The 51201-nt window shown below is 70.8% G+C and carries 45 protein-coding genes and 1 tRNA gene (1 of these 46 running past the window's edge); 25 read left to right on the top strand and 21 right to left on the bottom strand.

The features are described 5' to 3' along the window. The 8 genes from ACFYOY_RS18960 to ACFYOY_RS18995 form a co-directional block, all read right to left on the bottom strand. Positions 1-18, bottom strand: partial view of a potassium-transporting ATPase subunit C gene (locus tag ACFYOY_RS18960; RefSeq protein ID WP_388588169.1) — the beginning only. It extends 651 nt beyond the left edge of the window; only the first 18 of its 669 coding nucleotides appear in the window; its start codon is at positions 16-18; the stop codon falls past the left edge of the window. Between the two features lie 5 nt (positions 19-23). Beyond that, positions 24-2162, bottom strand: a complete 2139-nt coding sequence (kdpB, locus tag ACFYOY_RS18965) for a potassium-transporting ATPase subunit KdpB (RefSeq protein WP_351885903.1) — start codon at positions 2160-2162, stop codon at positions 24-26. After that, entirely contained in the window at positions 2162-3823 is a 1662-nt protein-coding gene (kdpA, locus tag ACFYOY_RS18970) for a potassium-transporting ATPase subunit KdpA (RefSeq protein WP_351886360.1), read from the bottom strand. The genes kdpB and kdpA overlap by 1 nt, the downstream gene beginning before the upstream one ends. A gap of 32 nt (positions 3824-3855) precedes the next feature. Beyond that, positions 3856-3945: a K(+)-transporting ATPase subunit F gene (gene kdpF, locus ACFYOY_RS18975; protein WP_037770757.1), complete on the bottom strand. Its 90-nt coding sequence runs from the start codon at positions 3943-3945 to the stop codon at positions 3856-3858. Positions 3946-4250: 305 nt separating this feature from the next. Then, on the bottom strand, positions 4251-4844 hold the full coding sequence (locus tag ACFYOY_RS18980; protein WP_351885900.1) for a TetR/AcrR family transcriptional regulator: 594 nt from the start codon (positions 4842-4844) through the stop codon (positions 4251-4253). Between the two features lie 131 nt (positions 4845-4975). Beyond that, positions 4976-5824, bottom strand: coding sequence for an oxidoreductase (locus ACFYOY_RS18985; RefSeq protein ID WP_388588174.1), 849 nt, complete (start codon positions 5822-5824; stop codon positions 4976-4978). 68 nt (positions 5825-5892) lie between these two features. After that, positions 5893-6135 carry a hypothetical protein gene (locus ACFYOY_RS18990; protein ID WP_388588176.1) on the bottom strand — a complete coding sequence of 81 codons (243 nt, stop codon included), beginning with the start codon at positions 6133-6135 and terminating at the stop codon, positions 5893-5895. 349 nt (positions 6136-6484) lie between these two features. Continuing rightward, positions 6485-7096 carry a TetR/AcrR family transcriptional regulator gene (locus tag ACFYOY_RS18995; protein WP_388588179.1) on the bottom strand — a complete coding sequence of 204 codons (612 nt, stop codon included), beginning with the start codon at positions 7094-7096 and terminating at the stop codon, positions 6485-6487. A 154-nt stretch (positions 7097-7250) separates the two neighbouring features. Here ACFYOY_RS18995 and ACFYOY_RS19000 point away from each other — a divergent pair, with 154 nt between their 5' ends. The 4 genes from ACFYOY_RS19000 (at position 7251) to ACFYOY_RS19015 (ending at position 10409) form a co-directional block, all read left to right on the top strand. Then, a complete protein-coding gene (locus ACFYOY_RS19000) occupies positions 7251-8651 on the top strand; it encodes an NmrA family NAD(P)-binding protein (RefSeq protein ID WP_351885889.1) in 1401 nt (466 codons plus the stop codon). A 229-nt stretch (positions 8652-8880) separates the two neighbouring features. Beyond that, positions 8881-9441 carry a DoxX family protein gene (locus tag ACFYOY_RS19005; protein ID WP_351885886.1) on the top strand — a complete coding sequence of 187 codons (561 nt, stop codon included), beginning with the start codon at positions 8881-8883 and terminating at the stop codon, positions 9439-9441. Positions 9442-9502: 61 nt separating this feature from the next. Further along, complete coding sequence (locus tag ACFYOY_RS19010; RefSeq protein ID WP_388588183.1) at positions 9503-10147, top strand: alcohol dehydrogenase catalytic domain-containing protein; 645 nt, start codon at positions 9503-9505, stop codon at positions 10145-10147. Positions 10148-10154: 7 nt separating this feature from the next. Then, on the top strand, positions 10155-10409 hold the full coding sequence (locus ACFYOY_RS19015) for a zinc-binding dehydrogenase (protein WP_388588364.1): 255 nt from the start codon (positions 10155-10157) through the stop codon (positions 10407-10409). An 87-nt stretch (positions 10410-10496) separates the two neighbouring features. Here the strand turns inward: ACFYOY_RS19015 and ACFYOY_RS19020 are convergent. Next, positions 10497-10581: transfer RNA gene (locus ACFYOY_RS19020), tRNA-Leu, on the bottom strand. Between the two features lie 233 nt (positions 10582-10814). On the opposite strand from ACFYOY_RS19020, the gene ACFYOY_RS19025 reads away from it, so the two are divergent. Together ACFYOY_RS19025 and ACFYOY_RS19030 are read left to right on the top strand one after the other, a co-directional pair. Next, positions 10815-12152, top strand: coding sequence for a M20/M25/M40 family metallo-hydrolase (locus tag ACFYOY_RS19025; RefSeq protein WP_059148635.1), 1338 nt, complete (start codon positions 10815-10817; stop codon positions 12150-12152). Positions 12153-12479: 327 nt separating this feature from the next. Continuing rightward, on the top strand, positions 12480-13361 hold the full coding sequence (locus ACFYOY_RS19030; protein ID WP_388588186.1) for a chaplin: 882 nt from the start codon (positions 12480-12482) through the stop codon (positions 13359-13361). Positions 13362-13522: 161 nt separating this feature from the next. On the opposite strand, the gene ACFYOY_RS19035 is transcribed toward ACFYOY_RS19030, so the two are convergent. Further along, complete coding sequence (locus tag ACFYOY_RS19035; RefSeq protein ID WP_014059547.1) at positions 13523-13711, bottom strand: DUF5703 family protein; 189 nt, start codon at positions 13709-13711, stop codon at positions 13523-13525. 47 nt (positions 13712-13758) lie between these two features. Here ACFYOY_RS19035 and ACFYOY_RS19040 point away from each other — a divergent pair, with 47 nt between their 5' ends. Further along, complete coding sequence (locus ACFYOY_RS19040; protein WP_161561866.1) at positions 13759-14442, top strand: hypothetical protein; 684 nt, start codon at positions 13759-13761, stop codon at positions 14440-14442. A 113-nt stretch (positions 14443-14555) separates the two neighbouring features. Here the strand turns inward: ACFYOY_RS19040 and ACFYOY_RS19045 are convergent, their stop codons facing one another. Further along, complete coding sequence (locus ACFYOY_RS19045) at positions 14556-17276, bottom strand: helix-hairpin-helix domain-containing protein (protein WP_388588191.1); 2721 nt, start codon at positions 17274-17276, stop codon at positions 14556-14558. Further along, on the bottom strand, positions 17273-18253 hold the full coding sequence (locus tag ACFYOY_RS19050; protein ID WP_351885873.1) for an aldo/keto reductase: 981 nt from the start codon (positions 18251-18253) through the stop codon (positions 17273-17275). Before ACFYOY_RS19050 ends, ACFYOY_RS19045 begins: the two co-directional genes overlap by 4 nt. 127 nt (positions 18254-18380) lie before the next feature. Here ACFYOY_RS19050 and ACFYOY_RS19055 point away from each other — a divergent pair, with 127 nt between their 5' ends. From ACFYOY_RS19055 to ACFYOY_RS19065, 3 genes are all read left to right on the top strand, one after another. Beyond that, positions 18381-19430, top strand: coding sequence for an LLM class F420-dependent oxidoreductase (locus ACFYOY_RS19055; RefSeq protein ID WP_351885870.1), 1050 nt, complete (start codon positions 18381-18383; stop codon positions 19428-19430). Positions 19431-19931: 501 nt separating this feature from the next. Next, complete coding sequence (locus tag ACFYOY_RS19060) at positions 19932-20096, top strand: hypothetical protein (RefSeq protein WP_388588196.1); 165 nt, start codon at positions 19932-19934, stop codon at positions 20094-20096. Between the two features lie 116 nt (positions 20097-20212). Next, on the top strand, positions 20213-21019 hold the full coding sequence (locus tag ACFYOY_RS19065) for a ferritin-like domain-containing protein (protein WP_388588367.1): 807 nt from the start codon (positions 20213-20215) through the stop codon (positions 21017-21019). Between the two features lie 96 nt (positions 21020-21115). Here ACFYOY_RS19065 and corA read toward each other — a convergent pair whose 3' ends face one another. Next, the gene (corA, locus tag ACFYOY_RS19070) at positions 21116-22108 is read right to left on the bottom strand and encodes a magnesium/cobalt transporter CorA (protein WP_351885864.1); all 993 of its coding nucleotides are present in this window, start codon (positions 22106-22108) and stop codon (positions 21116-21118) included. A gap of 97 nt (positions 22109-22205) precedes the next feature. Here corA and ACFYOY_RS19075 point away from each other — a divergent pair, with 97 nt between their 5' ends. From ACFYOY_RS19075 to mshC, 4 genes are all read left to right on the top strand, one after another. After that, positions 22206-22901: a histidine phosphatase family protein gene (locus tag ACFYOY_RS19075; RefSeq protein ID WP_351885861.1), complete on the top strand. Its 696-nt coding sequence runs from the start codon at positions 22206-22208 to the stop codon at positions 22899-22901. A 124-nt stretch (positions 22902-23025) separates the two neighbouring features. After that, positions 23026-23616, top strand: a complete 591-nt coding sequence (locus ACFYOY_RS19080) for a DUF3090 domain-containing protein (RefSeq protein ID WP_078640529.1) — start codon at positions 23026-23028, stop codon at positions 23614-23616. Then, positions 23580-24470, top strand: a complete 891-nt coding sequence (locus ACFYOY_RS19085; protein WP_351885858.1) for an SCO1664 family protein — start codon at positions 23580-23582, stop codon at positions 24468-24470. The genes ACFYOY_RS19080 and ACFYOY_RS19085 overlap by 37 nt, the downstream gene beginning before the upstream one ends. Positions 24471-24685: 215 nt before the next feature. Then, the gene (gene mshC / locus ACFYOY_RS19090) at positions 24686-25915 is read left to right on the top strand and encodes a cysteine--1-D-myo-inosityl 2-amino-2-deoxy-alpha-D-glucopyranoside ligase (RefSeq protein ID WP_351885855.1); all 1230 of its coding nucleotides are present in this window, start codon (positions 24686-24688) and stop codon (positions 25913-25915) included. Positions 25916-26139: 224 nt separating this feature from the next. Here the strand turns inward: mshC and ACFYOY_RS19095 are convergent, their stop codons facing one another. Continuing rightward, on the bottom strand, positions 26140-27285 hold the full coding sequence (locus ACFYOY_RS19095; RefSeq protein WP_351885852.1) for a PAC2 family protein: 1146 nt from the start codon (positions 27283-27285) through the stop codon (positions 26140-26142). Positions 27286-27503: 218 nt separating this feature from the next. Here ACFYOY_RS19095 and ACFYOY_RS19100 point away from each other — a divergent pair, with 218 nt between their 5' ends. From ACFYOY_RS19100 to ACFYOY_RS19130, 7 genes are all read left to right on the top strand, one after another. Further along, a complete protein-coding gene (locus ACFYOY_RS19100; RefSeq protein ID WP_388588203.1) occupies positions 27504-28931 on the top strand; it encodes an enolase C-terminal domain-like protein in 1428 nt (475 codons plus the stop codon). Beyond that, complete coding sequence (locus ACFYOY_RS19105; RefSeq protein ID WP_208517859.1) at positions 28928-29704, top strand: SDR family NAD(P)-dependent oxidoreductase; 777 nt, start codon at positions 28928-28930, stop codon at positions 29702-29704. The genes ACFYOY_RS19100 and ACFYOY_RS19105 overlap by 4 nt, the downstream gene beginning before the upstream one ends. Before the next feature lie 117 nt (positions 29705-29821). Beyond that, positions 29822-30856 carry a sugar ABC transporter substrate-binding protein gene (locus tag ACFYOY_RS19110; RefSeq protein ID WP_351885847.1) on the top strand — a complete coding sequence of 345 codons (1035 nt, stop codon included), beginning with the start codon at positions 29822-29824 and terminating at the stop codon, positions 30854-30856. A 2-nt stretch (positions 30857-30858) separates the two neighbouring features. After that, positions 30859-32445 carry a sugar ABC transporter ATP-binding protein gene (locus tag ACFYOY_RS19115; RefSeq protein WP_388588207.1) on the top strand — a complete coding sequence of 529 codons (1587 nt, stop codon included), beginning with the start codon at positions 30859-30861 and terminating at the stop codon, positions 32443-32445. Then, the gene (locus tag ACFYOY_RS19120) at positions 32442-33479 is read left to right on the top strand and encodes an ABC transporter permease (RefSeq protein ID WP_351885841.1); all 1038 of its coding nucleotides are present in this window, start codon (positions 32442-32444) and stop codon (positions 33477-33479) included. The genes ACFYOY_RS19115 and ACFYOY_RS19120 overlap by 4 nt, the downstream gene beginning before the upstream one ends. 24 nt (positions 33480-33503) lie before the next feature. Continuing rightward, positions 33504-34523 (top strand): aldo/keto reductase, encoded by a 1020-nt coding sequence (locus ACFYOY_RS19125; protein ID WP_388588210.1) that lies wholly within the window; start codon positions 33504-33506, stop codon positions 34521-34523. A 2-nt stretch (positions 34524-34525) separates the two neighbouring features. Then, positions 34526-35377 (top strand): amidohydrolase family protein, encoded by an 852-nt coding sequence (locus ACFYOY_RS19130; protein WP_351885838.1) that lies wholly within the window; start codon positions 34526-34528, stop codon positions 35375-35377. 22 nt (positions 35378-35399) lie between these two features. Here ACFYOY_RS19130 and ACFYOY_RS19135 read toward each other — a convergent pair whose 3' ends face one another. The 6 genes from ACFYOY_RS19135 to ACFYOY_RS19160 all read right to left on the bottom strand — a co-directional run bounded on the left by ACFYOY_RS19135 (position 35400) and on the right by ACFYOY_RS19160 (position 42072). Next, on the bottom strand, positions 35400-36071 hold the full coding sequence (locus ACFYOY_RS19135; RefSeq protein ID WP_093460521.1) for a FadR/GntR family transcriptional regulator: 672 nt from the start codon (positions 36069-36071) through the stop codon (positions 35400-35402). Positions 36072-36230: 159 nt separating this feature from the next. Then, positions 36231-36701, bottom strand: a complete 471-nt coding sequence (locus ACFYOY_RS19140) for a hypothetical protein (RefSeq protein ID WP_059148619.1) — start codon at positions 36699-36701, stop codon at positions 36231-36233. 340 nt (positions 36702-37041) lie between these two features. After that, entirely contained in the window at positions 37042-38652 is a 1611-nt protein-coding gene (locus ACFYOY_RS19145) for a glycerol-3-phosphate dehydrogenase/oxidase (protein ID WP_351885834.1), read from the bottom strand. A gap of 3 nt (positions 38653-38655) precedes the next feature. Then, the gene (glpK, locus tag ACFYOY_RS19150; protein ID WP_345622202.1) at positions 38656-40203 is read right to left on the bottom strand and encodes a glycerol kinase GlpK; all 1548 of its coding nucleotides are present in this window, start codon (positions 40201-40203) and stop codon (positions 38656-38658) included. A gap of 33 nt (positions 40204-40236) precedes the next feature. Continuing rightward, positions 40237-41031, bottom strand: a complete 795-nt coding sequence (locus ACFYOY_RS19155) for an MIP/aquaporin family protein (protein WP_351885831.1) — start codon at positions 41029-41031, stop codon at positions 40237-40239. A gap of 276 nt (positions 41032-41307) precedes the next feature. Further along, positions 41308-42072: an IclR family transcriptional regulator gene (locus ACFYOY_RS19160; protein WP_351885828.1), complete on the bottom strand. Its 765-nt coding sequence runs from the start codon at positions 42070-42072 to the stop codon at positions 41308-41310. Positions 42073-42308: 236 nt separating this feature from the next. Here ACFYOY_RS19160 and metH point away from each other — a divergent pair, with 236 nt between their 5' ends. The 4 genes from metH (at position 42309) to ACFYOY_RS19180 (ending at position 50250) form a co-directional block, all read left to right on the top strand. Then, positions 42309-45815, top strand: a complete 3507-nt coding sequence (gene metH, locus ACFYOY_RS19165; RefSeq protein ID WP_388588217.1) for a methionine synthase — start codon at positions 42309-42311, stop codon at positions 45813-45815. A gap of 149 nt (positions 45816-45964) precedes the next feature. Then, positions 45965-46666 (top strand): HAD family phosphatase, encoded by a 702-nt coding sequence (locus ACFYOY_RS19170; protein ID WP_351885822.1) that lies wholly within the window; start codon positions 45965-45967, stop codon positions 46664-46666. A gap of 338 nt (positions 46667-47004) precedes the next feature. Further along, entirely contained in the window at positions 47005-48603 is a 1599-nt protein-coding gene (locus ACFYOY_RS19175) for an ABC transporter substrate-binding protein (protein ID WP_351885819.1), read from the top strand. A gap of 51 nt (positions 48604-48654) precedes the next feature. Further along, complete coding sequence (locus ACFYOY_RS19180; protein WP_351885816.1) at positions 48655-50250, top strand: ABC transporter substrate-binding protein; 1596 nt, start codon at positions 48655-48657, stop codon at positions 50248-50250. Between the two features lie 95 nt (positions 50251-50345). Here ACFYOY_RS19180 and ACFYOY_RS19185 read toward each other — a convergent pair whose 3' ends face one another. Further along, complete coding sequence (locus ACFYOY_RS19185; protein WP_009719179.1) at positions 50346-51017, bottom strand: response regulator transcription factor; 672 nt, start codon at positions 51015-51017, stop codon at positions 50346-50348. Between the last annotated feature and the right edge of the window lie 184 nt (positions 51018-51201).

Below are 51201 nucleotides of genomic sequence, written 5' to 3' on the forward strand. Positions count from 1 at the left end.
CATGACGGAATGGTTCATGGCGGTCAGCCGATCCCGGGGATGAGGGAGATGAGCAGGTCGATGATCTTGATGCCGATGAAGGGCGCTATCAGGCCGCCGAGGCCGTAGATCCCGAGGTTGCGCCGCAGCATCTTGTCCGCGCTCATCGGCCGGTACCGCACACCCCGCAGGGCCAGCGGCACCAGCGCGATGATGATCAGCGCGTTGAAGATCACCGCGGACAGGATCGCCGAGTCCGGCGAGGACAGCTGCATGATGTTCAGCTTGTCCAGGCCCGGGTAGACCGCCGCGAACAGCGCCGGGATGATCGCGAAGTACTTCGCGACGTCGTTGGCGATGGAGAAGGTGGTCAGCGCGCCACGGGTGATCAGCAACTGCTTGCCGATCTCCACGATCTCGATGAGCTTGGTCGGGTTGGAGTCGAGGTCGACCATGTTGCCGGCCTCCTTGGCGGCCGACGTACCGGTGTTCATCGCCACGCCGACGTCCGCCTGCGCCAGCGCCGGGGCGTCGTTGGTGCCGTCGCCGGTCATCGCGACCAGCTTGCCGCCCGCCTGCTCGCGCTTGATCAGGGCCATCTTGTCCTCGGGAGTGGCCTCGGCGAGGAAGTCGTCGACGCCCGCCTCCTCGGCGATGGCCTTGGCCGTCAGCGGGTTGTCACCCGTGATCATGACGGTCTTGATGCCCATGCGGCGCAGCTCGTCGAACCGCTCCCGCATGCCCTCCTTGACGACGTCCTTGAGGTGGATGACGCCCAGCACCCGCGCCCCGTCGGCGTCCTGGACCGCCACCAGCAGCGGGGTGCCGCCGGCCTCGGAGATCCGGTGGGCGATCCGGTCCGCGTCTCCGGCGACCGTGCCGCCCCGCTCCTGGACCCAGGCGATGACCGAACCGGCCGCGCCCTTACGGATCTTCCGCTCGCCGACGTCCACACCCGACATCCGGGTCTGCGCGGTGAACTCGATCCACTCCGCGCCCACCAGTTCGCCCTGGTGGCGCTCGCGCAGCCCGTACTTCTCCTTGGCCAGGACGACGATGGACCGGCCCTCGGGGGTCTCGTCGGCCAGCGAGGAGAGCTGGGCGGCGTCGGCGACCTCGGCCTCGGTGGTGCCGCGCACCGGCGCGAACTCCGCTGCCTGCCGGTTGCCCAGGGTGATCGTGCCGGTCTTGTCCAGCAGCAGCGTGGAGACGTCACCGGCGGCCTCGACCGCCCGGCCCGACATCGCCAGCACGTTCCGCTGCACCAGCCGGTCCATGCCCGCGATGCCGATCGCGGAGAGCAGCGCGCCGATCGTCGTCGGGATCAGGCAGACCAGCAGCGCCACCAGCACCACCATCGTCAGATGCGTGCCCGCGTAATCGGCGAACGGCGGCAGCGTGACACAGGCGAGCAGGAACACGATCGTCAGCGAGGCGAGCAGGATGTTCAGCGCGATCTCGTTCGGCGTCTTCTGCCGCGCGGCGCCCTCCACCAGGTTGATCATCCGGTCGATGAAGGTCTCGCCCGGCTTGGTGGTGATCCTGATGACGATGCGGTCGGACAGCACCTTGGTGCCGCCGGTCACGGCCGAACGGTCGCCGCCGGACTCGCGGATCACCGGCGCCGATTCGCCGGTGATCGCCGACTCGTCGACCGAGGCGACGCCCTCGACGACATCGCCGTCGCCGGGGATGACATCGCCGGTCTCGCAGACCACCAGGTCACCGATCTTCAGCCCGGTGCCGGGGATCCGCTCCTCGGACGTGCCGTCCGCGGCCAGCCGCCGGGCCACCGTGTCGGTCTTGGCCTTGCGCAGGGTGTCGGCCTGCGCCTTGCCACGGCCCTCGGCGACCGCCTCCGCCAGATTGGCGAAGATCACGGTCAGCCACAGCCAGGCGCTGATCGCCCAGCCGAACCAGTCGCCCGGATCCTGACACGAGAACACGGTGGTCAGCACGGACCCGACCAGCACGACGAACATCACGGGCGACTTCACCATCACCCGCGGGTCCAGCTTGCGGAAGGCGTCCGGCAGCGACTTCAGCAGCTGCCCGGGATCGAAGAGGCCCGCGCCGACACGGTCCTCGGCCGAGCTGTGCCCGGTGGGAACGCCGCCCCGCGGCGCCCTGGTCGGAGTGGCAGTGGACATGGAGTCCTCGTGGTTTTCTGTGCGGGTGGTCATCACGCCAGCCCCTCGGCCAGCGGCCCCAGCGCCAGCGCCGGGAAGTACGTCAGACCGGTGATGATCAGGATCGCGCCCACCAGCAACCCTGTGAACAGCGGCTTCTCGGTGCGCAGAGTGCCCGCGGTGGCCGGCACCGGCTTCTGCTCGGCGAGCGAGCCCGCGAGCGCCAGGACGAAGACCATGGGCACGAAGCGGCCGAGCAGCATCGCCAGACCGGTCGTGGTGTTGAACCAGTCGGTGTTCGCGTTCAGGCCCGCGAAGGCGGAGCCGTTGTTGTTCGAGGCGGAGGTGAACGCGTACAGCACCTCGGAGAAGCCGTGCGCACCGGAGTTGAGCATCGAGTTCGGCGGCGTCCGCAGGGCCATGGAGGCGGCGGTGAAGATCAGCACCAGCGCCGGGGTGACCAGGATGTAGCAGGCCGCCAGCTTCATCTCGCGGGCGCCGATCTTCTTGCCCAGATACTCGGGCGTACGGCCGACCATCAGCCCGGCGATGAACACCGCGATGATCGCCATGATCAGCATGCCGTAGAGGCCGGAGCCCACACCACCGGGCGCGATCTCGCCCAGCATCATGCCGAGCATGGTGATGCCGCCGCCCAGGCCCGTGAAGGAGGAGTGGAAGGAATCCACCGCTCCGGTCGAGGTGAGCGTGGTCGACACTCCGAAGAGCGCCGAGCCGGCGACACCGAAGCGGGCCTCCTTGCCCTCCATCGCGCCACCGGCGGCCTGCAGGGCCGGGCCGTGATGGGCGAACTCGGTCCACATCATCAGGGCCACGAAGCCGACCCAGATGGTGACCACGGTCGCCAGGATCGCGTAGCCCTGCTTGACCGAGCCGACCATGATGCCGAAGGTGCGGGTCAGCGCCAGCGGAATGACCAGGATCAGGAAGATCTCGAAGAGGTTGGTGAACGGGGCCGGGTTCTCGAACGGGTGGGCGCTGTTGGCGTTGAAGTAACCGCCACCGTTGGTGCCCAGCTCCTTGATGGCCTCCTGCGAGGCCACGGCCCCGCCGTTCCACTGCTGCGAGCCGCCCATGAACTGGCCCACCTCGTGGATGCCCGAGAAGTTCTGGAGGGCACCGCAGGCGACCAGGACGACGGCGGCGATCGCCGCGGCCGGCACCAGGACGCGGACCGTGCCGCGCACCAGATCGGCCCAGAAGTTGCCGAGCTCGCCGGTGCGCGAGCGTGCGAAGCCGCGCACCAGCGCCACCGCGACGGCGATGCCGACCGCGCCCGACACGAAGTTCTGCACGGCAAGACCGGCGGTCTGCACGACGTGGCCCATGGCCTGCTCGCCGTAGTACGACTGCCAGTTGGTGTTCGACACGAAGGAAGCGGCCGTGTTGAACGCCTGCGCCGGCTCGATCGAGGAGAACCCGAGCGAACCGGGCAGGCTGCCCTGCAGCCGCTGCAGCAGATACAGGAAGAGCACACCGGCCACCGAGAAGGCCAGCACCCCGCGCAGATACGCGGCCCAGCGCATCTCGGTGTCGGGGTTGGCCCCGATGCCCTTGTAGATCCACTTCTCCACACGCCAGTGCTTCTCGGATGAGAAGACCTTGGCCATGTAGTTGCCGAGGGGAACGTAGGCGAGCGCCAGCGCCCCTATGAGGGCGAGCAACTGGAGCACGCCCGCGAGTACGGGGCCCATGCCTCCCGCCGCGGTAGCAGCTGATGTCACCGTCAGAACCTCTCCGGGAAGATCAGGGCGAGGACGAGATAGCCCAGCAGGGCGACGGCGACGACGAGGCCGACGACGTTTTCGACGGTCACAGCTTCGTCACCCCTTTGGCGACAAGGGCCACCAGCGCGAACACCGCGAGCGTGGCGACGACGAAGGCCACATCGGCCATCGCGAACTCCTGGAAAGAGGTCGGGGGAATCCGCAAGCGGCGGATCGGACGGGTTGTCGATAGAAGAAAACCCCGCCCATGGCCGGATCCAAGCGTCGTTGACGGGTCCCATACGCCGATCCGCACCCCCTTGACGCGACCCTTACGGGCGCTGCGGTGAGGGGTGCGGGTGTTCGCCATGCCCGTGCCGAGGCCCCCTGGTGCGCATCGAGGACCGGGCCATGATCACTTCATGACACGACGCCAGATCTCGACGGTGGTCGCGGTCGCCTGGGCGAGATCATTCCCGGGCGGGCAGGCGGCGCGGTAGAAGGTCCGTTCGGTCATCCAGCACAGTGCGCGGGCCAGCGCGGCGGCTCCGCCGGGCCCGTCCTCATCAGGGATCCCCGCCCGCCTCAGCACCTGCGTCATGGCCTGGGCGAAGGCGTCGACCGTGTCGTTCCAGGCGGATCCGACCACCGGATGCAGCGCGGCGTAGTCGACAGCCGCCCGCATGACGGTGCCGTGCTCACGCCAGACCCGCTCCACCCCGTGGACGGCCCGTTCCATGACATCGACGGGCGGGGATGCCGCATCCTGCGCCGTACTGTCGGCCTCGGCCCGAATGGTGCGCATGGTGCGCTCGACGAGAGCGGCGAGGACCTCGTGCTTGTTGCCGAAGTAGAAGTAGAGGGAGCCGCGTGAGATCCCGGCGCCTTTGGCGATCGCCTCGACCGTCAGCTCCTCGAGGCTCGTGTGCTCGAGCAGCGCTTCGGCGGCGTCCAGAAGGGCCTGCTCGCGCAGGTCTCCCTTCCTCGGGGCGGCACTGCGCCTTCCCACTGCGGTCTCCCCTGATCGATTCTCCCGAGCACTGTACTTCCGCCGGACAAGGGCCCACGGCGTGGCCGTTGTCCGGCCACGGGGCCATGCGCCGGGCCACGGCCTTCAGCGGCCGCGTCCCGGCGCGGTGATCAGCCCTTGAGCTGGGCTCCGTCGGGGAAGTCGGTGCTCCGCGACAGCTTCTCCCAGGTGCGGATGTCGTCGTCCACCGCCTGCCGGGCCGCCGTGATCAGGCGCAGCGCGTCCGAGCCCAGCACCAGGTGGGCAGGGGGCTCGGGGACGTCGAGGATGTGCAGCAGCGCTTCGGCGGCGCTCCGCGGATTGCCGAGCTGGTTGCCACTGGCCTTGATCCGTGCCTCGCGGATCGGTGTGAACAACGCGTCGTAGTCGGCGATGGCACGTTCGGTACGGGTCATCGACCGGCCGGCCCAGTCCGTACGGAACGATCCCGGCTCGATGGCCGTGACGTGGATGCCGAACGCGGCGACCTCCTTGCGGATGCTCTCGAGCATGCCCTCCAGCGCGAACTTGCTCCCGCAGTAGGCCGACATGCCGGGCACCGCCATCAGGCCGCCCATGGAGGTCACTGCCATCAGGTGGCCCGCCCGCCGCTTGCGCATATGGGGAAGGACGGCCTGCAGGGTCGCCGCGGCACCGAACACATTGGTCGCGAACTGCGCCCGGACCGCCGACAGCGGCGTCTCCTCGAAGATCCCCTCCAGGCCGTAACCGGCGTTGGCGATGGCCACATCGAGTGGTCCGACGGTCGACTCGACCTCGTCGACCACGGCGCGTACGGCCTCGTCATCGGTGACATCCAACTGACGCGCGCGGGCACGTCCCGGCGCCAGGGCCTCGAACGCCGCCATGTCGGCTTCCCGGCGAACGGTGCCGACCACCGTATGCCCCGACGCGAGGGCTCCCTTGGCGAACGCCCGCCCCAGCCCGCTGCTCACACCGGTGATCAGGAAGGTCTTCATATCCACTCACATCCCTTGGCCGCGGCAGCCGCGCCGCGGGTACGCTCCGACTTCTCTCACCTGAAAATCTACATCGCGTCGATTTTTTTCGCCACAACGCAGAGGGAGCGGCGCGGGTACGGGCCCTTCGGGCCGAGAACGAATCCGATCATCCGGCCCGCCACTCCGATCGCGGCGCCGAGGTGCTCGGTGCGGGGGCGGCTAGCTTCCTGCCGGGCCGCTGCCGTCGTTGGACCCACGCCGGCCTGGGGCGATGCAGCGGGCGCGGTCGGCTGTTCACCGGTGATCGCCTGCGCGATCGACGGCACCATGAGCGCCACGCTGGCCAGGGGCTCGGCCCGCCCTGTTATGCCGAGAACCCACGCCGGCGGACGTCTGGGGCGCCGCTCGTCCGTGTGTTTCGCCAATTCCGCGAAGGCTCGCACCGGCTACTGGGGGTCGGGATCCTCTCGGTCGCTTCTTCCGGGCGCTCGTGGAGCCCGAGCGGCGTGAGAACCTTCGGCAACTCGGTCAGGACGCGGGGCCGCTTCACCTCGGGCCCGCCCCGTCCCTGCGGGACCATGCCATGATCTCGACGCCGCCGGGCCCGGTGGGGCGGAAACAGAGGCGGACGCCGCCAGTCGGGCACCCGAGGCCCTCCGGGCCTCGGGTGGGAGAGGGTCAGGCAGTGGGGCTCGGCTCGGTGGCCGTGTCCCGCGCGCAGTCACACCGGCCGCGGTCGGCAAGTCCGTACATCGCCGTGGAGAGCAGGCGGGCGACCAGGTCGGTGGGTTCGACCGACCGTTCGGCCGCCCAGGCGAGTCCGAGGGCGAGCGAGATGACCTCGCTGACGGTCACATCGGACCGGACCGCGCCGGTCTGCTGCGCGCGTTCCAGTAGTCGCCCGCCCGCGGAGCGCATCTGGGCGCAGGAGGCGTGCAGCCCCGATTCCTCGTCCGCCAGGGCGTTCATGATCGACTCCGGCAGGCCCTGGTAGGTGGCCGACCCGGCGGCCAACTCGGCAAGCCACGTCAGAAGCGCGTCGCCCGGCTCGGGTGAGGAGAGCAGGCTCTGGGCCCGCGCGCGCAGTGCTTCGAAGTTGGCGTTGAGGAGAGCTTCGAGCAGTACTTCCCGGGTGGGGAAGTGGCGATAGAGCGTCCCGATGCCAACGCCCGCGCGACGGGCTATGTCGCGCAGTGACGCGTCCGTGCCGTGCTCGGCGACGGCCTCCCTCGCCGCGTCCAGAAGCAGCTCACGGTTGTTGCGGGCATTGACGCGAGACGTCTGCGGCACGATCGGCACCTCACTCGAAATCGGATCGGAGCGGTGCTCCGTTGACGTGCGGAGCGGTGCTCCGTAAGCTCGCGGAGCGGTGCTCCGTCCGTGCGGAGCCGCCCCCTCATTTTACCGGAGCGGCGCTCCGGGTGGGTTCCAGCTTTGGAGAGACATGTCCCTCAAGTCCAAGACCGTCCTCGTCACGGGTGCCACCGGCCGGCAGGGAGGCGCCACCGCCCGGCACCTGCTCGCCGACGGATGGCGGGTACGGGCGCTGGTGCGCGATCCGGCCGGCCCGGCGGCCCAGGAGCTGGCCCGGCTCGGTGCCGAGCTGGTTCGCGGAGACATGGACGACCGCGGATCCCTGGATGCCGCCGTCGAGGGCGCGTACGGAGTGTTCAGCGTCCAGCCCGCCCTCATCCCGCCGGCCTTCGCCGAGAACGAGCTGCGGCGGGGGTGCGATGTCGCGGAAGCCGTGACATCACCCGCAGCCCGGGCCCTGTCCCGGCCGTTCAGCCTGGGACGGCTGACCGTCCCGAACCGGATCATCATGTCCCCGATGACCCGGTCCTTCTCGCCGGGAGGAGTCCCAGGCGAGGACGTAGCCGCCTACTATGCGCGCCGCGCCGCGGCCGGAGTGGGGCTGATCATCACGGAAGGCACGTACGTCAACCATCCGTCGGCCGGCGATGACGCCACCGTGCCCCGCTTCCACGGGGAGGCGCAACTCGCGGGCTGGACCAGGGTGGCCGACGCTGTGCACGCCGCCGGGGGACGCATCGTGCCGCAGCTGTGGCATATCGGCATGGTGCGCGAACCGGGGCAGCCGCCGTTTCCTGACGCGCCTCCGATGGGACCGTCCGGCCTCACCATCACCGGCGCGGAGGGACGCGGCCGCGCCATGACCCGCGCGGACATCGACGATGTCATCGGCGCCTTCGCGCAAGCGGCCGCGGAGGCCGAGCGGACCGGCTTCGACGGAGTCGAGATCCACGGGGCGCACGGGTACCTCATCGACCAGTTCCTCTGGTCCGCCACCAACCGGCGTACGGACGAGTACGGGGGCAACGCGGTGGAGCGGACACGGTTCGCCACCGAGGTCGTGGAGGCCATCCGGGAGAGGGTCTCATCGGGCTTCCCGGTGATTTTCCGCTTCTCCCAGTGGAAGGCCGGCGACTACGGTGCCCGGCTCGCCGACACCCCCGACGAGTTGCAGGCGGTGCTCGCTCCTTTGGCCGATGCCGGAGTCAGCGCCTTCCACGCCTCCACCCGGCGCTACTGGGAGCCGGAGTTCGACGGTTCCGACCTCAACCTCGCGGGCTGGGCCAAGAAACTCACCGGCAAGGCATCCATCACGGTCGGCTCGGTCGGCCTCAACGCCGACGTCCTCCAAGGAAGTGCCGGGCCGGCGGGGCTGGAACCGCTGGTCGAGCGCCTGGAACGGGATGAGTTCGACCTCGTCGCGGTCGGGCGAGCACTCCTGGCCGACCACGAGTGGGCGAGGAAAGTCCTGGACGGCCGGGTCGACGGCTTCCTTCCCTTCACCCACGAAGCGGAGAAAACGCTGTTCTGACCCTTCCGCTTCCCGATACGGGTGTGCTGCCCACCAATCGGCACCCAGCCCGAAACCGACCCGGTCCCCGATCCCCGTTCGTACAACGCGGCCCGACGCGGCCCACGCATGTGCTTCGGCGCGTCATGGCGAACACGGTCACCGCGCCGCCATGGACCGTGCGATCACCCGCCCTTCGCAACGTCCGGCGCACAGCTACAACACGCCTTTTTGGGAGATGAGTTCATACATGTCCGCATGTCAGAGCAGCACGCTCGACTACTTCGACTCCCGCACTCCTGAAGCCGATGAGCGGGGTGCTCCGCCGCACGCCTACGATGCCGGGCTGCTGCTGTTGCGCTTGGCCCTCGGCCTGACCATGGCGGGCCACGGCGCGCAGAAGCTGTTCGGCTGGTTCTCCGGCCCGGGGCTCGAAGGCACGGGGAAGTTCTTCACGTCCGTGGGCTATCCGTCGGGGAAGACGATGGCCGGGGTGGCCGGGCTGAGCGAACTGTTCGGGGGGCTCGGCCTCGCTCTGGGCCTGCTGACCCCGCTCGCCGGGGCCGCGGTCGTCGGAGTCATGGTCAACGCCGTGGCCGTGAAGTGGGGTGGCGGCTTCTTCGTTCCGACGGGGGTGGAGTACGAACTCACCCTTGCCGCAGGCGCTGCGGCACTGGCCCTCACCGGGCCCGGCCGTCTGGCAGTGGACCGTTACGTGCCCGGAGTGCGGGTGCACCGAGTGGGCTACGGCATCGCCTCAGTGGCCTTCGGCGTGCTCCTGGCCGCGGTTGTCCTGCTGGTTCGCGACTGAGCCACTGCGCGACACCACACCACCACACAACACAACGACGGAAAGAAAAAGAAGAAGGAACATGCGCGCAATCATCGTCACCCAGTCTGGCGGGTTCGCAGTGGAACACCTTCCCGATCCCGTACCCGCCGCCGGGCAGGTCCGCATCAAGATGGTGGGGGCCGCGGTCAACCCGGCCGACCTTAATATCCTCGAAGGCTGGGGCCGCGAAGCGGCGGGAGTCGCCGCTGAGCGCCGCATCGGGTTGGGACTGGACGTGGCGGGCGTCGTCGACATGGCGGCTCCTGACGTCCACGATCTCCCTGTCGGCACGCCCGTGGCGGCCCTGACCTCTCCCCATGCCCCCTACTCCGCCGCCGGAACAGCGGCCGAGTACGTGATCGTGCCGGCGGCGGACGCGGCACCGGTGCCTGACGGGATCGATCTGCTGGACGCGGCCACGGTCCCGCTCAATTCGCTGACCGCCGACCAGCTCCTGGCCCGGCTCGGGCCCGCCCGCGGCAGGCGTCTGCTGGTCACGGGCGCTGCCGGAGGGGTCGGCGGATACGCGGTCGCCCTCGCGGCATGTGCCGGCTGGACCGTCACAGGTCTCGCCCGTCCCTCCGACGCCGAGTTCCTGACCCGGGCCGGGGCCGTGGAGACGATCAACAGTCTGGGAGGGAGTCACGGGCTTCGACGCGGTACTGGACGGCGCGAAGCTGAATGAGGCGGCCCTGCGGGCTGTCCGCGACCACGGAGCCTACGCGGGCGTCTTTCCCGGTCTGGAGCCCGAGCCCGAGCGTGGCATCACCATCACCAGCGGAGTAGTCGTCCCCGACGGTCAGCGGCTGCGCGAAATGCTCGCGCTGACCGCCCAGGAAAAGCTGGAAGCCCGCCGTGCCGGCACTGTGCCGTTGGAGGCCGCGGCCCGGGCCTACCAAGCGCTGCGCGAGGGCGGACAGCGGGGCCGATGGGTGCTGACGCCGTGAGTCCCCGGTTGCCGTGATCGGGCGCGAAACATACACGAACGGTGTCGACCGAGACCCGGTCGACACCGTTCGTGTATGGAGTGAATGTGTCCGAGGGGGGACTTGAACCCCCACGCCCGATAAAGGGCACTAGCACCTCAAGCTAGCGCGTCTGCCATTCCGCCACCCGGACCAGGTGTCTGCCGGTCGGCCCGCGGCCCTTCCGACGTGGAAAACCATAGCAAACATCGGGACGTGCTCGATCACAGCCGGCCGCGCCTCCGAGGCCGCGCTGTGTGACGGGGGCATGACGGCGGTATTGCAGCCTTGGGCTGGGCGGGCGAGCGGAGGAGGATGGGCGGGTGACCCCTGCCGTGGGGGTCCGTACCTGGGCGTCCCGCGGCAGCGCAACGACGAGGAGGCATCGTGAGTGAGTCGCTTTCGGGCGCGACGACGACCGGAACGGTCAGGGGCGAGGACGAGGTGGTCGACCTCTGCCGTGACCTGATCCGGATCGACACCAGTAACTATGGCGACCACTCCGGCCCCGGTGAGCGCGCGGCCGCCGAGTACGTTGCCGAGAAGCTCGCCGAGGTGGGGCTCGAGCCGAAGATCTTCGAGTCGCACAAGGGCAGGGCGTCGACGGTGGCACGGATCGAGGGGGAGGATCCGTCCCGTCCGGCGCTGCTCATCCACGGCCACACCGACGTCGTACCGGCCAACGCCGAGGACTGGACCCACCACCCCTTCTCCGGCGAGATCGTGGACGACTGCGTCTGGGGCCGGGGCGCGGTGGACATGAAGGACATGGACGCGATGACGCTCGCGGTCGTCCGGGACCGGCTGCGCAGCGGCCGCAAGCCCCCGCGCGACATCGTGCTGGCCTTCCTCGCCGATGAGGAGGCGGGCGGGGTCTACGGGGCCAAGCACCTGGTCAACAACCACCCCGACCTCTTCGAGGGCGTGACGGAGGCGATCGGCGAGGTCGGCGGCTTCTCCTTCACCGTCAACGAGGATCTGCGGCTCTATCTGATCGAGACCGCGCAGAAGGGCATGCACTGGATGCGGCTCACGGTGGACGGCACCGCGGGGCACGGCTCGATGACCAACAACGACAACGCCATCACGGAGCTGACCGAGGCGGTCGGGCGGCTCGGGCGGCACAAGTTCCCGGTGCGGGTCACCAAGACCGTACGGTCCTTCCTGGACGAGCTGTCCGACGCGCTCGGCACCCCGCTCGACCCGGAGAACATGGACGAGACGCTGGCCAAGCTGGGCGGCATCGCGAAGATCATCGGGGCGACGCTCCAGAACACCGCCGCCCCGACCATGCTCAGCGCCGGCTACAAGGTCAACGTCATTCCGGGGCAGGCCACGGCCCATGTGGACGGGCGCTTCCTGCCGGGGTTCGAGGAGGAGTTCCTGGCCGACCTCGACCGCATCCTCGGCCCGCGGGTCAAGCGGGAGGACGTGCACGCGGACAAGGCGCTGGAGACCAACTTCGACGGGGCGCTGGTCGAGGCCATGCAGTCGGCGCTGAAGGCCGAGGACCCCATCGCCCGTGCCGTGCCGTACTGCCTCTCGGGCGGTACGGACGCGAAGTCCTTCGACGACCTCGGCATCCGCTGCTTCGGATTCGCGCCGCTGCGGCTGCCCCCCGAGCTGGACTTCGCCGGGATGTTCCACGGGGTCGACGAGCGGGTGCCGGTGGACGGGCTGAAGTTCGGTGTGAGGGTGCTGGACCGGTTCCTGGACGCCTGCTGAGGGCCGCACGAACGGCCTAATCGATCACACATACCGAAGGAACCAAAAAGGGTGAATGGTGTCGTAGCTTGATAGCTTGATTGCTCCCTCCTCGTTACATGGTGTGTGCGGCCCGTAACCGGGCCGCGGTGCCGACAAGGGGTGGTTCTGTACCCCGCCTTCGGCAACTACCGCATCGATCACGTGACATCGGGTCACGGTCCACCGGAGTGTGAGCCCCGGGCGGTTTCGGAGTGTGCGTGCTCCGGGACGCCCGGGGATGGGGGTGCGGGCGAGATCGCCCGCGCGCACTTTGGCCGGGACGGAAGGCTAGGGGAGCAGACAGTTATGCGACAGGTTGCGAAAAAGGGCCTGATCACCGTAGCCGCGGCGAGCGGCGTTCTCGCCGTGACCGGCGGTTACGCCCAGGCGGCGGGTCCGGGGGCCGATGGTGGCGCCGCGTACTCGCCGGGTGTCGTCTCGGGCAACAACATCCAGGCCCCGGTGCATGTGCCGGTGAATCTGTGCGGAAACACGGTGAGCGTCATCGGCGTCTTCAACGGTGCCGGTGGGGGGCGGTGCGGCGGCGGTTCGGACGACTCGTCCGGCGGTGGCGGTACCCAGGTCGGCGGTCCGCAGGCGCAGGGCAGCGCCGGCGACTCGTCGGGGATCGGTTCCGGCAACAACATCCAGGCCCCGATCGGCGTTCCGGTCAATGTGTGCGGGAACAACGTCAGCGCGGTCGGGTTCGGGAACACCGGCGACGGCGGCGACTGCGCTGAGACGGTCCCGGCGGTGCCGGAGAACCCGGGTGAGCCGGGTGAGCCGGGTGAGCCCGGTAACCCTGGGAATCCGGGCAACCCCGGTAACCCTGGCAACCCCGGAAACCCTGGTGAGCCTGGCAACCCGGGCAACCCGGGTAACCCCGGGAACCCGGGTGAGCCCGGTAACCCTGGCAACCCCGGTAACCCTGGCGACCCCGGCAATCCTGGCAACCCGGGTAACCCTGGCAACCCCGGTAACCCGGGGGGTTCGAACCCCGGCGGTGGCTCGGATGACCCCGCTGAGCAGGCGGGAAACCACGGCCTCGACCCATCCGCGAACCTCGGCGGCAAGGAGCAGCTCGCGCACACCGGTGCCGGCCCCGTCGAGCTGGCCATTCCGGCCGCCGCGGGCCTGCTGCTGGCGGGCACGGTGCTCTACCGTCGGGCCCGCGCCGCGCAGCGCTGATCACAGATCGCGCTGCCAGGTAGGTGGGACAGCACCACACACCGCCCACCGCACCTCGCACGCCACGCATCACACACCGGATCTCATACGCCGGGTGACCGTGGCGTCACTCTCGGCGGGCCCCGCGCCAAGCGGGGCCCGCTCCGCCGTGTCCCGGCCCGCTACCAGGTGGCCCGAAGCTGGCGGATGATCCGGCGCCGCAATCGCACTCTGCGGCTGCCGTCGGGGTTGAGTCTCAGACGATCCAACTCCCAGTGTCCGTACTCAGCATGGTCGGTGAGCAGGCGGGTAGTGGCCTTGCGGGAAACCCCGCGCGGCACATACACATCACAGAATTCGTATTCCGGCATCGCATCTATTGTGCGGGAACTGCCCTGCTACGGATAGCGTCTGCACTATGTCTGATGCTGCGCAGCCATCCGCTGCCGAGGTACGCGCCGCTGCCGAAGCGGTGAAAGCCGCACTGGATCGTCACCTCGACGCTGTCGAACGCCGGTCGGGGGAAGGCGATCCGGCCGTCTACGCCGCGTTCAACGAACTGGCCGCGGCAGCCGAGGTCTACGACGAGCTGCTCTATGACGCCTACGACGAGGTGACGCCCTTCGAGATCCCTGGTGACGACCGCCTCCCCGCCTATGCCGGGCCGGAGGAGCCGAGCGCGCTGAGCGTGCTGATCCGCAGAGACTACGTCGTCGTCGAACCGCAGCGGCTGCTCTCGCAGGCGCAGCGGATCGCTGACCTGGATCCGGACATCGACACAGGGAACGACAGGCAGGGCGGCGGCGCGGCCGCCGGGGAGAGTGTGCATACCGCCTTGGGCGTGGTCTTCGGCGAGTTCGAGGCCGATGAGATCGCCTCTCGCCACAAGGAGTTCGGCCTGGAGGAGGGCGACTCCACGCTCTGGGTAGTGGCGGCCGAGGAGCCCCCGGAGCCGGGGGAGTGGCTTTCGGCCCCCTTCGACCAGGCGGATCCGCATATGGTCGTGTGCCGCTTCGACATGAGCTCGGTCTTCGACGAGGAGCTCGAGGACGAAGAGCTCGAGGACGAGGACGAGCTGGAGGTGCTGGAGCCGGGCAGCTGAGCACCGCGGCTCCGAACCGATCGCCCGGCCCCGGATCGCCCCGCCTCGAGGCGGGGCGATCCGGGGCCATGGTGTTCCCGGGGGCCTGTCGCGGGCCGGGACCGGGCCGCCGGTCAGCCCGCGGAACCGGCCGGGACCTGGGCCTGGAGCAGGGCGCGCAGCCGAGTGGTGCGCTCCTTGAAGGGGATCTCCGCCACCGCCCGGGGCAGCGCCGCCTCCGCGCCGTGGACCACCGACAGATGGCGCTCACCGCGGCTGAAGGCCGTGTAGATCCAGGCGCGGGTCAGCCCCGCCGTGGCGTCGCCCGGCAGCACCACCACGGCCGCGGGCCAGCGCGCTCCGGCCGCCTGGTGCGCGGTGAGGGCCCAGCCGTGCCGCACCAGCTCACCGACCTCCCTGCGTGGCACCACGACGGGGCCGCCCGCGCAGTCCAGCCGCAGCCCTTCGGCGTCCGCCGAGACCACCGTGCCCGGCACCGTACGGCCCGGGGCCGGGGTGTACGCCACGCGGTCGCCCGGGTCGAAGCCGCCGAACTGGCCGGGGCCGGGGTTGAGCCGGGTCTTCAGGGCGGCGTTGAGCGCGCGGGTACCGGCCGCGCCACCGTGGCCCGGGGTGATCACCTGGGTCTGCTCCGCCGGGATGCCGATCGCACGGGGCACCGAGTCGGCGACGAGCTGCACGGTGCGGTGCACCGCCTCGCCCGCGTCCCGCACGGGCACGATCACGACCTCCTTGCCGGGCGCCTCCACCTGGTTGAGCTCGCCGATCCCGATCCCCGAGACCAGCTCGCCGATCGGGCCCGGGTCGGGGGTGCGGGAGACGACCTGCGGGCAGCGGCGGGCCGCCACCAGATCCGCGAAGACCCGGCCGGGGCCGGCCGACCACAGCACCCCGGGGTCCCCGCTCAGCACCAGACGGGCGCCGTCCGGCAGCGACTCGACGAGCATCGCGGCCGTTTCCACATCGAGCTGCGGGGCGTCGAGCACGGCGAGCAGATCGAGCGCGAGCGCGCCCTCCTCGTCGCGTCCGGGGCCCTCGGCGTCGGCCAGCAGCCCGGCGACGGTGACGGCCGCGGAGACGGCCTCCGGGTCGGCGCCCGGGGCCTCGCTCAGCGAGGCGGCCAGCCGCCGCCTGCCGTCCTCGCTGTGCGCGGCCGCGAAGGCCCGCAGGCCCAGGGCGCGGGCGGCGGCGACCAGCGCCGCCGGTTCGGCGCGCGCCGACTCGCCACCGCTGTGGGCGACCAGGCCGTGGGCCGCGACCGTACGGATCAGCTCCGCGGCGGAGGCGGTCGGCGCGGTGGCGGCCGCGCTCTCCCACTCGGGCGCGCCGGGGCCGCCCGCGGGCGTCTCACCGTTCGTTGCGCCGCCCTGCGGTGGGACGAAGGTGCTCGGCAGCCGGGCGAGAGCGTCGGCCAGGCTCTCCTCCGCCAGGGCATAGCGGTCCAGCCCCAGCAGCACCCGCACCGGCTGCTCGGCGTCCTCGTCGTCGGCCGCCTGGGGACGGGCTCCCGGCGGGGCGTCGAGCGCGTCCTGGAAGACCAGGACCGCGCCTTCCGCGATCGCGGTGCGCAGCGCCTCGTCCGGGTCCGGCACGGACACCTTGGCGAGCGCGTCGCGCAGCGTGGACGACTCCAGCGCGGTGTGTCCTTCGAGCGCGGCGCGCTCCAGCAGCCAGCCGGTGAGCGCCAGCGCACGGCGCTCGTCGCCGGGCTCGCAGGCCGGGCCGAGGAGGGCGCGGGCGAAGCCGTCCGCCTGGTCGGGGCGCACACCGGGCACGGCCAGCAGCTGCCAGGGGTCCTCGCGCAGCGCCTCGGCGGCGCGCTCGCCGAGGGTTTCGGCGACCGGCCCGGCCAGGCTCTCGGGGGCTCCGCCCGCCGCGAGCACCTGGCGGACGTCCCCGCTGCCGGGGATCTCGCCCTCCGGCCCGGGCGCCGGGCGAGCCGACGGCGGCCGCACGGGAGCGGGCGCCGCCGCACGGGGCCGCTCGCGCACGGGCGCGGCGGGGGCCGCGGGCGCCGCCGGACGGCGCGCGGGGGCGTCGTTGAAGAACGACGCCGCCGACCGCTCACCGCTCTCCACGGCCCGTACGGCAGCGGCCAACGCCTCAGCCGCCGCCGACCGCCGCCCCTTGCCGCCCGCCCCGTCCCCGGGGGCAGGCGGAGTCGGCTCGCGGTCGGCATTCCCGCCGTGGCCGCCCGCTCCCGTAGTGGGGCCGTCGGCCTCGCCTGCCGGGGGCTGTTGACCGTCGGCACCTCCGGGGGCGTGAGAGCCCGTTCCGGCGGTGGGTGCCTCGGCGTCGCCGCCCCCGCCTCGTGCGGGGGCGGCCGCCCCCGAGTCGCTCCGGCCCGCGCCCGGGGGAGCACCCGCGCCACCGGGGCCGCCCTGTCCGGCGGCTTCGGAAGCACCGGCGCCCGCGCCCGGGGCCGCGTCAGCGCTCGCCTCTGCTGGGCCTGACGGCTGCGTGCCTCCGGAGTCCTGGTCCGCCTCTGGGCCGCCGGATGTGCCGTGCCCGGCGGGCGAGGTCGGCTCGCGGTCGGCGCTCCCGCCGTGGGTGCCGCCCGTTCCGGCGGCGGAAGCCTGGGTAGCGTCGGCCCCGCCTCGTGTGGCGGCCGCGGTCCCCGCGCCGCTCCGGTCCGCCCCCGAGGGGGCGCCCGCGCCGCCGGACCCGCTGTGGTCGTCCGGGGTGTGGTCCGGGTCCGTCCCCGCGGTGGCGGGGCCTCCGGGCCCGCCCGGGGCCGGGGTCCCGGTGCCGGGCGGCTCCGCCGGCTCGGGGCGATTGGGCTCGGCCTCCTCGGGCGCGGATGCGGCCTCGCCGGCGAGGCGGTCGGTACTCACAGCGTGCTCCAGTCCTGATCGGGATAGCGGTGCACGGGCGCCGACACATCGTCGAGCGCCTGGCAGATCTCGTCCGGAAGACTAAGGCTCTCCGCCGACAACGCCGCCCTCAGCTGCTGGGCGTTGCGCGCGCCGACGATCGGCGCGGTGACACCAGGGCGGTCGCGGACCCAGGCGAGTGCCACATTGAGCGCGGTGGTCGCCAGGCCGTCCGCGGCTATGGCGACCGCCTCGACGATCCGGCTCGCCTCCTCGTCCAGATACGGGGCGACGAAGGCCGCGAGCTCGGAGGCGCCGCGCGAGTCGGCGGGCGTCGTATGGCGGTACTTGCCGGTGAGCACACCGCGGCCGAGCGGCGAGGACGGCAGCAGCCCGACGCCGAGGTCGAGGGCGGCGGGCAGCACCTCGCGCTCCACACCGCGCTGGAGCAGTGAATACTCCATCTGCGTGCTGGCCAGCCGGGTGTGCGCACCCGAGGAGGCCAGCTGCCAGGTGGCGGCCTTCGCGAGCTGCCAGCCGCTGAAGTTGGACACCCCCGCATAGCGGGCCCGGCCGCTGCTGACCGCGATGTCGAGCGCCTGCAGGGTTTCCTCGAGCGGGGTGAACGGGTCGAAGGCGTGCACCTGCCAGAGGTCGACGTAATCCGTGCCCAGCCGCTCCAGGGAGGCGTCCAGCGCGCCCAGCAGATGGCCGCGCGAACCGTCGAAGCGGCGGTCCGGATCGGGCACGCTGCCGGCCTTGGTGGCGATCTGCAGATCGCGCCGCGGCAGCAGCCCCTCCAGCAACTGCCCCAGGAGGTATTCGGCGCCGCCGTCCGCGTAGACATCCGCGGTGTCGACCAGTGTCCCGCCCGCCTCCCAGAACGCCTTGAGCTGATCCGCGGCGTCGTGTTCGTCCGTGTCCCGCCCCCAAGTGAGCGTGCCGAGCCCGAGCCGGGAGACGCGCAGGCCCGTGCGGCCGAGGTGCCTTAGCTCCATGAACGTCGAGATTACTGTCCGGATAGCGCCCCGTGGCAGCCTGTGGATAACCCACCCCTGACGTATCCCGGCCATGCGCGCTAGAGTCCCCGGAACAGCGACGTTACTGATCAGTAAGGGGTGCGGTATGAGGCTCGGCATCAACCTCGGCTACTGGGGCGCCGGAATGGACGCGGACAACCTCGAGGTCGCCCGCGAGGCCGACCGGCTCGGCTATGCCGTCTGCTGGGCCGCCGAAGCCTACGGTTCGGACGCGGCCACGGTCCTCGCGTGGGTCGCCGCGCAGACGGAGCACATCGACGTCGGCTCCGCCATCTTCCAGATTCCGGCCCGTACCCCCGCCATGACGGCCATGACCGCCGCCACCCTCGACACCCTCTCCGGCGGCCGCTTCCGTCTCGGGCTGGGCGTCTCGGGGCCGCAGGTGTCCGAGGGCTGGTACGGGACGCGGTTCGACAAGCCGCTCGCCCGCACCCGCGAGTACGTGGAGATCATCCGCAAGGCGATGTCACGCGAGCGGCTGACGCACGAGGGCCAGAACTGGACGCTGCCGCTGCCCGACGGCCCCGGCAAGCCCCTCAAGCTGACCGTGCACCCGGTGCGGGAGTACATCCCGCTGTACATCGCGGCCATCGGCCCGAAGAACCTGGAGCAGACCGGCGAGATCGCCGACGGCGCCCTGGTCCTCTTCTACGCGCCCGAGCACGCCGAGGCGACCACCCTCAGCTCGCTGCGCGCGGGCCGGGAGAAGGCGGGCAAGGACCTCGAGGGCTTCGACGTGGTGCCCACCGTGCCCATGGCCCTGGGCGAGGACGTGCGCGCCCTCGCCGACCAGTTCCGCCCGTACACGGCGCTCTACGTGGGCGGTATGGGCAGCGCCAAGCAGAACTTCTACAACAAGCTCGCGCAGCGCATGGGGTATGAGAAGGAGGCCGCCGAGATCCAGGAGAAGTACCTCTCCGGGGACAAGGAGGGTGCCGCCGCGGCCGTCCCCCACGAGCTGATCGACTCCACCTCGCTGCTCGGCCCCGTCGAGCGCATCGCGGACCGTATGCAGGCGTACGCGGAGGCCGGGGTCACCACCCTGTCCCTCACCCCCGCGGGCTTCACACTGGAGGAGCGCCTCGCCGGGCTGCGGGCGGGCGTGGAGGCCCTGGAGCGGGCCGGGGTCGCGTAAGGGCCGCGAGCGGCCACGACGAGGGCCGCTGAGGGCCCGCGACGGCGCTCACACGCTCACAAGGAGTGGCAAGCCGCACAGCGGCCGTCGCGGGCCCCGGGGCTTCTCTTTTGGATCAGCGTGCAGGACCACAGGAAGATGCCTGCCACCCCGGCGGGGTGCTGGTGCGCCCGCACGATGGTGGACGCAGGGACTTCCTCACCGGGATCCCGCCCACCAGCACGACCTTCGAGGTGTCGAGCTCTTCCGCCCGGAGGCGATGGTCGAGGTCGAGGTCGTCGCGGCGGTCGGCCCTCACCCAGGAGCGTGAGGGTCCCCGGATCAGCCGGGGAACAGGTCCTCGACCGCGCGGCGCAGTGTCTCGCGTACCGCCTCGCCCTGGTCCGTCGCCGATCAACGTCAGGGTGTCGATCGGGGCGGCGCGCGGGTTTTGCCCTCCCGGGCCGCGTCCATGGCCGCGCGGACCCGTCCGGCCATCGGCCTGCTGGGCGGGATGACCGGGTGGGGCGGGCGGAGTCGGCTCGGCGCCGCGCCGGAGAGTTCTGCGGCCGTGGTGGGGGCTCGGGGGTCTTCCCCGCCACGGCCGTCGTCCAGCACAACGCCTCCGTCGCCCAGGAGTTACGGGGACGCGGCACCCACACCGTCCTCCGTTCGGCCGAGCCGTGAGCCTCAGCTGTTGCCGCCGCGCCTACCGGGCCGTTGACTTTTTCTGCGCAGCCCCTGCGTGGATGTCGGCACGGAAGCGCACGGCGGCGCACGACAAGCGCACGGAGGTGGCGGCGATGCTCTCGGCGAAAAGAGTGTTCCAGGAGATCCTCGACAACGACGAGTCGTTCCGGCTCTTCTGCTCCGTCGCGGCCAGCGGGGAGGCCCAGGGAGGCTGGGAGAACGGCCGGATCGCCGCCCTCGTGCCCGAGAGCCTGCGCGACCTCGCCCCCAAGATCGCCCGCCATGGTGCCGACGAGGACAAACATGGCCGGATCTTCAACGCCCTGCTGAGCAAGCGCGATCTGGAGCCCATGGAGGTGCCGCGCGAGGCCGACTACACGATGCTCCTGGAGGCGCGCGGCATCGGCCTCGCCCATGACAAGCTGCGCCGCGACGAGCCGCTCACCGAGCACGACATCGTGATCTACCTCGCCCACAGCAGGGTCACCGAACAGCGCGCCTCCGCCCAGATGGTGATGTTGCGCAGGTACTTCGGCGACCACCCCGACCTCGGCCGCGCGGTGCGCATGATCGCCGAGGACGAGGACAACCACCTCGCCTACTGCCACGAGGAGCTGCTGCGCCTGGCCGCCGCCGGGTACGGCCGGACCATCCAGCGGGCCCTGCGGGAGAGCGCGCTCGTCGAGATGGAGGTCTACCGGGACGTCAGCCTGGCCGTGATGGCCCAGATGGGGCGCATTCTCGGCTGGCCCAAGCCGAAGTCCGCGCTGTTCGCGGCCGGGATCCACGCCCTGCACGTGTACGAGCGGCTGGGCGGCTGGCGGCGCATGGTGTCCCTGCGGATGCCCGAGCGGCGCAACGCGCTCGGCGGGCCCGCGCAGAGCGCTTCCGGGGCATCCGAGGCGCCCGAGTTCGTCTGAGCCTGACCACGGTTTCGTCCGAGCCCTACGACGGGCCCGCGGGCGCGCCCAGGACAGGTGCCGCCGGCACGGTCGGCGCCGCCGAACCGCGCCGGCTCAGAGCCACCCGCGGCGCTTGAACCAGCGGTACAGCACGGCGATCACACCCCCCATGAGCGCGACCACCCCCGGGTATCCCCAGGGCTGCTTCAGCTCGGGCATATGCTCGAAATTCATGCCGTAGATCCCGGCGATCATCGTCGGCACCGCGGCCATCGCCGCCCATGCCGAGATCTTCCGCATGTCGTCGTTCTGCCGCACGCCCATCTGCGCGAGATGGGCGGAGAGGATGTCCGACAGCAGCCGGTCCAGCCCCTCCACATGCTCGTTCACCCGGGTCAGATGGTCGCTGACATCGCGGAAGAACGGCCGGGAGCCCTCGTGCACGAACGGCACCCCGGCGCCGGTGAGCCGCTCCATCGGCTCCCCCAACGGCCCGGTCGACCGGCGGAATTCCATCACCTCGCGCTTGAAGGCGTAGATCCGTCCGGCGGTGTTCTGCCCGGCGCCCGCGTTCGGGGCGAACACCTCCGTCTCCAGCTCCTCCAGGTCCCCGTGCAGCGCGTCGGCCACGTCCAGGTAGTGGTCCACGACCGCGTCGGAGACCGCGTACATCACCGCCGTCGGACCGTGCTGCAGCACCTCGGGCATCTTCTCCAGCCGGTCCCGCACCGTGCCGAGCGGATTCGCTTCGCCGTGCCTTACGGTCACCACGAAGGAGTCACCGACGAAGACCATCAGCTCACCCGCTGTGACCGTGCCGGCCTTGTCGTCGTGCTGGATCGGCTTGAGCACCAGGAACAGCGAATCGTCATAGACCTCCAGCTTCGGCCTCTGGTGGGCGCACAGGGCGTCCTCCACGGCCAGCGGATGAAGTCCGAACTCGCTGGTGACCAGCTCGAACTCCTTCTCGGTCGGCTCATGCAGGCCGATCCACAAGAAGGCGTCCCCACTCGCGCGCGCCTCATCGAGGGCGTCGGAGAAGTCGGCGGGTCCCTCGGTGCGGCACCCGTCCCGGTAGATGGCACAATCCACGATCACGCAGCGCATTCTGCCTCGCGTGATGGCGGTACGCACAGGGGGCCCTTGTGCGGGATCGGTGCGCATGGCCGCTGAGCGGCGCCGGAGGGGCCGTAGGGTGGCAGGCATGCCCATGCTGATCCTCGTACGGCACGGCCGGTCCACCGCCAACACCGCGGGCGTCCTCGCGGGCTGGACTCCCGGTGTCGCCCTCGACGAGCGCGGTGCGGCCCAGGCCGCGGCGCTGCCCGGCAGGCTGGCCGGGCTGCCCCTGGCCGCCGCCGTCACCAGCCCCTTGCAGCGCTGCCGGGAGACGCTGGCCCCGCTGCTCGCCGCCCGCCCCGAACTGCCGCTGCACCCCGACGACCGGATCGGGGAGTGCCACTACGGCGACTGGTCGGGCCGTAAGCTCGCCGAGCTCGCCGATGAACCACTGATGAACATCGTCCAGCAGCATCCGTCCGCCGCCGCCTTCCCCGGTGGCGAGTCCATGCGCGCCATGCACACGCGCGCGGTCGAGGCGGTGCGCGACTGGAACGCCCGGATCGAGCGGGAGCACGGCGCCGACGCGGTCTATCTGATGTGCTCCCACGGGGACGTCATCAAGGCACTGGTCGCGGACGCCCTGGGACTGCATCTCGATCTCTTTCAGCGGATCTCGGTCGAGCCCTGTTCGGTCACCGCGATCCGGTACACCCCGACCCGGCCCTTCGTCGTCCGGCTCGGCGACACCGGCGACTTCGCGGGGCTGGCCCCGCGCGAGGCGACCACCGGGGACCGGGGCGGGGACGCGGCGGTGGGCGGCGACGCGGGAGCACCGTGATCTCCGTGCGCAGTAGGGTGGTGCCGCGGTGCGAGGGCGCCGTGACAGCCCTGACCGGGCGGTCGTGGCACCCAGCGGTCAGCAGTCAGTCAGCCGAGCAGTCGAACCAAAATGGAGCAGGACGTTGTCCCGTCAGGTGTTCCTCTATGACCCGCCGGACCGATTCGTCGCCGGTACGGTCGGGCTGCCTGGTCGCCGTACCTTTTTCCTGCAGGCGTCCGCCAGCGGCCGGACCACCAGTGTCGCCTTGGAGAAGACGCAGGTCGCCGCCTTGGCCGAGCGGATAGACGAGCTGCTGGACGAGGTGGTGCGGCGCACCGGCGGAAACGCCCCGGTCCCCGCCGTCGCGCCGACCGAACTCACCGACACCGCACCGCTGGAAGCCCCCGTGGAGGAGGAGTTCCGGGTCGGCACCATGGCACTCGCCTGGGACGGCGAGGAACAGCGGATGATCGTCGAGGCGCAGGCGCTGGTCGAGCTGGAGGCCGAGTCCGAGGAGGACCTGGCCGAGGCCGAGGAGCGGCTGCTCCAGGACGATGTGAACGGCCCGCCCATGTTGCGGGTGCGGCTCACCGGGACGCAGGCGCGGGCGTTCGCCAAGCGCGCCCTGGAGGTCGTCAACGCCGGCCGGCCGCCCTGCCCGCTGTGCAGTCTGCCGCTCGACCCGGAGGGACACGTATGTCCGCGCCAGAACGGATACCGCCGCGGAGCCTGACGCCGCCGGCCCCGTCCGAGCTGCTGGCTCTCGGTGAGCTGACGGTGCGCGGACAGGTCCGGGAGGCGTCCAACGCGGTGCTGTACTGCACGGTCGAGTACGACGGCCACAGCGCCCCCTGCGTCTACAAGCCGGTGGCCGGGGAGCGGCCGCTGTGGGACTTCCCGGACGGCACGCTCGCCCAGCGCGAGGTCGCGGCGTACGAGATCTCCGAGGCCACCGGCTGGGGCCTGGTGCCGCCCACCGTGCTCCGCGACGGGCCGTACGGGCAGGGGATGTGCCAGCTCTGGATAGAGGTCGAGGTGGCCCCCGACGGGGCGGACGGCGACGGGTCCGCGGACGGCGACGGCGACGGCGAGGGGACCGGGGGAGCGGAGCTGCTCGCGCTCGTCGAGGGCGACGAACCGGGCCCCGGCTGGAAGGCCGTGGGCTACGCCGAGGTGGGCGAGGGCCGCACGGCGCTGCTGGTCCACGCCGACGACGTACGGCTGCGCCGGCTGGCCGTCCTCGACGCGGTGATCAACAACGGCGACCGCAAGGGCGGCCATCTGCTGCCCGCGGCCGGTGGCCGGCTCTATGCGATTGATCACGGAGTGACCTTCAACGCCGACGACAAGCTGCGCACGCTGCTGTGGGGCTGGGCCGGGGAGCCGCTGCCGGACGATGTGCTGGAGGTGCTGCGCCGGTTGGCGGACCAGCTGGCCGACGGCGGTCCGCTCTGCGCCCGGCTGGCGGAGCTGATCACCGGGGCCGAGATCGAGGCTTTGAGGGCCCGTGTGGCCACGCTGCTGCGGACCGGGAAGCACCCCGAGCCCAGCGGCCAGTGGCCCGCCATCCCCTGGCCGCCGGTCTGAGGCGGCCGGGCCCGCTCCGGGTCCCCCGGGCGCCGGACTGAGCGGACTGGCCCGTTCCGCCTCCGGGCGGCACTCCCCCGCGTCCCCGCCCGGCAGCAGGAGAACGCAGCTCAGGGCGCCCATGCAGCTCACGGGCGCATCCACAAGACCGCCCATCCGGCCAACACCGCTGGTCCGGTTCGTATACGGACGCTGCATCCGGTTACGCTCATTGCATGTATGCCTGGCCCGCTTCTGAGGTTCCCGCCCTGCCCGGCAGTGGCCGGGACCTGAGCATTCACGACACCGCGACCGGGGGACGGATCACTCTGACCCCCGGTCCCGTCGCGCGCATCTACGTCTGCGGGATCACCCCGTACGACGCGACCCACATGGGTCATGCCGCGACCTACAACGCGTTCGACCTCGTTCAGCGCGTATGGCTCGACACCAAGCGCCAGGTCCACTACGTCCAGAACGTCACGGACGTCGACGACCCCCTGCTGGAGCGGGCCCAGCAGAACGGCGACGACTGGACGGCCCTCGCCGAGCGCGAGACCGCCCTGTTCCGCGAGGACATGACGGCCCTGCGGATGCTGCCCCCGCGCCACTACATCGGCGCCGTCGAGTCGATACCGGGCATCGTGCCGCTCGTGGAGCGGCTGCGCGACCTGGGCGCCGCCTATGAACTCGAAGGCGACATCTACTTCTCCGTGGAGTCCGACCCCTCCTTCGGCTCGGTCAGCCGGCTCGACGCCGAGGCCATGCGGCTGCTGTCCGCCGAGCGCGGCGGCGACCCGGAGCGCCCCGGCAAGAAGAACCCCCTCGACCCGATGCTGTGGATGGCCGCCCGTGACGGCGAGCCGAGTTGGGACGGCGGATCGCTCGGCGCCGGCCGTCCCGGCTGGCACATCGAGTGTGTGGCCATCGCCCTGGACCACCTCGGCATGGGCTTCGATGTGCAGGGCGGCGGATCCGATCTCGCCTTCCCGCACCATGAGATGGGCGCCTCGCACGCCCAGGTGCTCACCGGCGAGCGGCCGTTCGCCAAAACGTATGTGCACGCCGGGATGGTGGCCCTGGACGGCGAGAAGATGTCCAAGTCCAAGGGCAATCTGGTCTTCGTCTCGGCGCTGCGCCGCGACGGTGTGGACCCGGCGGCCATACGGCTCGCGCTGCTGGCCCACCACTACCGCTCGGACTGGGAGTGGACGGACGGGGTGCTGCGGGAGGCCGAGGAGCGCCTCGGCCGATGGCGTGCGGCCGTCTCGCGGCCGGACGGGCCCTCGGCCGCCGCGCTGGTGGAGGAGATCCGCGAGGCGCTCTCGAACGACCTGGACTCCCCGGCCGCCCTGGCCGCCGTCGACCGCTGGGCCGCCGCGCAGACGGCCACCGGCGGTACGGACGAGGGGGCGCCGGGGCTGGCCTCGCGCGCCGTGGACGCGCTGCTGGGCGTGGCCCTGTGACGCGGCGTCGTATCGCCGCACCGCGATGACGGTGAACGCGTGAGCCCGCGCCGGGGTCCCCCGGCGCGGGCTCGTCGCTGCGCCCCGTGTGCCGTGCCACGGGCTGACGTGGGGCGTGTGACGCCGTGCGTCGCGTGGCACCGTGCGTGGTGTGGCCCGTGGGTCGTGTGGTCCCGTGCGTCCTGTGGAGCGTGGCGTACGCGCGCGGCGGCGCGGTAGTGGGGCTACCGGCCGGAGCCGGACCCCTCGTCCCCGTCGCCGTCCGTGCCGCCCTCGTCGCGGCGGGAGGCGTCCTGGCCCTCGCCACCCTGGGCGTCGTCCGGACCCTGGGCGTCGTCCGGGCCCTTGGCGTTGTCCTCGGCGCCGCCGTTGTCCTGGGCGTCGTTGGCCACCTCGTCCTTGGGAGACGCCTTACGCGGCCGCCCATGGCCCGTGGAGGGATCCCGCAGATAGGGGGTGCCCGGGCCGCTCTCCCGGCCCTCCGCGAGACCGCCGCTCTCGGTCGCGTGGCCGCCCGGGCCGGGCTGGCCGTCGCGCCGCCTCAGATAGCGCTCGAATTCGCGGGCGATGGCCTCGCCCGACGCCTCCGGCAGTTCGGCGGTGTCCCGCGCCTCCTCCAGCGACTGGACGTACTCGGCGACCTCGCTGTCCTCGGCGGCCAGCTGGTCCACGCCCAGCTGCCAGGCCCGTGAGTCCTCGGTCAGCTCGCCGAGGGGGATGCGCACCGAGATGAGGTCCTCGAGGCGGTTGAGCAGCGCCAGGGTGGCCTTCGGATTCGGCGGCTGCGAGACGTAGTGCGGCACGGCCGCCCACAGGCTCACCGCCGGGACGCCGGCGTGGGCGCAGGCCTCCTGGAGGACTCCGACGATCCCGGTCGGGCCCTCGTAGCGGGTCTCCTCCAGATCGAGGGTGCGGGCCAGGTCGGGGTCGGAGGTGACCCCGCTGACCGGCACCGGCCGGGTGTGCGGGGTGTCGCCGAGCAGTGCGCCGAGGATGACGACCATCTCCACGCCCAACTCATGGGCGTAGCCGAGGATCTCGTTGCAGAACGACCGCCAGCGCATGCTCGGCTCGATACCGCGCACCAGCACCAGGTCCCGGGACTTCTCCCCGGTGTCCGCCCGGACCACCGAGAGCCGGGTCGTCGGCCAAGTGATCTTGCGTACGCCGCCCTCCAGGGCAACGGTGGGCCGGTTCACCTGGAAGTCGTAGTAGTCCTCGGCGTCGAGCGAGGCGAAGACCTCGCCCTTCCACTCCCGGTCCAGGTGCGCGACCGCGGTCGAGGCGGCGTCTCCGGCGTCGTTCCAGCCCTCGAAGGCACAGATCATGACCGGGTCGATCAGCTCGGGAACCCCCTCAAGCTCGATCACCCAGCGCCTCCTTCCGACCGGGGCGGACGGATCGGTGCCGCCTCCAGCTGCAGTTCCCATTGCGTGCCACCCAAGCCTACGGCTTTCCGGTGCTCCGGCCGCAGCCCCTGTCCAGGACCACTAAGAGATTCATCCGATCTGTCCTTTGAAAGTTCAGGCGCACCTCTGGACGAAACCCTTCGCGCAGCGCTATACATCGGATCATCGCGAAAGGTCCGATGTTCTCTCTCGCGCATCGTTTCAGGGAGCACCCATTGAGTCTGCGTCCATCCGTCACCGAGCTCGAGGTCCATGACATCCGGTTTCCCACCTCGGAGCAGCTCGACGGCTCGGACGCCATGAACCCGGACCCCGACTACTCCGCCGCCTATGTCGTGCTGCGCACGGATGCGGGGGAGGGGGCGGCATCCGAGGGACACGGCTTCGTCTTCACCATCGGCCGCGGCAACGATGTCACCGCGGCCGCCATCCGCTCTCTCCGCTCCCATGTGGTGGGCCGTCCCGCGCCGCTGACGGCGGCCGATCTGGCCGCCCTGCACCGTGAGCTGACCCATGACTCGCAGCTGCGCTGGCTCGGGCCGGAGAAGGGCGTCATGCATATGGCGGCGGGCGCGGTGGTCAACGCCGCCTGGGATCTCGCCGCCCGGCAGGCGGGCAAGCCGCTGTGGCAGTTCCTCGCCGCGATGTCGCCCGAGGAGCTGGTCGAGCTGGTCGACTTCCGCTACCTCACCGACGCGCTCACGCGTGACGAGGCGCTCGCCATCCTGCGCGCCGCCGAGCCCGGCCGCGCCGAGCGCGCCGCGCTGCTGCGCGAGCGGGGCTACCCCGCCTACACCACCTCGCCCGGCTGGCTCGGCTACTCCGACGAGAAAATGATCAAGCTGGCGCAGGAGGCCGTCGCCGACGGCTTCGGCCAGATCAAGCTCAAGGTCGGCGCCGATCTCGACGAGGACCTCAGGCGGATGCGGCTCGCGCGCGAGGCGGTCGGCCCCGATGTGCGCATCGCCGTGGACGCCAACCAGCGTTGGGACGTGGCGGAGGCGGTGCGCTGGATGAGCGCCCTGGCGCCGTACGACCCGCACTGGATCGAGGAGCCCACCAGCCCGGACGACGTCCTCGCCCACGCCGCCATCCGCGCCGGACAGCCGGTCAAGGTCGCCACCGGTGAGCATGTCGCCAACCGCGTGGTCTTCAAGCAGCTGCTCCAGGCCGAGGCGGTCGACTTCGTCCAGATCGACGCGGCCCGGGTCGCCGGGGTGAACGAGAACCTCACGATCCTGCTGCTCGCCGCCAAGTACGGACGTCCGGTGTGCCCGCACGCGGGCGGCGTCGGGCTGTGCGAACTCGTCCAGCATCTGGCCATGTTCGACTTCGTGGCCGTATCGGGCAGTTGGGACGACCGGGTCATCGAGTATGTCGACCACCTCCACGAGCACTTCGCCGATCCCGTGGTCATCGAGTCGGGCCGCTACCGCACCCCGACCGCGCCGGGCTTCTCCGCCCGTATGTACCCCGAGTCGATCGCCGCCTACCGCTATCCGGACGGGCCCGAATGGCGGGCCCGTCTCGCGGGGCCCGAACCGGCACCGCACGCACCCGCACCGCACGTACCCGCACAGCCCGTACGACAGGAGGACAACCAGTGACCACCGGCGACTTCGAAGGGCTGGCCGCGCTCGTCACCGGCGGCGCCTCCGGTATCGGCGCCGCCATCGCCGCCACGCTGCGCGACCGGGGAGCGCGGGTCGCCGTGCTCGACCGCGATCCGTCGGGCGCCCCGGACGGCACGCTGCCGCTCAAGGCCGACGTCACCTCCGACGAGGCGATCAGGACCGCGGTGGACGCGGCGGTGACCGAGTTCGGCGCCCTGCACACCCTCGTCGGCAACGCGGGCATCGGCGCGATCGGCAGCGTCGAGGACAACTCCGACGAGGAGTGGCACCGGCTGCTGGACATCAATGTGCTGGGCCTGGTCCGCACCGCGCGGGCCGCGCTGCCCCATCTGCGCGCCGCCGCGGCGGACCGGCCCGGCGCCGTCTCCATCACCCACACCTGCTCGATCGCCGCCACCGCCGGACTGCCGCAGCGCGCCGCCTACAGCGCCAGCAAGGGTGCGGTGCTGTCGCTGACCCTCGCCATGGCCGCGGACCACATCCGCGAGGGGGTCCGCGTCAACTGCGTCAACCCCGGCACCGCGGACACCCCGTGGGTCGGCCGGCTGCTCGACCAGGCCCCGGATCCGGCGGCCGAGCGCGCCGCCCTGGAGGCCCGTCAGCCCACCGGACGGCTGGTCTCCGCTGACGAGGTGGCCGCCGCCGTCGCGTATCTCGCCAGCCCCGCCGCCGCGGCCGTCACCGGCACCGCGCTGGCCGTCGACGGAGGGATGCAGGGACTGAGGCTGCGCCCCGCATCCTCCTGAGACACCGCCTCCACCCCGGACACCGCCTCCACTCTGGACAACGGCTTCGCCGGACGCTACGCCCAAGACCAGCACCAGCCGCACCACTCGACCCAGAACGACCAAGGACGGGACTCGATGACGAGACTCCGCACCACCGGCACCGCCGCCTGCGCCGTGCTGCTGGCCGTCGCAGCGCTCACCGGCTGCAACCGCGAGAGCAATGGCGCCGGCGGCGGCAAGGTCGGCATCGACATGCCGCGGACGGACACCGACTTCTGGAACTCCTACCAGCAGTACCTGGAGAAGGGTGTCGACAAGGGCACCGTCTCCGCGCTGCCGCTGTCCAACTCGCAGAACGACATCTCCAAGCTGGTCGCCAACGTCCAGGCGTTCACCGACCAGGGCGCCAAGGCGATCGTCATGGCCCCCCAGGACACCGGCGCCATCTCCTCCACGCTGGAACAGCTGGAGGAGAAGAAGATCCCCGTGGTGAGCGTGGACACCCGGCCCGACTCCGGCAAGATCTACATGGTGGTACGGGCCGACAACCGGGCGTACGGCACCAAGGCGTGCGAGTACCTCGGCGAGAAGCTGGGCGGCAAGGGCCGGGTCGCCGAGCTCCAGGGCGACCTCAGCTCCATCAACGGCCGGGACCGCTCGCAGGCGTTCGCCTCCTGCATGAAGAAGAAGTACCCCGGCATCAAGGTGCATGAGCTGCCCACCGACTGGAAGGGCGATGTGGCCTCCGCCAAGCTGCAGAGCCTGTTGGCCCAGCACAAGGACATCAACGGCATCTACATGCAGGCGGGCGGCGTCTTCCTGCAGCCCACGCTCGCACTGCTGGAGCAGAAGCGGCTGCTGAAGCCGGCCGGTTCGGACAAGCACATCACGATCATCTCCAACGACGGGATACCCGAGGAGCTGGACGCGATCCGCTCCGGGAAGATCGACGCCACGCTCTCCCAGCCCGCCGACCTCTACGCCCAGTGGGCCCTGAACTACGCGAAGGCCGCTCTGGACGGCAAGACGTTCAAACCCGGCCCCACCGATCACGGCTCCAACATCATCAAGATCGAGAACGGTCTGGAGGACCAGCTCCCGGCGCCGCTGGTCACCAAGGAGAACGTCGACGACAAGAAGCTGTGGGCCAACCAGCTCGAGAAGAAGTGACCATGGGCACGGTCGAGCAGCCCGCCGTGGTGCGGGCCCAGGGCATCGTCAAACGGTTCGGTCCCACCGTCGCCCTGGACCAGGCCCGGCTGGCCGTACGGCCCGGGGAGGCCCATGCGCTCGTCGGGCGCAACGGGGCGGGCAAGTCCACGCTGGTGTCCGTACTGACCGGGATGGAGCGCCCGGACGAGGGCGAGGTCACCTTCGGGGGCGAGCCCGCCCCCGGCTACGGCGACACCGCCGCCTGGCAGCGCAGGGTGGCCTGCGTCTACCAGAAGTCGATGGTGGTTCCGGACCTGACGGTCGCCGAGAACCTCTACCTCAACCGCTTCCCGGGGGCGCGCCACATCCGCTGGCGCGCCCTGCGCGAGGACGCCCGCGCGCTGCTGACCGAGTACGGCGTGGAGGTGGATCCGCAGACGCGGGCGAAGGATCTCAGCGTCGAGCAGCGGCAGTTCGTGGAGATCGCCCGTGCCCTCTCCTTCGGCGCCCGGCTGATCATCCTCGACGAGCCCACCGCCCAGCTCGACGCGGGCGGAATCGACCGGCTCTTCGCCAAGCTGCTCGAGCTGCGCCGGCAGGGGGTGGCCTTCCTGTTCATCTCGCACCATCTGCAGGAGGTCTACGAACTCTGCGACACCGTCACCGTCTTCCGCGACGCCCGGCATGTGCTCACCGCCCCGGTCGCAGACCTCCCCAAGGAGGAGCTGGTGGCGGCGATGACCGGGGATGACGGCGCGGTGCCCGGGGGCGACTCCCGGGTGGCCGTCCGCGCCCCCGTCGCCCGTAAGGAGGCCGACCCGGGTGGGGAGCCGGTGCTGCGCACCGAAGGGCTCACCCTGGAGGGCGAGTTCGACCCGCTGGACCTGGTGGTGCGCCCCGGCGAGGTGCTCGGCCTGGCCGGGGCCACGGCCAGTGGCAACACGGCGGTCGGCGAGACCCTGGTGGGCTTGCGCAAACCGGCCGGCGGGCAGCTGTCGGTGCGCGGCCGCCCGGTGCGCCCCGGCAGCGTGCCGCACGCCATCGACGCGGGCATCGGCTACGTCCCGGAGGACCGGCACGACCAGGGCCTGGTCCTGGGCCGCAGCGTCGCCGAGAACGCCACCTTGACCGTCACCGACCAACTCGGGCCCTACGGCATGGTGCTGCCCTCCCGGACCCGTGCCTTCGCCCAGCGGATGATCACCTCCCTGGACATCAAGACCTCGGGCCCCTCGCAGCCCGTTTCGGGTTTGTCCGGCGGAAATCAGCAGAAGGTCGTCATCGCGCGGGCACTGGCCCGTGAGCCGAGCCTCCTGGTCGCGATCCGCCCGACCGCCGGGGTGGATGTGAAGTCCAAGGACGCCCTGCTCGGCGTCGTACGGGATGTCGCCGCGGCCGGGAGCGGCGCGGTCATCGTCTCCGACGAACTGGACGATCTGCGGGTCTGCGACCGGATCCTGGCGTTCTTCCACGGGCGGGTGGTCGCGGAGTTCGGCAGTGGCTGGAGCGACCGTCAGCTCGTCGCCGCCATGGAGGGCATGACGGAGCCGGGCACCGGCGGCACGGCGGGGGACACAGAAGACCGCACAGAAGGAAGGCAGTCATGACCGATACCGCACGCCAGCGGACCGCCGAGGCGGTGGCTGACGGTCCGGCGGGGCGGGGCCGGCCGCGGATCGACCTCGCGCGCTGGCGCGATCTGTCACTGGTCCCCGTGATCTTCGTCCTCGGGGTCATCGGTTTCATCGTCTCGCCCGCCTTCCTCACCGAGGACAACCTGATCGGCGTCGTCCAGCAGTCCACCGAGCTGGGGCTGCTGGTGCTGGGCGAGGCGCTGATCCTGATCAGCGGGCGGATGGACCTCTCGCTGGAGTCGACCATCGCCGTGGCGCCGGTGATCGCCCTGTGGCTCGTCCTGCCCGATCACGGGGCCCGGTTCGAGGGCCTGGGGCTGCTGCCGGTGTGGACCGCCATACCGCTGTGCCTGGCGGTCGGGGCGCTGATCGGCGCGGCCAACGGCTTCCTGATGCTCAAGCTGCGCGTCAACGGCTTCATCGCGACCCTGGGCATGCTCACCATGCTGCGCGGACTGCAGGTCGGCGTCGCCGAGGGCCAGTCGATCGTCAACGTCCCCGAGTCCTTCCGCTACCTCGGCAAGGCCGACTGGCTGGGCGTGCCCGCCGCCGTGTGGATCTGCCTGGGGCTGTACGCCCTCGGCGGCCTGGCGCTGGGCTATCTGCGGCACGGGCGCGCGCTGTACGCGATCGGCGGCAACCCGGAGGCCGCGCGTGCGGCGGGTATCCGGGTGGACCGGATCACCTGGATCGTGCTGAGCGTCGGCGGACTCCTCGCCGCCTTCGCGGGCATCCTCTACACCGGCCACTACGGTTCGGTCGCCGCGACCCAGGGCAACGGCTGGATCTTCCAGGTGTTCGCCGCGGCGGTCATCGGCGGAATCAGCCTCAAGGGCGGCCGCGGCACGCTCTTCGGCGCGCTCACGGGCGTGCTGACGCTGCAACTGGTCGTCAATGTGATGACCCTGGGCGGGGTACCGCCCCTGTGGAACCAGTTCATCAACGGCTCGATCATCATCGTCGCGCTGATCATCTCCCGCTACGCCAGCGGCGAGAAGCAGGACTGAGAGCCGGTCGGGAGGAAGCCAATGATGGACGACGGAGGACGGCCGCCGAGCGGCCCGCGCGAACTGGGGCGCTCGGGGGTGCGCGTACCACCCCTGGGCCTTGGCTGCGCGCCGCTGGGCAATCTCTACGAGGCGGTGCCGGAGGAGCGCGCGCGGGACACCGTAAGGGCGGCGTTCGACACCGGCCTCACCTATATGGACACCGCGCCGCACTACGGCGTCGGTCTGTCCGAAGAGCGGCTGGGGCGGGTGCTGGCCGGGCGCGAGCGCGCCTCGTACACCCTCTCCACCAAGGTGGGGCGGCGGCTGCGGCCGCGCGCCCCGGGGGAGCCCGTCCAGTCGGACGGGTTCGCCGACACCCCCGACCGGGTCCGCGAGTGGGACTTCACCCGGGACGGCATCCGCGCCACCCTCGAGTCCTCCCTGGAGCGGCTCGGGGTCGACGCCCTGGACATCGTCTACGTCCACGATCCGGAAGACCACATCCGTGAGGTCTATGAGACGGGCTTCGCGGCGCTGGCCGAGCTGAAGCAGGAGAAGCTCGTCCGGGCCATCGGCTTCGGCATGAACCACAGCGACCTCCTCGCCCGGTTCGTCGCCGACTTCGATGTGGACGTCGTGCTGTGCGCCGGGCGCTGGACGCTGCTGGACCGCACCGCCCACGACGATCTGCTGCCGGTGTGCGAGCGGCGCGGTACCTCCGTGGTGGTCGGCGGGGTCTACAACTCCGGGCTGCTCGCCGATCCCGCCCCCGGGGCCCGCTACGACTACCAGCAGGCGCCGCCCGAGCTCCTGGCGCGGGCCCAGCGGCTGGCCGAGGTGTGCGCCGAGTACGAGGTGCCGCTGCGGGCCGCCGCGCTGCGCTTCCCCTTCGGCCATCCCGCGGTGGCCGCGGCGGTGGTCGGCTGCGCCACCCCGGCCGAAGTCCGGGACAACGCCGAGCTGTTCACCCACCACATCCCCGATGAGCTGTGGCAGGCTCTGGTGGCGCGCGGGCTGCTCGACGACGACATCCCGCTGCCGGTCCCAACCCCCGAGGAGTGACCTTGCCTCGCCGTATCGACGCCCACCACCATCTGTGGGACCTGACCCGCCGCGAGCAGCCCTGGATGGACGGCCCGTGGGCCGAACCCATCCGCCGCACCTTCACCCCGGACGATCTCGCCCCGCATCTGGACGCCCATGGGATCGGCGCCACCGTCGTCGTCCAGTCCAGCTCCTCCGTCGAGGAGACCCGGGAACTCCTGGCCCTGGCGGGCGGGTCGGACCGGATCGCGGGCGTCGTCGGCTGGGCCGACCTCACCGATCCCGGGGTGGGCGAGGTGCTCGCGGAGCTGGCCGCCGGGCCCGGCGGCGACCGGCTGGTGGGCCTGCGCCACCAAGTGCAGGACGAGCCGGATCCGCGCTGGCTGGACCGCGACGACGCCCGCCGGGGGCTCGCCGCCGTGGCCGACGCGGGGCTGGTCTACGACCTGCTGGTCACCCCGCGCGAGCTCCCCGCGGCCATCGACGCCGTCCGCGAGCTGCCGCAGGTGCGCTTCGTCCTGGACCACGCCGCCAAACCGCCCGTGGCGAGTGGTGAGCGCGACCTCTGGGCCCGGCAGCTCACCTCGCTCGCGGCCCTGCCAGGCGTCGACTGCAAGCTGTCCGGACTGGTCACCGAGGCCGACTGGGACGGCTGGAAGCCGGAGCAGGTGCTGCCGTACGCGCAGCACGTCCTGGACGCCTTCGGGCCCGGCCGGGTGCTGTTCGGCTCCGACTGGCCGGTGTGCGTCCTGGCCGCGACCTACGACGAGGTGGTGTCCCTCGCGGAGCGCGCCACCCGCCGGCTCGGCGAGGACGAGCGCGCCGCCGTCTTCGGCGGCAACGCGGCCCGCGCCTACGGCCTCCAGCCGTAAGGCGCGCGCCGCCTGCCGGGGTTCACAGGGTGGAGCGCAGCCACTGCTCCACGCTGGCGATGTGCACCGTCGCCCAGGACCGTGCCGCCTCCGCGTCGCGGTCCCGCAGCGCGGAGAGGATCGCCCGGTGCTCATGGAGGGTGCGGCTGACCGCGTCCTCCTGGGTCAGACCGCGCCACACCCGGGCCCGGGTGGTGGGCCCGGAGAGCCCGTCGAGCAGTGAGCACAGCACCGAGTTGCCCGAGCACTGGACGATGCCGCGGTGGAATTCCAGGTCGCAGGCGACCAGTTCCTCCACCGAGGGCTCCTGCCCGAGCGCGTCGAGCTGCGCCTGGAGCCGGTCCAGCTCGGCCTCGCTGATCCGGGTGGAGGCCAGCGCCGTGGCCGCGGGCTCCAGGATCCGCCGTACCGCCAGGAACTCCAGTACGGTGTCATCGCGGTGGAAGTCCACGACGAAGCTCAGCGCCTCCAGCAGCAACTGGGGGTCGAGGCTGGTCACATAGGTGCCGTCGCCCTGGCGTACGTCGAGGATCCGGATCAGCGACAGGGCCCGCACGGCCTCGCGCAGCGAGTTGCGGGACAGCCCGAGATCGGCGGCCAGCTCACTCTCCTTGGGGAGCCGGTCACCGGGACGCAGCGCGCCCGAGACGATCATGCCCTTGATTTTCTCGATCGCCTCGTCGGTGACCGCCATGGTGGACCTCCCCGGAGCCAAACATCCGATGTATCAGGGGTCCATTATGACTTATGGCGCGCGCGAAACCGGCGGCGTCTGCCGGGGACGCCGCCGGTCCGCTGTGACCTACTGCCGGGAGGGCCCGAAGAGGGGCTCAGGGCCGGTTCATCGGATGGCTCAGAAGGTGAACGGCCCCGGGTTCTGGGGCGAGGTGGCGGTGCAGTTCACCGTGATCAGGCCGAAGATGACCAGCTTGAGCGACTTGGCCTCCAGGACGTCGCCCGCGGCCACCGTGCCCTTGAGCGGGCCGGTGGTCACGTCGGAGCCGGTCGGGATCGCCGGGTTGGCGTTGCCGGTGAAGGTGGCGGTCCCGGAGCCGTTCTTCGACAGCGTCAGCGTCGAGCTCACCGAGCCCGCCGGAACGTCGATCGGAGCCTTGATCGCTCCCGAGGACAGGGTGATGGTCGCGGCCGTCCCGCTCTGCGTGGCCGTGAGGGTGGCCAGGCCCGACCCGTAGGTCCCGCAGTCGGCGGTCAGGGTCGCGGTCGTGGGGTCGACCGCGGACGCGGTCGGCGCCAGCGCCAGTGCGCCGGCGGCCAGTGCTGCTGTTCCCATTGCCGTGCTGATCCCGAGCTTGAAGCGTCTCATGGGACTGCCTTCCGGAGTGGGGGAGTGCGCTGATGTGTGGGGGTTCCCGCCCGTCATCCACGGGCGATGTCATTGATGCGCGCACCGCCGAAGAAGGCAAGAGCGATTCAGCAGATTTTTAACGCACGAGTAAGTCTGCGGCTGGCCCAGAGGGTCACGGCCAACTTCCTTACAGCCGACGGAACTTGGGAAGCCTCAGGTCAGCTCCGCGGCGTGCGGGACGCCCCCGGCGCACCACCGGGGCGAGCCGGCCGCGGCCCCGAACCGAGTCCGGCGGCCGGGCGAGAAGACGTTTCCTCTCACCCGGCCGCCCGGACCTGGGAAGGCGGCCCCGCGGGGGTCAGGGTCGCTTGGCCAGCAGGTCCTCGACCCGGCTCCGGATGTCCTCGGAGTCCAGGCCGCGGATGGTCAGGGTGGTGCGGCGGCGCAGTACGTCGTCCGCCGTGCGCGCCCACTCGTAGTCCCGGGCGTAGACGACCTGCGCCCAGATCTCCGGGGCGTCCGGGTGGACGCGCTCCGCGAGCGCCGGGTCGCCGCTGGCCAGCCGGGCGATGTCGAAGGAGAGCGAGCCGTAGTGGGTCGCCAGGTGGCGGGCGGTGTCGGCGGCCATGCGCGGGCCGGGGGTGCCGCCGTCCACCAGCAGCCGGTGCTCGACGGCGTGCGGATTGGCCAGGCCCGGCAGCGGCATGTGCTTGGGCAGCTGCTTGACCGGCTCCATGTCGTCGGCGAGCGGGCGGCCCGGCAGCTCGGCCAGCTTGTGCATCACGGTGCGGCCGATGTGGCGGAAGGTGGTCCACTTGCCGCCGGCTATGGAGAGCATCCCGCCCTTGCCCTCGGTGACCACGGTCTCGCGCTTGGCCTTGGCGGTGTCGCCGGGGCCGCCGGGCAGCACCCGGAGCCCCGCGAAGGAGTAGGTGATCAGGTCGCGGGAGAGCTGCTGGTCGCGGATGGAGAAGGCCGCCTCGTCCAGGATCTGGGTGATGTCCGCCTCGTTGACCGCGACATCGGCCGGGTCGCCTTCGAACTCCTCGTCCGTGGTGCCCAGCAGCAGCATGTCCTCCCAGGGGAGGGCGAAGGTGATGCGGTACTTGTCGATCGGGGTCGCCAGCGCCGCCCGCCAGGGGGAGGTGCGCTTGAGGACCAGATGCGCGCCCTTGGACAGCCGGATCGACGGTGCCGCGTTCGGGTCCTCCATCCGGCGCAGATGATCCACCCAGGGGCCGGTGGCGTTGAGCACCAGACGGGCGTTCACCCCGAACTCGGTGCCGTCGGTGCGGTCCTTGAGCTCGGCGCCGGTGACCCGGCCGTCGCTCTTGCGCAGGCCCACGACCTCGGCGTGGTTGAGGACGGTGGCGCCCGCCTCCACGGCCGCCCGGACCGTCATCAGGGCCATGCGGCTGTCGTTCATCTGGCCGTCGCCGTAGACCGCGACCGCCTTGAGGTTCTCGGTGCGCAGCTCCGGGACGTCGCGCGCGGCCCGCTCGGCGCCGATCACATGGCCGACGCCGTCGCGGAACGCGGAGAGCGCCGAGTAGGCGAAGACACCCGCGCCCAGCTTGGCCGCGCCGTGCGGGCCGCCCTTGTAGACCGGGAGGTAGAAGGTGAGCGGGTTGGCCAGGTGCGGGGCGACGGTACGGGAGACCGCGCGCCGCTCGAAGTGGTTCTCGGCGACCAGCTTGACCGCGCCGGTCTGGAGATAGCGCAGGCCGCCGTGGAGCAGCTTGGAGGAGGCGGAGGAGGTGGCGCCGGCGAAGTCACCGGCGTCCACCATCGCCACCCGCAGCCCGGACTGCGCGGCGTGCCAGGCAGTGGTGATGCCCAGAATGCCGCCGCCGATCACCAGGAGGTCGTACGTCGCCTTGGAAAGCTGTTCCCGGGTTTCGGCTCGGCTCGGGTTCGAACCGGCAGCCGGGTGCGTTCCGAGGGACGGAACGCTCTGCAGGGTGGTCATTGATTACTCCTCGTCTTCAATCCAGCCCATGGTCCGCTGCACGGCCTTGAGCCAGTTCTTGTACTCGCGGTCGCGGACGTCCGCGTCCATTCGGGGGGTCCATTCGGCCGCCCGGCGCCAGTTGGCGCGCAGGGCGTCGGTGTCCGGCCAGAAGCCGACGGCCAGACCGGCGGCGTAGGCCGCGCCGAGGCAGGTGGTCTCGGCGACCATCGGGCGCACCACCGGTGCGTCCAGGGCGTCCGAGAGGGTCTGCATCAGAAGGTTGTTGGAGGTCATGCCGCCGTCGACCTTGAGCGCGGTGAGCTCGACCCCGGAGTCCTTGGTCATCGCGTCGACGATCTCGCGGGTCTGCCAGGCGGTGGCCTCGAGGACGGCGCGCGCGATGTGCGCCTTGGTGACATAGCGGGTCAGGCCCGCGATCACGCCGCGCGCGTCGTCCCGCCAGTACGGGGCGAACAGGCCAGAGAAGGCGGGCACGAAGTACGCGCCGCCGTTGTCCTCGACGGAGCTGGCGAGGGTCTCGATCTCGGCGGCGCTGTTGATCAGGCCCATCTGGTCCCGCATCCACTGCACCAGCGAACCGGTGACCGCGATCGAGCCCTCCAGGGCGTAGACCGGCTTCTCGTCGCCGATCCGGTAGCCGACGGTGGTCAGCAGCCCGTTGTAGGAGTTGACCGGCTTCTCGCCGGTGTTCATCAGCAGGAAGGTGCCGGTGCCGTAGGTCGACTTGGCCTCGCCCTCGGCGTAGCAGGTCTGGCCGAAGAGGGCCGCCTGCTGGTCGCCGAGCGCCGAGGCGACCGGCACGCCCGCCAGGATGCCCTCGGCCGTGTGGCCGTAGACCTCGGCGGAGGAGCGTATCCGCGGCAGCACGGCGGCCGGGATGTCCATCGAGGTGAGGATCTTCTCGTCCCAGTCGAGGGTGTGGAGGTTCATCAGGAGGGTGCGGGAGGCGTTGGTGACGTCGGTGACGTGCACGCCGCCGTTGACGCCGCCGGTCAGGTTCCAGATGACCCAGGAGTCCATGGTGCCGAAGAGGATGTCGCCCGCCTCGGCCCGCTCGCGCAGCCCCTCGACGTTGTCGAGCAGCCAGCGGATCTTGGGACCGGCGAAGTAGGAGGCCAGCGGGAGGCCGGTCTCGCGGCGGAAGCGGTCCTGGCCGACGTTGCGGCCGAGCTCGCGGCAGAGGGCGTCGGTGCGGGTGTCCTGCCAGACGATGGCGTTGTGCACCGGCTCACCGGTCTTGCGGTCCCACAGCAGGGTGGTCTCGCGCTGGTTGGTGATGCCGATCGCCTTGACGTCGATGGCGGTGATGCCGGCCTTGCTGATGGCGCCGGCGACGACCTCCTTGACGTTCTCCCAGATCTCGGTGGCGTTGTGCTCCACCCAGCCGGGCTTGGGGAAGATCTGCTCGTGTTCCTTCTGGTCCACCGAGACGATGCGGCCGTCGCGGTCGAAGACGATGCAGCGGCTGGAGGTGGTGCCCTGGTCGATGGCCGCGATGAACGGGCCCTGGCCGTGGGACGAGGCACTCGTGGTGTGGGTGTCGGTCATGATCTGCTGCTCTCCTGCGGGTGGTGGGGTGGGCTAGGCGAAGGCGATCTCGTAGATCCCGCCGGCGATGGCGCCGCCGATGAGCGGGCCGACGACCGGGATCCAGGCATAGCCCCAGTCCGAGCCGCCCTTGTTGGGCAGCGGCAGGAGGGCGTGGGCGATACGGGGGCCGAGGTCACGCGCCGGGTTGATGGCGTAACCGGTGGGGCCGCCGAGCGAGAGGCCGATGCCGACCACCACGAAGGCGGTGATCATGACGCCGATGACGCCCAGGCCCTTGCCGTCGCCGTTGAGACCCTGGGTGAGGATGGCGAGCACCAGCACGGCCGTGGCGATGATCTCGGTGGCCAGGTTCTGTCCGACGTTCCGGATCTCGGGGCCGGTGGAGAAGACGCCCAGCACCGGGCCGGCGTCGGTGGCCTGCTGCTTGTCCGCCGCCACCGTGTCCTGGGCGCCCGGGCCGCCGACGATCTCGCGGTCGGTGAGATGGGCGTGGAAGTGGCCGAGGTAGGCCAGCCACACCAGCGACGCGCCGATCACCGCACCGAGCATCTGGCCGAGGAAGTAGACCGGCACATCGCTCCACTCGATACCGCCCTTGATGGCGAGGCCGAGCGTCACCGCCGGATTGAGATGAGCCCCCGAGAGAGGCGCCGAGATATAGGCGCCGGTGAGCACGGCGAAGCCCCACCCGAGGGTGATGGCGACCCACCCCGCCTCGAACGCCTTGGATCGCTTCAAGATCACGCCGGCCACGACACCGCAGCCGAGCAGAATGAGTACGGCGGTACCGATGGTCTCGCCGATGAAGATGTCGGAGCTGGACACCCGCGACTCCTTTGTCCTTCGTCCAGGGGAAGGCGAACCCCCGGGTTCTCTCCGGTGGTCCGCGCCCTCGTGGGAGGGCGTTGGTCGGCCCGCGGCGAGTCCACCATAGCGAATATTGTCGTCAGGTGTTCGACAATGCCGACCGATGAACGGCAGTTTTCTTCACGGCGAAGACCCCGTCAAGGGTCGTGTGAAGGAAAAATCGCGCGTATGTGAAACCGTGATGAAGCAGGTCATGCCGGGATATGGGGGCAGATCGGCACGGGTTGGCGCGATTCAGAAACGGAGGGCGCCCAGGTCCCGGGAGACGGCGCGCGCGCAGTCCCGTACGGCCGCCACGAGCTCCGAGCGCAGCTCCCCGTCGTCGCACACCCGCTCGACGGCGCCCGTGATCCCCACCGCTCCCACGGGCAGCCGGCGCCGGTCGTGGATGGGCGCCGCGACCGACGCCACGCCCTCCCAGGTCTCCTCCACATCGGAGGCCCAGCCGCGCGCCCGGATCAGGTCCAGCACGCCCTCGAACTCCCGCTCCCCGGTCACCGTGCGCGGGGTGAACGCCTTACGGTCGGCCTCGGTCACCTCGGTGTGGGCGACCGGGTCATAGGCGGAGAGCACCTTGCCCAGGGCCGTGGAGTGCAGCGGGTGCATCGCGCCGACCTCCAGCACCTGGCGGCTGTCGTCCGGCCGGAAGACATGGTGGACGATCAGCACGCCCTGCTGGTGCACCACGCCCAGGTACACGCTCTCGCCGCTGGAGCGGGCCAGGTCGTCCGTCCAGACCAGGGCGCGGGCGCGCAGCTCGTGCACGTCCAGATAGCTGTTGCCCAGGCGCAGCAGCTCCGCGCCGAGCTGATAGCGGCCGGAAGCCTCGTCCTGCTCGACGAAGCCCTCCTGCTGCAGTGTGCGCAGTATGCCGTGTGCGGTGCCCTTGGCCAGCCCCAGAGTGGAGGCGATGTCGGACAGTCCCAGACGTCGCTCACCACCGGCGAGCAGGCGTAGCATCGCGGCGGCGCGCTCCAACGACTGGATGTTCCGGGCCATCGCCAACCTCCTGACTGCGGTTCGACAATGCTGAACACTATCGGTCCATGTCGACCCCGCGGTACCGCAAGGCCATGTGTCGACGATCAAGGGCCCGTCGAGGGCCGGCCGCCCGCGCCCATCCCGGCTGATGGAACGACCATCGTGAAATGACCACTGGCAGCTACCCTGGCGTGGTGCGCCGTCCCCAGGGAGGGCGCAAAGCCGACAGCCGTCGCACTCCAGGGAGCACATCCATGGCCTCGCATACGCCATCGCCCACATCCGCCGCCCGAGCCGACGCGCTCCGCGAAGCACTGGCCACCCGCGTGGTGGTCGCCGACGGCGCGATGGGGACGATGCTCCAGGCGCAGGACCCCAGTCTCGACGACTTCCAGCAGCTCGAGGGCTGCAACGAGATCCTCAACATCACCCGCCCGGACATCGTCCGCTCGGTCCACGCGGAGTACTACGCCGCCGGGGTGGACTGCGTCGAGACCAACACCTTCGGGGCCAACCACGCGGCGCTCGGTGAGTACGACATCCCCGACCGCGTCCACGAGCTCTCCGAGGCCGGCGCCCGGATCGCCCGTGAGGTCGCCGACGAGTTCGCCGCCGACGGACGCCAGCGCTGGGTGCTCGGCTCCATGGGCCCCGGCACCAAGCTGCCCACCCTCGGCCACGCGCCCTATGTCACCCTCCGCGACGCCTACCAGGCCAATGCCGAAGGCATGATCGCCGGTGGCGCGGACGCCCTCCTGGTGGAGACCACCCAGGACCTGCTGCAGACCAAGGCCGCGATCCTCGGTGCCCGCCGCGCCCTGGACGCCACCGGCGCCAACCTCCCCCTGATCTGCTCGGTCACCGTCGAGACCACCGGCACCATGCTGCTCGGCTCCGAGATCGGCGCGGCGCTCACCGCCCTCGAGCCGCTCGGCATCGACATGATCGGCCTCAACTGCGCCACCGGCCCCGCCGAGATGAGCGAGCATCTGCGCCACCTCGCCCGCCACTCCCGTATCCCGCTGTCCTGCATGCCCAACGCCGGCCTTCCGGTGCTGGGCAAGGACGGCGCCCACTACCCCCTCACCCCCGGCGAGCTGGCCGACGCCCAGGAGACCTTCGTCCGCGAGTACGGGCTCTCCCTGGTCGGCGGCTGCTGCGGCACCACGCCCGAGCATCTGCGCCAGGTCGTCGAGCGGGTCCGCGACCTGACCCCCACCGAGCGCTCCCCGCGCCCCGAGCCCGGCGCCGCCTCGCTCTACCAGACCGTGCCGTTCCGCCAGGACACCTCGTATCTGGCGATCGGCGAGCGCACCAACGCCAACGGCTCCAAGAAGTTCCGCGAGGCCATGCTGGAGGCCCGCTGGGACGACTGTGTGGAGATCGCCCGGGAGCAGATCCGCGAGGGCGCCCATCTGCTCGACCTGTGCGTCGACTACGTCGGCCGGGACGGCGTCGCGGACATGGAGGAGCTGGCCGGGCGGTTCGCCACCGCCTCCACCCTCCCCATCGTCCTGGACTCCACCGAGGTCGACGTCATCCGGGCCGGGCTGGAGAAGCTCGGCGGACGCGCGGTCATCAACTCCGTCAACTACGAGGACGGGGACGGCCCCGAGTCGCGGTTCGCCAAGGTCACCCGGCTCGCCCAGGAGCACGGCGCCGCCCTGATCGCGCTGACCATCGACGAGGAGGGCCAGGCCCGCACGCCGGAGCACAAGGTGGAGATCGCCGAGCGGCTGATCGCCGACCTGACCGGCAACTGGGGCATCCACGAGTCGGACATCCTCATCGACACCCTGACCTTCACCATCTGCACCGGTCAGGAGGAGTCCCGTAAGGACGGCATCGCCACCATCGAGGCCATCCGCGAGCTCAAGCGGCGCCACCCGGACGTCCAGACCACGCTGGGCCTGTCGAACATCTCCTTCGGCCTCAACCCGGCCGCCCGGATCGTGCTCAACTCCGTCTTCCTCGACGAATGCGTCAAGGCGGGCCTGGACTCGGCGATCGTGCACGCCTCCAAGATCCTGCCGATCGCGCGGTTCGAGGAGGAGCAGGTCAAGACCGCCCTGGATCTGATCTACGACCGCCGCGCCGAGGGCTATGACCCGCTGCAGAAGCTGATGGGGCTCTTCGAGGGCGCCACCGCCAAGTCCCTCAAGGCGGGCAAGGCCGAGGAGCTGGCCGCGCTGCCCCTGGACGAGCGCCTCAAGCGGCGCATCATCGACGGTGAGCGCAACGGCCTGGAGGCCGATCTCGACGAGGCGCTCCAGGAGCGGCCCGCCCTCGAGATCGTCAACGAGACACTGCTGGACGGCATGAAGGTGGTCGGCGAGCTCTTCGGCTCCGGCCAGATGCAGCTTCCGTTCGTGCTCCAGTCCGCCGAGGTCATGAAGACCGCGGTGGCGCATCTGGAGCCGCACATGGAGAAGTCGGACGACGAGGGCAAGGGCACCATCGTGCTCGCCACCGTCCGCGGCGACGTCCATGACATCGGTAAGAACCTCGTGGACATCATCCTGTCCAACAACGGCTACAACGTGGTCAACCTGGGCATCAAGCAGCCGGTCTCGGCGATCCTGGAGGCCGCAGAGGAGCACCGCGCCGATGTGATCGGCATGTCCGGGCTGCTGGTGAAGTCCACGGTGATCATGAAGGAGAACCTGGAGGAGCTCAACCAGCGCAAGCTGGCCGCCCGGTTCCCCGTCATTCTCGGCGGCGCCGCCCTCACCCGTGCGTACGTCGAGCAGGATCTGCACGAGATCTACGAGGGCGAGGTGCGCTACGCCCGCGACGCCTTCGAGGGCCTGCGGCTCATGGACGCCCTGATCGCCGTCAAGCGCGGTGTGCCCGGCGCGGCGCTTCCCGAGCTCCGGCAGCGCCGCGTCCCCCAGCGCGCCGCCCAGGTGCGGGAGCCGGAGCCGGACGAGGGTCCCGCGCGCTCGGACGTGGCCACCGACAATCCCCTCCCCACCCCGCCCTTCTGGGGCACCCGTGTCGTCAAGGGCATCCAGCAGGCCGACTACGCCTCCTGGCTGGACGAGGGCGCGCTGTTCAAGGGCCAATGGGGGCTCAAGCAGGCCCGCACCGGCGAGGGGCCCGGCTACGAGGAGCTGGTGGAGCGCGAGGGGCGGCCCCGGCTGCGCGGCTGGCTGGACCGGCTGCACACCGGGAACCTGCTGGAGGCGGCCGTCGTCTACGGCTACTTCCCGTGCGTCTCCAAGGGTGACGACCTGGTCCTGCTGAACGAGGACGGCAGCGAGCGGACCCGCTTCACCTTCCCGCGCCAGCGCCGCGGCCGTCGGCTGTGCCTGGCCGACTTCTTCCGGCCCGAGGAGTCCGGTGAGACCGATGTCGTCGGGCTGCAGGTGGTGACCGTCGGCTCGAAGATCGGCGAGGCCACCGCCGAGCTGTTCGCCGCCGACTCCTACCGCGACTACCTGGAGCTGCACGGCCTGTCCGTCCAGCTGGCGGAGGCGCTGGCCGAGTACTGGCACGCCCGGGTCCGTGGCGAGCTGGGCTTCGCCGGTGAGGACCCGAGCGAGATGGAGGACATGTTCGCGCTGAAGTACCGCGGCGCGCGCTTCTCGCTGGGTTACGGCGCCTGCCCCGACCTGGAGGACCGCGCGAAGATCGCCGATCTGCTGCGGCCCGAGCGGATCGGGGTGAAGCTCTCGGAGGAGTTCCAGCTCCACCCCGAGCAGTCCACGGACGCCATTGTGATCCACCACCCGGAGGCCAAGTACTTCAACGCGCGGTAGTCCTCCGGCGGCGGTTCGTGACCGCCTTTCGGTGCTCACGAGGCGCGTCGGCGCGGCGCGACGTAGACTGGTCGATCCGGTAGAGGCCGGTCGCCTTCCCGTCAGGGGAAGGGGGCCGGCCTTCGTGCCCCTTATCCGGAGGTGTTTGGATGACCAGCAGCATCCCCGCCGTCGAGACCCGTACGGCCGAAGGCTCGGCCCTGCAAGCCGTTCTGCTCGACATGGACGGCACCCTGGTCGACACCGAGGGCATCTGGTGGGACGCGGAGGTCGCCATCTTCGCCGAGCTCGGTCATGCGCTCGCCGAGGAGTACCGCCAGGTCGTCGTCGGCGGCCCGATGTCGCGCAGCGCCCAGTTCCTGATCGAGGCCACCGGCGCCGAGATCGCCCTCGCCGAGCTCACCGGCCTGCTCAACAGCCGCTTCACCGAGCTGATCGACGGCACCGTGCCGATGCTGCCCGGCGCCCGCCGGCTGCTCACCGAGCTGGCCGCGCAGGGCATCCCCACCGCCCTGGTCTCCGCATCCCACCGGCGGGTGATGGACCGGGTCCTGCGCTCGCTCGGCCCGGAGCACTTCACCCTGACGGTCGCGGGCGACGAGGTCGAGCGGACCAAGCCGCATCCGGACCCCTATCTGTTCGCCGCGGCCGGACTGGCCGCCGAGCCGGGGCGGTGCGTGGTCATCGAGGACACCGACACGGGCGTACGGGCCGCGGAGGCGGCCGGGTGCCGGGTGGTCGCGGTGCCGTCCGTGGTGCCGATCGAGCCCACCGCGGGACGTACGGTCGTCGGCTCGCTCGAAGAAGTCGATCTCTCATTTTTGCGTACTCTGGTCACTGCAATGCACTGAACGCGCACCGAGCGTATTTCTGTAAATTGCAAACTGAATAGCGCGGGCGCACTTTTCACGTTCCGTTGGCGACAATGGAACGTGATGTTTATCACTGTGCATGCCGTGAACGAGTGGGGTGGTTGCCTGTCGCGCGTCCTGTCTGGTGCGATTTGGGTGAACCCATGTGTCCGGATTGGTGGCATGCCGTACGAATCGTGGCGGCGTCCGGATATCGGTCAATGGCCGCTCGTTATCGGGGCGTGATATCGCCTCAACTTCGTTGTGTCTGAGCATGGTCGGCGCCGCGGACTAATCTCATCGCGAGTAGTTGATCGATGGCAGGGAGACTCCCGACAATGACGCGCAAGTCGCTGGTGCTGCCGGCTGTGGCCGGCCTCCTGATCTCCACGCTCGCCGCGTGCGGTGGTACCGACGGCTCGGGCTCGGACGGTGAGGCGATCGTCCTGGGCAGCACGGACCGCATAGAGGCGTCGAAGGCGGCGCCCGCTCCGCTGGACCCGGCCCTGGCCTACGACTTCGCCTCCTGGAGCGTGCTGCACAACGCCTTCCAGACGCTGATGAGACTGCCCCGCTCGGGAACCGAGCCCATACCCGACGCCGCCGAGAAGTGCGGCTTCCAGGACCGGCAGAGCGAGCAGTACCGCTGCACGCTGCGCAGCGGGCTGAAGTTCTCCAACGGTCACGACCTGACCTCCGAGGACGTCAAGTTCTCCCTCGAGCGCGTGCTGCGCATCGACGACCCCAACGGCACCAAGTCGTTGCTGTCCAACGTGGACAAGATCGAAACCCCCAGCGACCGCGAGATCGTCATCCACCTCTCGCAGCCGGACGCGACCTTCCCGTCCAAGCTCACCACTCCGGCCGCCGCGATCCTGGACAGCGAGGTCTACAAGCCCGACGCGCTGCGCAATGGGTTCGAGATGACGGGCTCGGGTCCGTACACCGCGAAGACCGAGGTGCGCGACAACCGGCTGGTCAAGGTCGTCTTCACCAAGAACAGCCACTACAAGGGCGATGTCGAGCTGAAGGCCGACAAGGCGGAGATGCGTTTCTACGACTCCGCCGCGACCATGGAGAAGGCGCTGGTCAAGGGCGATCTCGACGTGGTCCACCGGGGCTTCTCGCCCGATCAGATCGACAAGCTCAACAAGGGCGACGTCAAGGGCGTCCGGCTCTTCGAGTCCTCCGGGCAGGGCATCCGCTATCTGGTCTTCAACACCTCGGACCCGGCGGTCAAGAACAAGGCGGTCCGGCAGGCCATCGCCCATCTCGTGGACCGCCAGGCGCTGGTGCGCGATGTGTACAAGCGGACCGCCGAGCCGCTCTACTCGATGATCCCCACCAGCATCTCCTCGCATATCAACTCGTTCCACAACGAGTACGGCGACCCGGACCCCGCGGTCGCCAAGAGCGTGCTGCGCGACGCCGGTATCAGCACCCCGGTGAAGCTGACGCTGACCTACACCACCGACCACTACGGTCCGGAGACGGCCGGGGAGTTCAAGGAGCTGAAGAAGCAGCTCAACGCCAGCGGGCTCTTCTCCGTCACGATCAAGGGCTACCCGTGGCGGGACTTCCGCCCGGCGCTCATCAAGCGGCAGTTCTCCGCCTCCGGGATGGGCTGGCTGCCCGACTTCCCGGACCCCGACAGCTACACCGCGCCGTTCCTCACCACGGACAACTTCCTCAACTCGCCCTACCGCAACAGCACCATCCAGGACGACCTGATCCCCAAGACCCGGCAGGAGGCCCAGCGCAGCCTCGCCGACAAGGACTTCCAGTCGATCCAGAACGCCGTCGCCAGCGACGTGCCCTATCTCCCGCTGTGGCAGGGCAACACCTATGTGGCCGCCCGCGAGAACGTCATCGGCGCCGAGTACGCCTTCGACTCCTCGACCATGCTCCAGCTGTGGGAGCTCGGCAAGGGCGACTGAGAACGACCCACGGGGGTCAGGCACGAAACGACGAATGTGTGAGGAAGACCGTTGAGGAAACGTGATCAGTGGCTGGCAGCTCCCCTCGGCGCGGGACTGGCCGCCGCCCTGCTCACCGGATGCGGCAGTGAGGACGGGGACGCGGCGGGCAGCGGCGAGCACGTGGTCATGGGGATGTCGGACGAGGTGCTCGCCACCGACCCGGCATCCGGCTACGACCCGGGCTCCTGGCTGCTGTTCAACAACGTCTTCCAGTCCCTGCTGAGCTTCCCGAAGGGCAGCACCACACCGCAGCCGGAGGCGGCGGAGAAGTGCTCCTTCAAGGACAACGCCAGCCGGGTCTACTCCTGCACGCTGCAGAACGGCCTGACGTTCTCCAACGGCCATCCGCTCACCTCCGAGGACGTCAAGTTCTCCTTCGAGCGCACCAAGCGGATCAATGACGCGAACGGTCCGGCGCTGATGCTCGCCTCCATCGGCAGCATCGATACCCCGGACAAGCGGACCGTCGTCTTCCATCTGAAGGGCTCCGACGCGACCTTCCCGCAGAAGATCGCCTCCGGCGCCGGGTCCATCGTCGACCACCAGGAATACCCCGCCGACAAGCTCCGCACGGACCACAAGGCGGTCGGCTCCGGCGTCTACAAGCTGGACTCCTTCACCAAGGACGAGGCCGACTTCTCCGTCAACGGCGGCTACCAGGGGCCTGCCCGGCCGAAGAACTCCGGGCTGAGCCTGAAGTTCTTCCACGGCGGGCAGGCGCGGCTGAAGTCCGCCGTGCAGAAGGGCGATGTGGACCTCGCCTACCGCGGGCTGGCCATGCGGGACCTCGCCGACCTCCAGGCGCAGAGCCTCGGCGGCGGCAAGAGCCTGAACGTGGTCGAGGGCACCGGCGCCGAGGTCCAGCACCTGGTCTTCAACATGAAGGACCCGGTGGCGGGCAAGCTCGGGGTGCGCAAGGCCATGGCGTACCTCATCGACCGCTCCACCCTGGTGCGGGACGTCTACAAGCGCACCGCCGAACCGCTGTACTCGGTGGTCCCGGCCGGGATCACCGGCCACAACACCGCCTTCTACGACAAGTACGGCGACCGCCCGCAGCCCGAGAAGGCCAAGCAGGCGCTGCGGGACGAGGGCATCTCCGGCAAGGTCAAGCTCACGCTGTGGGGCACCCCGATCCGGTACGGCCCCGGCACCGTCCCGAGCCTGCGCCAGATCGCCCGGCAGCTCAACGCGAGCGGGCTGTTCGACGTCGACGTGAAGAGCGCGGACGTCGCCGCGTACGAGAAGGGCGTCGCCGGCGGGAAGTACGGCGTCTATGTGAAGGGCTGGGTGCCCGACTACCCGGACCCGGACAACTTCGTCGCCCCGTTCTTCGGCGCCGGCAACGTCCTGGCCAACCACTACACCTCGCCGCGGCTGTCCGCGCAGCTCATCCCCGCCACCGCCGAGCAGCCCAGCCGCGAGGCCACGGTCGGCGACTTCCAGCGGATCCAGGACATCGTCGCCGACGAGGTGCCGATGCTCCCGCTGTGGCAGGGCAAGCAGTACGCGGTGGCCCAGGACGACATCTCCGGGCTCCAGTGGACCCTCGACTCCTCGACGGTCTTCCGCTTCTGGGAGATCGGCAAGTCGTCCGACAGCTGACGGGGACGCGTGGCTTTACGGCGGTACGGCGGGAGGCCCGGGGCGCGCGCCCCGGGCCTCCCGCCGTACCGCCACCGTCCCGGGGCCGCTGGCCGCTACTGCGCGCCGGGGCGGACCAGGCCGCTCTCGTAGGCGTAGACGGCGGCCTGCACCCGGTCGCGCAGCCCCAGCTTGGTCAGCACATGGCCCACATGCGTCTTGACCGTGGTCTCGCTGACGAACAGATCCGCGGCGATCTCCGCGTTGGACAGCCCCCGGGCCACCAGCTTCAGCACCTCGACCTCGCGCTCGGTCAGGGTGTGCAGCGTGTCCGGCACCGGCTCCTCGCCCGACGGCAGATGCCCGGCGTACTTGTCGAGCAGCCTGCGGGTGATGCTGGGCGCCAGCATCGCCTCGCCCGCCGCCACCACCCGGATGGCCTGCACCAGCTCGGTGGCGGGCGCGTCCTTCAGCAGAAAGCCGCTGGCCCCGGCGCGCAGCGCCTCCACCACGTACTCGTCCAGATCGAAGGTGGTCAGCACCAGCACCTTGGCCGGGCCGTCCCGCCCCGGACCGGTGATCTGGCGGGTCGCCTCCACGCCGTCCATCCGCGGCATCCGGATGTCCATCAGGACCACATCGGGCTGCAGCGCCCGCACCTGGTCGAGGGCCTGCAGACCGTCCCCTGCCTCGCCGACGACCGCCAGATCCTGCTCCGCCTCGAGGATCATCCGGAAGCCGGTGCGCAGCAGCGGTTGGTCATCGACCAGTAGGACGCGGATCGCCACGGGAACTCCTTCGCTAGACCGCGTCCATTCTGCCCGCCCGTCGCCCACCACCACCCTCAGGGGGCGCTACGCGGCACCTCCTTCTTGCCCGTCGCCCACCACCACCCTCAGGGGGCGCTACGCGGCACCTCCTTCTTGCCCGTCGCCCACCACCACCCTCAGGGGGCGCTACGCGGCACCTCCT

The sequence above is a fragment of the Streptomyces sp. NPDC007875 genome, from assembly GCF_042868035.1.
GTDB lineage: Bacteria > Actinomycetota > Actinomycetes > Streptomycetales > Streptomycetaceae > Streptomyces > Streptomyces antimycoticus.

Excerpts from the sequence above, each read along its gene's own strand:
- kdpB (WP_351885903.1), bottom strand. The coding sequence starts at position 2,162 with ATGACCACCCGCACAGAAAACCACGAGGACTCCATGTCCACTGCCACT.
- kdpA (WP_351886360.1), bottom strand. The coding sequence starts at position 3,823 with ATGGGCCCCGTACTCGCGGGCGTGCTCCAGTTGCTCGCCCTCATAGGG.
- ACFYOY_RS18985 (WP_388588174.1), bottom strand. The coding sequence starts at position 5,824 with ATGAAGACCTTCCTGATCACCGGTGTGAGCAGCGGGCTGGGGCGGGCG.
- ACFYOY_RS18990 (WP_388588176.1), bottom strand. The coding sequence starts at position 6,135 with ATGGTGCCGTCGATCGCGCAGGCGATCACCGGTGAACAGCCGACCGCG.
- ACFYOY_RS19000 (WP_351885889.1), top strand. The coding sequence starts at position 7,251 with ATGTCCCTCAAGTCCAAGACCGTCCTCGTCACGGGTGCCACCGGCCGG.
- ACFYOY_RS19005 (WP_351885886.1), top strand. The coding sequence starts at position 8,881 with ATGTCCGCATGTCAGAGCAGCACGCTCGACTACTTCGACTCCCGCACT.
- ACFYOY_RS19010 (WP_388588183.1), top strand. The coding sequence starts at position 9,503 with ATGCGCGCAATCATCGTCACCCAGTCTGGCGGGTTCGCAGTGGAACAC.
- ACFYOY_RS19030 (WP_388588186.1), top strand. The coding sequence starts at position 12,480 with ATGCGACAGGTTGCGAAAAAGGGCCTGATCACCGTAGCCGCGGCGAGC.
- ACFYOY_RS19035 (WP_014059547.1), bottom strand. The coding sequence starts at position 13,711 with ATGCCGGAATACGAATTCTGTGATGTGTATGTGCCGCGCGGGGTTTCC.
- ACFYOY_RS19040 (WP_161561866.1), top strand. The coding sequence starts at position 13,759 with ATGTCTGATGCTGCGCAGCCATCCGCTGCCGAGGTACGCGCCGCTGCC.
- ACFYOY_RS19050 (WP_351885873.1), bottom strand. The coding sequence starts at position 18,253 with ATGGAGCTAAGGCACCTCGGCCGCACGGGCCTGCGCGTCTCCCGGCTC.
- ACFYOY_RS19055 (WP_351885870.1), top strand. The coding sequence starts at position 18,381 with ATGAGGCTCGGCATCAACCTCGGCTACTGGGGCGCCGGAATGGACGCG.
- ACFYOY_RS19065 (WP_388588367.1), top strand. The coding sequence starts at position 20,213 with ATGCTCTCGGCGAAAAGAGTGTTCCAGGAGATCCTCGACAACGACGAG.
- corA (WP_351885864.1), bottom strand. The coding sequence starts at position 22,108 with ATGCGCTGCGTGATCGTGGATTGTGCCATCTACCGGGACGGGTGCCGC.
- ACFYOY_RS19075 (WP_351885861.1), top strand. The coding sequence starts at position 22,206 with ATGCCCATGCTGATCCTCGTACGGCACGGCCGGTCCACCGCCAACACC.
- ACFYOY_RS19085 (WP_351885858.1), top strand. The coding sequence starts at position 23,580 with ATGTCCGCGCCAGAACGGATACCGCCGCGGAGCCTGACGCCGCCGGCC.
- mshC (WP_351885855.1), top strand. The coding sequence starts at position 24,686 with ATGTATGCCTGGCCCGCTTCTGAGGTTCCCGCCCTGCCCGGCAGTGGC.
- ACFYOY_RS19100 (WP_388588203.1), top strand. The coding sequence starts at position 27,504 with ATGTTCTCTCTCGCGCATCGTTTCAGGGAGCACCCATTGAGTCTGCGT.
- ACFYOY_RS19110 (WP_351885847.1), top strand. The coding sequence starts at position 29,822 with ATGACGAGACTCCGCACCACCGGCACCGCCGCCTGCGCCGTGCTGCTG.
- ACFYOY_RS19115 (WP_388588207.1), top strand. The coding sequence starts at position 30,859 with ATGGGCACGGTCGAGCAGCCCGCCGTGGTGCGGGCCCAGGGCATCGTC.
- ACFYOY_RS19120 (WP_351885841.1), top strand. The coding sequence starts at position 32,442 with ATGACCGATACCGCACGCCAGCGGACCGCCGAGGCGGTGGCTGACGGT.
- ACFYOY_RS19125 (WP_388588210.1), top strand. The coding sequence starts at position 33,504 with ATGGACGACGGAGGACGGCCGCCGAGCGGCCCGCGCGAACTGGGGCGC.
- ACFYOY_RS19135 (WP_093460521.1), bottom strand. The coding sequence starts at position 36,071 with ATGGCGGTCACCGACGAGGCGATCGAGAAAATCAAGGGCATGATCGTC.
- ACFYOY_RS19140 (WP_059148619.1), bottom strand. The coding sequence starts at position 36,701 with ATGAGACGCTTCAAGCTCGGGATCAGCACGGCAATGGGAACAGCAGCA.
- ACFYOY_RS19145 (WP_351885834.1), bottom strand. The coding sequence starts at position 38,652 with ATGACCACCCTGCAGAGCGTTCCGTCCCTCGGAACGCACCCGGCTGCC.
- glpK (WP_345622202.1), bottom strand. The coding sequence starts at position 40,203 with ATGACCGACACCCACACCACGAGTGCCTCGTCCCACGGCCAGGGCCCG.
- ACFYOY_RS19160 (WP_351885828.1), bottom strand. The coding sequence starts at position 42,072 with ATGGCCCGGAACATCCAGTCGTTGGAGCGCGCCGCCGCGATGCTACGC.
- metH (WP_388588217.1), top strand. The coding sequence starts at position 42,309 with ATGGCCTCGCATACGCCATCGCCCACATCCGCCGCCCGAGCCGACGCG.
- ACFYOY_RS19170 (WP_351885822.1), top strand. The coding sequence starts at position 45,965 with ATGACCAGCAGCATCCCCGCCGTCGAGACCCGTACGGCCGAAGGCTCG.
- ACFYOY_RS19175 (WP_351885819.1), top strand. The coding sequence starts at position 47,005 with ATGACGCGCAAGTCGCTGGTGCTGCCGGCTGTGGCCGGCCTCCTGATC.